This window comes from Polaromonas sp. P1_E3 (assembly GCF_056405935.1).
Genome location: NZ_JBFUBD010000001.1, coordinates 55,784 through 111,282, shown reverse-complemented (window position 1 = coordinate 111,282; position 55,499 = coordinate 55,784). Strand labels below are relative to the sequence as shown.

Genomic DNA, 55,499 nt, shown 5'->3' with positions numbered 1-55,499 from the left:
CCATTTTTTCCTGGTCGGCCTTGGTCTTGGGTTCCACGGCCTGGGTAATCACAGGCTCAGGGAACACCATGCGCTCAAGCATGACGATGGCATCCGGATCGCACAGGGTTTCGCCCGTGGTCACGTCTTTGAGGCCCACGCAGGCGGCGATGTCGCCGGCGCGGATTTCGCTGACTTCTTCACGGTTGTTGGCGTGCATCTGCACGATACGGCCGATACGCTCTTTCTTGCCCTTGATCGGGTTGTAAACGCTGTCGCCCYTTTTCAGGACGCCGGAGTAAACACGCACAAACGTCAGCTGGCCCACAAACGGGTCAGTCATCAGCTTGAATGCCAGCGCAGAGAACTTCTCTTCGTCGTCAGCCTTGCGGGTGACGGGCGCTYCATCTTCGTCCATGCCCTTGACGGGAGGAATGTCGATCGGCGACGGCATGAATTCAATCACGGCGTCCAGCATGCGCTGCACGCCCTTGTTCTTGAACGCGGAGCCGCAGTACATCGGCTGGATTTCGCTGGCGATGGTACGCGTGCGGATGCCCAGCTTGATTTCAGCTTCGGTCAAGTCACCTTCTTCGAGGTACTTGTTCATCAGTTCTTCGGACGACTCGGCAGCAGCCTCGACCATCTTCTCGCGCCATTCCTTGGCCAGCTCGACGAGCTCGGCGGGGATGTCGCTGTAGGTGAACTTCATGCCTTGCGAGGCTTCATCCCAGATGATGGCCTTCATTTTCAGCAGGTCAACCACGCCGGTGAAGCTTTCTTCAGCACCGATGGGGATCACCATGGGCACAGGACTGGCCTTCAGGCGCAGCTTCATCTGCTCGACGACCTTGAAGAAGTTCGCGCCGGTGCGGTCCATCTTGTTGACGAATGCGAGGCGGGGAACCTTGTATTTGTTGGCCTGGCGCCAGACGGTTTCCGACTGGGGCTGAACGCCACCCACGGCACAGTACACCATGCAGGCGCCGTCAAGCACGCGCATGGAACGCTCGACTTCGATGGTGAAGTCCACGTGGCCCGGGGTGTCGATGATGTTGATGCGGTGCTCAGGCAGGGACGTGTCCATGCCCTTCCAGAAGCAGGTGGTTGCAGCGGAAGTAATCGTGATACCGCGCTCCTGCTCTTGCTCCATCCAGTCCATGGTGGCCGCGCCGTCGTGAACTTCACCAATCTTGTGGTTCACGCCGGTGTAAAAAAGGATCCGCTCGGTGGTGGTGGTCTTGCCGGCATCAATGTGCGCGGAAATGMCGATGTTGCGGTATTGGGAAATGGGGGTAGCGCGGGACATAAATTACTTTCAGTTCGGGGTTACGAACAAAGACTCGTTGAAAGACTGCCCGGCACCGGGCATCCTTCATTTCTTCTACGCGTCTGCCGGCCAGGAGTGATGTTGTGCAAGACACCCGGCTGGCAGAAATTGGGGTTGAACCGTCAGCAATCAAGGTGCTCAGCACCTTGAAACCAACCAGCAACCCGTCAATTCAGCGCAGCAAATACTGCAATCGAAAATTAGAAGCGGAAGTGGCTGAACGCCTTGTTGGCTTCTGCCATGCGGTGAACTTCGTCACGCTTTTTCATGGCGCCGCCACGGCCTTCAGTCGCTTCCATCAGCTCATTGGCCAAACGGAGAGACATCGACTTCTCGCCACGCTTTTTGGCGGCTTCTTTCAACCAACGCATGGCCAAGGCCATACGGCGGACAGGACGCACTTCAACCGGCACCTGGTAGTTGGCGCCGCCGACACGGCGGGACTTCACTTCAACCATGGGCTTGATGTTGCCGATGGCCATATGGAAAGCCTCGAGCGGATCTTTGCCGGGGTTCTTTTTCTCGATAAAGTCGAGCGCGCCATAGATGATGCGCTCTGCAACGGCCTTTTTGCCGCCCTGCATGATCACGTTCATGAACTTGGCGAGATCAACATCGCCAAATTTTGGATCAGGAAGAATTTCACGTTTAGGGACTTCGCGACGACGTGGCATTTTTTCACCTCTTTGCTTCAGTTGGCATTGCTTTTGGCAACACCGCGAGAGTTATCAAAACCCTCACTTACTCGACCGGCGCAACTATTTGCACTTGGGTCACTTCGTTTCAGACACCTGCCAGGGCGAATGAAACACCTGTTTTGAAGAACTATCACAGACTTCCGTGACAACTTCTTCTGGCGCGAGCTCTCAATGAAGAGAAAAACCCGAGCCGGCTCGGCTTATTTGGCCTTTGGCTTTTTCGCACCGTACTTGGAGCGCGACTGCTTGCGGTCTTTCACGCCTTGCAAGTCGAGCGAACCACGGACGATGTGGTAACGCACACCGGGCAAGTCCTTGACACGACCGCCACGAACCAGCACCACGCTGTGTTCCTGCAGGTTGTGGCCTTCGCCGCCGATGTAGGAAATGATTTCAAAACCGTTGGTCAGGCGCACTTTGGCAACCTTACGCAGAGCGGAATTGGGCTTTTTAGGCGTCGTGGTGTACACACGGGTGCACACACCGCGGCGCTGCGGAGAATTTTCCATCGCAGGGCTCTTGGACTTGATCTTTTCGACCTCGCGCCCCTGACGGACTAACTGATTAATGGTTGGCATTGAAAACGTCCCTAAACGTCTGAAAACTGATTTACCGTGTTGATACGGCCACAAGTATTTCCCGCCACGAAAGCGGAAAAGCCTTCTAGTATAAACCGGATAGGGGAATCCCTCAAGCGGAACGCGCGGCCAGAACGCATTGAGAAGCTGACAACAGGTAATCTGGCGCCAAAAATCGGGATGTTAGTGCCCACTCCCATCAAACGGGATGGCGTCCAGGGGGCCTCTCATTACCGGAGAGTCACTTGAGGGGGTAGCTTCTGCACTCCCTGCCAAAGCGCGGGAGAAAAATAATCACCGCAAGCGCCTTACAAGCGATGACCGGCCGTAGCGGCGGGGAACRCAGCCTTAGCACCCACCGCGCGCTTCGTCTTATTTAATCCACAACCGGATGGCATCCCAGGCGCGTCCCAGGATGCCCGCCTCGCCTACCGCTTCCAGCGCCACCAGCGGCACTTCGGCCACCGGGGCGGGGTTGTCGCCCAGGGTGACCTTCAACGTGCCAACAGCCTGGCCCTTGGCAAACGGCGCCACCAGCGGGTCGGGCCGCGCCACCTGGGTTTTGACCTTGGCGGCACTGCCGGCCGCAACAGCCACCACGATGGCCTGCGGACGGCCCAGTTTCACGGTCGAGGAAGTGCCTTTCCATACCGACGGAGTGACTACGGCCTGGCCGGCGTCGAACAGCTTCACGGCTTCATAGGCCGTGTAGCCCCAATTCAGCAGTTTTTGTGATTCATTGGCGCGGGCACTATCACTCGCGGTACCCAGCACGATGGCCAGCAACCGGCGACCGCCCGGCGCACCGGCAGCACCCAGGTTGGGAAAGTCGCGCTTTGCCRTAGCGATCATGCAATAGCCGGCGGCGTCGGTATGGCCGGTTTTCAGGCCGTCCACGGTCGGGTCGCGGAACAGCAGGGTGTTGCGGTTGGTGTCGTTGGCTGCGGGYGTGCCGGGATAGCGGTATTTCTTGATGGCTGAATAGCCGATGTAGTCGGGAAAGTCCTGCATCAGCCGGGTCGACAGGATGCTCAGGTCACGCGCGGTGGTCGTGTGGCCGGGTTCGGTCAGGCCTTCGGGGTTCCGATAGGACGTGGACTTCATGCCCAGCGCCTTGGCCTGCTCATTCATGAGGCGGACAAAATTCTCGGCCGAGCCGCCCACGCCTTCGGCGAGCGCCATGGTGGCGTCATTGCCGGACTGCACCACCATCCCCTTGATCAGGTCTTCCACGGGCACCTGCATCTTTGGGTCGATGAACATGCGCGAGCCAGGCATCTTCCAGGCACGCTCACTGACGGGGAAGGTCTGCTTCAGGTCAATCTTTTTGGATTTGAGCGCATCGAACACCAGGTATTCGGTCATCAGCTTGGTCAGCGATGCGGGCTCAATCGGCGAATCGATGTCCTTGGCGGCCAGTATCTGGTTGGCGGTGACATCCAGCAGCAAATAGGAGCGCGCGGCGATTTCGGGGGCTTGCGGCACCTGGGCATGCACCACGGGCAGCGCCGCGGAGAAAGCCAGGAACACGGTGGCGGCAAAAGCGCGCAGGCCGGGGGCGGCGCGGAGGGCCTTGAGTGAAGCTTGCATCAGTAGGGGTTCAGTGAAATTCGGTGAAGGGGTAAGGGTCAGGGAGCGCCTGGCAAACAGCATCAGGCGGAGGGCGAAGACAGGTGGCGAACCACGAGGTTTTTCAGCAGGGGCAATTGTCCATGAAAGAAGTGGCTCCCTCCGGGCACAACGGTAACAGGCAGTGCCTGGGGCCGGGCCCAGTCCAGCACGGCAGACAACAGCACGGTGTCGTCCTGCTCGCCGTGCACAACCAGCGTTTTCAGGTGGGCGGCTTCGGCAATCGGCGCAGCCGGCGCGCGGCTCACGCTGGTGCCGACCAGCACCAGTTTTTCAATGTCGCGGGCTGCGCTGAGGCGTTCAAAAGCGTGGGTGGTGACAAAAGCGCCGAATGAGAATCCAGCCAGCGCCAGCACCTGGCCCCCCCTGGCCGGCGCCGCATGCTCCACCACGGCCAGCAGGTCTTCGAGCTCGCCCCGGCCTTCGTCATGGCTGCCGGCGCTGCCACCCACGCCGCGGAAGTTGAAGCGGACTGCGGTCCACCCGCATTGCACAAAGGCCCGGGCCAGTGTCTGCACCACCTTGTTGTCCATGGTGCCTGCAAACAACGGGTGCGGATGTGCAATGACCGCCACGCCGCGCGAGTCGCCGGCAGGAAGGTCTACGGCGATTTCAAGCGCGCCGGCTGGGCCTTCGATGATTGATTTGCGGGTCTGCGAATTCACGGTGATGGATTCCATTCAAACAGGTTGCTATCAAATAAGGAGCTGCTTGCGCCCGTCCCTATTGGGCCGAAAGGCCAAAAGATGCGAATTTCGGAAATGGCGGCCGCCCCCGGCCTAGCGCCCGACATGCGCGGGCACAAGCAGGCGCTCGACGACTTTGCCGTTTTTCAGGTGCGATTCGACAATTTCATCAATGTCGCTGGCGTCGATGTAGGTGTACCAGACCGCCTCGGGATAGACCACGGCCACCGGACCGCCGGCGCAGCGGTCCAGGCAGCCAGCCTTGTTGACCCGGACCTTGCCCGGCCCGGCCAGCCCCGCGGCTTTCACCTGGGATTTGCAGCGGTCAAAGCCTTCCTGTGCGCGGTGATCAGCGCAGCAGTCTTCGCCGTTGGCGCGCTGGTTCAGGCAAAAGAAGACATGGCGTTCGTAGTAGGAATTTTGTTCAGACATGGTGTGACTTTAGTGGATGTGTACCGGATAAGGTTCCCGCATTACCCCGGGGATCAAGGTGCCTCAACGACCAGCGCCGTGGCTTTTTTCACCAGAGGAAGCACCAGTAGCAGCACCGGGAATGCAACGACCCAGGACAGCGCCCATGCGCCCAGCCAGATGCGCAGGACCCCGGGCGCGACGCCGACGCCCTTGAGCGTGCTGATGATGGACACGATGCAGGTCATCAACACGGAAAGCAGCAGGGGTGTGACCCAGCGCGCGCTGCGGGCGGGGAGTTTTGTCAAACCGAAAAGGGTGCGCGATGAAGATTTCGAAGAGTTCATAAAAAGTCCGTAAGCCGTCCAGTCAAGGCGCCTTTCCGGCAGCCGATGGCATGCCGGAAACACAACCCCGGCATGGCCGGCGGTAGTAGGCGCGTTGATTGACGTAAACGCTTACGGCAACTCTTTCAGAGAGATCGCCCGGTGATATTAGCAGAGGCAAATCACCGGCAGACATCAGGGCCGCGGTTCGCGCCCTGAGAGCCGCACCAGCACATACAGCAAAGCTGCATACGGCCACAGCCAGCCCAGCCACTGCACCAGGCCGTGAAAGCGGATGAAACGGCCCTGCTCCCAGGTTTGCAGGGTTTGGGCGAAGTACGGGTCAGCAGGCGCCTGGTTGAGCAGCCCCAGATGGATGGTCAACGCCAGCAACGCCAGCGCTGCCGCCGCCCGGCGCGGCACAGGCAGCAGCAGCGCCGCCAGCACAACGGCAAATCCAATGCCGACCTGCACCGGCAGGTCCAGCCAGGCCCAGGCGTGGTCCGGGCCGTAGCTCAACGCGGCCGACAGCGCCGAGGCGGCAATGCCCACCGCAACGAGGGCCGCCGAAAAAGCTGCGCGCTGCCACAGCGTGCGGATCACGCAATAACCAAGCAGGCACGGAATCAAGGCGCCCAATGCCACGCACAGCAGTTCGGCAATCGGCACCAGCGGTTGCAGCTCCATGTCGCGCACCGGCATCCATTCGAGAAATGGCGTGTCGGCCAGCACCTCCGCCAGCGCAGCCTCCAGCCGCTCAAACACCTGTCCCAGCCCCAGGGGTACGGAGGCGGGAAACAGCAGCGCGGGCGGCCAGAGCATCAACAACACCAGCGCCCCCCGGGCATCCTGTGCAAACCAGCGCGTCCGAAAGCGCCCCCAGCGGTCAACAATGCCGGTTTTTTCCAGTGCCCATGCACAGCATGCCCCCAGCCAGGCGCCCGTGATATTGAGTGCCAGGTCGACATTGGAGGGAATGCGCGAAGGCAGGTAGCTCTGCAGCGTTTCCATGGCCAGCGAGAGCAGCGCACTGACCAGTACGGCTACCGTCACGGCCCACGAAATGCGCCGGCTGCGCAATGCCGACAACGCCAGCAGGAAGCCCAGCGGCGCGTAGCCCAGCAGGTTGGCGCCCACGTCAAAACCCGTCCAGTACTGCGGCAGGGGAGCCGCCAGAAACCTCAGGGGTGAAATGCCCTGGTCGCGCCAGTCCGCAAATGGATACAGGCTTGCGTAGACCACCAGGCAAATGGTTGCGAGGGCCAGGGGCCAGGCCGCTGTTCTGTGTACACCCCCGCCGTTCTCACTTCGCTGCGCTTCGTGTAGTTCCTCCCCCCCTTGCAGGGGGCGACGCGAGGCGCCCGGCGAAGCCGGTTCGCCCGCATCTGCTGGGTTGGGAGGGGGCGTCTTTTTCACTGTGATGCCCTGCTTGCGACTTAAAAGGGCTTGACCACTACCAGGATGACCGCGGCCAACAGCAGCAGCACCGGCACCTCGTTAAACCAGCGAAACCATTTATGGCTGCGGGTGTTGCGGTTGGCGACGAACTTCGCCAACAGGCGGCCACAAGCATGGTGGTAACCGATCACCAGCACCACGACGGCCAGCTTGGCGTGCATCCAGCCGTTGCCCGGCCCCCGGCCTATGCCGTAACCCAGGTACAGCCACAGACCAAAAACCAACGCGGGCACGGCCAGGATGGTCGTGAAACGCATCAGCTTGCGCGCCATCAGGATGAGCCGCTCACGCTCAGCCACGCTTTCAGGCGGCACCATCGCCAGGTTCACAAAAATGCGCGGCAAATAAAAGAGCCCGGCAAACCAGCTGGCGATGAAAACAATATGAAGTGATTTGACCCAGAGCATTCCGCTAAGTCTAATCGCCCAAGTGAACCAAGCCTGCTTTGACAAAAGCCGATCGGGGTCTTGCAAGCAGGGGCCGCGGAACCGGCTTTGCCGGGCCGCAGGCGCAGCGGCCCCCTCGGGGGGCAGGGAGCTACACGCAGTGAGCGACCGTGGGGGCCATATCTGCCGGGCAAAAAAATGCCCGGGGCATAAGCCACCGGGCTGTGTAAGCCTTTTTGCTGTCACACGCAAAGGCCCCGCTCAGGGAGGAAAAGCGGGATGTAGCTGCCAAATTGGTAACTACACGTAGCAATTCTAACCACCCCCGCTTCCCATTGGCAACGATTTTATAAGTTACCTAAGTAATTCCGTGTAAAGCTTCACGGCCTTTGTTCACGGCGTTTGATATCGCGCGCCAGGGCGATGCAGCCATGGAGATAGCGTGGATGTGAAGCGCAGAAAGCGCCAGGCAAATACTTTCGGGCCCTCATCAACCTTTGGCACAATTTGCGCATGACACAGCATGCTTCCCACTTCGCGCCCTTTCCCGCCGGCCGCCCAAGGCGCCTGCGCCGCGACACCTTCACCCGCAACCTTGTCCGTGAGCATGCACTTACCTCGCACGACTTGATTTACCCCGTGTTTGTGGTGGACGGCCAGCAGCAGCGCCAGCCGGTGGCCTCCATGCCGGGGGTCGAAAGGCTAAGCCTGGATCTTTTGCTGCCGGTGGCGGAGGAATGCGTGAAGCTCGGCATCCCGGTGATGGCGCTGTTCCCGGTCGTGGATGCTTCGCTCAAGACCTATGACGGGGTTGAAGCCACCAACCCCGGCGGGCTGATCCCGCGCGTGGTGCGYGAACTGAAGAAACAGTTCCCCGGCCTGGGCGTGATGACCGACGTCGCGCTGGACCCTTTCACCACACATGGCCAGGACGGCCTGCCGGATGAAAACGGTTACATCCTCAATGAAGAGACGGTGGCCATGCTGGTGCGCCAAGCCCTTTGCCAGGCCGAGGCCGGTGTGGACATGGTCGCGCCCAGCGACATGATGGATGGCCGTATTGGCGCCATCCGCCAGGCGCTCGAGGCCAAAAAGCTGATCCACACCCGCATCATGGCCTACAGCGCCAAGTACGCGAGCGCGTTCTACGGCCCGTTCCGCGACGCGGTCGGCTCGGCCAGCAACCTGGGCAAGGCCGACAAAAAGGCCTACCAGATGGACCCGGGCAACAGCGACGAGGCGCTGCGCGAAGTCGCCATGGACATCGCCGAAGGCGCCGACATGGTGATGGTCAAACCCGGCATGCCCTATCTGGATGTGGTGCGCCGCGTGAAAGACGAATTTGGCGTGCCCACCTTTGCCTACCAGGTCAGCGGCGAATACGCCATGATCAAGGCGGCGGCGCAAAACGGCTGGCTGGACCATGACGCCGTCATGATGGAAAGCCTGCTGGCGTTCAAGCGCGCGGGCGCAGATGGCGTGCTGACCTACTTCGCCATCGACGCCGCCCGCAAGCTGCGGCAGGCCTGAGCACACAGGGCCGCACACCGCTTGCTATTAAAACCATAGCTGCTTGCGCACGTCCTGCTTGGCCAGAATGCCGATTTGATACATAAAACAGGGATAAAAGGGCTCTCATGCGCGTTTTCAGCATCGCTTCCGGCGCCCAGGGCATTACCGAGACGGACGCCCTGCCGGCCCAGTTGCCGGCGCAGGGTTTTGTCTGGATCGCCTGCGCCCGCCGCGAGTTCGAGGTCATGCAGGCGCAGATCCAGGCCGCGCTGCAGACACTCTGCGGCACCCAGCTGGTGGACCTGCATGTGGCCGACCTGCTGAACAACCAGCTTCCCTCGCATTACGACTACACCTCGCAGTACGACATCCTGGTATTTCGCCGCCTCGCGGCCGGGCAAACCGAAACCGACCTCAGCCAGCCCGGTGAACCGCTGCATGAACGCATGAAACGCAGCGGCCCACCGGTCCTCAAGCGCATCGACACCAGCCCGGTCGGCTTTGCCGTGTTTGACAGGGTATTGCTGACGGTGCACCCCGCCGACTGCGCCGTGCGCGATGCCTATGCGGTGCGGCTGCTCAATGCCACCACGGCCGAGTCCCGCTCCAGCGGCGTCAAGCTGCCCACGAGCCCCGCCGACCTGATGCTGCGCGTCGTCAACCAGATGGTGGACGGCTACCTGGAACTGCGGCGCGAACTCACGCGCCAGCTTGACCACTGGCAGTCCGAGCTGCTGCGGCCCGGCACACGCTTTACCAACTGGAGCTCGGTGCTCGATGCGCGGCTGGCGATGCACCACCTCGATGAGATCTGCGAAGACCAGCGCGCCGCGCTGCAGGACTGGATTGACTCGATTGAAACCTGGCCCGAAGGCGGCACGCCCGCTGCCGTGCGCGAGCGCGAGCTGCTCAAGATCCGCTCACGCGATGTGCTCGAGCACATCGAGCGCGTGGTGCATCATGTGCGCCGTATGGAGCAAAGCGCCGAGACCGCGGTGCAGATGCATTTTTCGGCGCAGAGCAACCGCACCAACGACATCATGGGCACGCTGACGGCGCTTACCGCCATCTTCCTGCCGCTGAATTTGATCACCGGGTTCTTCGGCATGAATTTCGAATTCATGCCTTTTCTTCATGCCTCCACCGGCTTCTGGTGGACCTTCGGGTTCATGGTCCTGATCGTCGTCGTGGTCGCCACGGTCTTCTGGCGCAAGCAATACCTGGCCAGGACGCGCCGCTGACGCGTTCACCGCAAAGGTTCCACCAACCCACTGCCGCGACCCGCCGCCATGCAGCCTGAAACCCGGCCCCACCATCCCAACGGCATCAAGGTCGGCTGCGCAGGCTGGAGCCTGCCGCGTGACACCTGGCCGGAGTTCCCGCCGCAAGGCAGCCACCTTGAGCGCTATGCCGCCCGCTTCAATGCGGTCGAGATCAACTCCTCCTTTTACCGCCCGCACCAGCCAGCCACCTACGCGCGCTGGGCAAACAGCGTGCCGGCACATTTCCGCTTTTCCGTCAAGCTGCCCAAAGTCATCACGCATGAACAACGCCTGCGCCACTGTGATGCCCTGCTGGATACTTTCCTGGCACAGGCGGGCAACCTCGGCGACAAACTCGGTTGCCTGCTGGTGCAGCTGCCGCCCAGCCTGGCTTTTGATCCAGCAACGGCCACGAGCTTCCTCACCGCACTGCGGCAACGCCATGCCGGCGGCGTTGCGCTGGAGCCGCGCCATGCCAGCTGGTTCACGGCGGCGGCCGACGGCCTGCTCAAGGCGATGAAGGCGGCCCGCGTCCTGGCCGACCCGATTTTGTTTGACGCAGCCGGGCAGCCCGGCGGCCACCCTGGCCTGCTCTATGTGCGGCTGCATGGTTCGCCGAAGATGTATTACTCGGCCTACGCGCCCGACGTGCTGGATGCGCTTGCCGTCCGGCTTGCGCTTGCGGCGGCGTCTGACGCTTCCGTCTGGTGCATCTTTGACAATACAGCCAGCGGCGCCGCAGTGCCCGATGCGCTGCACCTCGCGCGGAATCTGGCACGAAGCTGATCGGCAGGAGCGGGTAGCAGCGCCCAGAAAAGGATGTCCATGAGCAAACAAGCAGGCAAGAAGGCGTTGAACGGCCATATCACCTGCGCCGATGATCTGACGCGCGAAAACGTCAAAGCCATGCGGCGCGTGGAAGAAACGGCACTGGCCAACCGCAGCCGGGCTGACCGCATCGCCGCGTTTGTCGCTGGCTTTTGCGGCTCCATGCCTTTTGTCTGGATGCACGTGGCGGCGTTTGCGTTCTGGATCAGCTTCAACTCGTGGCCGGGACTGGCGCATTTCGACCCCTACCCCTTCACCTTCCTCACATTGATGGTGTCGCTGGAAGCCATCTTCCTCTCGTCTTTTATCCTGATCAGCCAGAACTATGAATTGCGCATCAGCGACAGGCGTAACCAGCTGGACCTGCAGATCAATCTGCTGACCGAGCAGGAAAACACCAAGATGCTCCAGATCCTGGAGCGCATCGCCAAAAAGGTGGGCGCCAATATTGAAGGCGACCCGGACATTCCTGTCCTGAAGCAGGACACCGATCCCGAAAAACTGGTCGCCCAGATCGAGCAGGCGCAGCGCGAAAATCCGGCGCCCTGAGCCTCGAACGACGCCAACGCCGTGCTCAGACCCAGGGCTGCGCGAGGCCCTCGTCCCTGAATGCCCGGATCACCGCAGGACGCGCCAGCGCGCGCTGCAGGTAGGGGCCAAGGTGGGGACGGTTGCGCGCCGGCGACGACGCAAAGTTGCGCGTCCAGCGGCACAGCGTCAGCGCATAGATATCTACCGCCGAATACGCCGCACCCAACAGCCAGGGCTGGCCATGGATTTTCTCCAGCCTTGCCAGCTCCGCGTCCAGCTGGTCCAGCATCAGGCCGACCTTGGCTTCAGCGTGAGACTTCAATTCGGCTACCCCGGCTTCGTTGCCGGGATTCATCCAGCGGTCGGTGTAGAAATAAATGATCAGCGCCGACTGCATGGTGTTGGTCAGCCAGATCAGCCATTTGTAGAAATGCGCGCGCTCGGTGCTGCCGACTGCGGGAGCCAAGCCGGCGTCAGGATGCATGTCGCATAGATGCAAACAGATCGCCGCGGTTTCGTACAGCACAAGGTCGCCATCGACCAGCGTAGGGATCAGGCCATTGGGGTTGAGTTTGCGGTAAGCCTCGGATCGATGCGCACCTGTGCTGGTGTCGACAAGGACTTTTTCAAACGGCACACCCAGTTCCTGCAGCAGGATGTGGGGCGCCATGGCGGCAGAACTGGGGGAAAAATGGAGCTTGATCATCGTTGCCCCCACGCTTCCCCACTTCGTGTGGGTCGCGAGGCCTTGCAGGCCGCGACTCGCGAGACGCTTCGCCTCTGTCGCCCGTCCAAGCCTGCGCAGGCAGGCTTGGAGCCGCGRGCTCCAGCCCCTCGGGGGCAGCCCGCCTGCGGTTTGGCAAAGCCAGTCCCGCGGCTCATGCTGGCTTGAAGATTCTCGTCATTTTTCATATCGATTCCGGTCCCTTTTGGTGGGTAGTTATTTTTCGGCGATGCCGTAGATCCCAGCAGCGTTATTCCAAGCGATTTTTCGCGCAACATCAGCGGGCAGGTCGCCCAGCCAGGAGCGGTAACCTTTCATGAGCTCGTCGTAATAGAGCCAGCGCTGGTTGACCCAGGTGTCGGAGCCGACCATGAAGCGGCCGGGATATTTAAGCAGCAGCGCGCGCCACTCAGGGCACAACTTGCCGCCTTCGCACGTCAGTCCCGGGCGGTAGGACAGCTCACCCATGAGCTGGGGATATTTTCCCAGCAGCGCATCGACGCGTGCCACGGGCGCGCCGCCTATGCCGGTGTGTGCCCAGATGAGGCGCGCGTCCGCAGCATGGGCCATCAGCAAATCGATCGCCGTGTCGTCCACATGGGCGAGCACCGCGAGTTTGTTCTTCGCCGCAAACTGCATCAGCTTGCGCGCCACCGGGCCGTTGGCATTGGCACTGTCGTAAAGATGAAATTCGCCGATGCCCTTGTACGGCCCGGCCTGGTCGCCTGCGACACCGCGGGCAAACTCGGCCTGCACCATCTCATAAATTGTCTCGTCGCGAAACCAGTTGTCGTAGTCGGCGCGGTTGCGGTACAGGCGAATAAAAGGCACGACGGTGACGCCGGCCTGCCGCGTTTCAGGCATGGCGGCCAGCGACTTCGTGCCGTCGTTGGGCCGCGAGTTGGCCACGATGGCCTTCACGCCGTTGCGCTTCATGCGCGCAAGAACATCCGCTGGCGAGTGGGGACCACTGTTGCCGTTCCAGGCTTCTTCGTTGTAGTGCAGGTGCGTATCAAACAGCGGGCCGGCGTAGTCAGCCGCCCTGGCCGTCGCCGAAAACGCTATTAAAACAATAGCTGCTTGCGCACATCTGCAAAGGGCTGCAGCCCAAAAAGGCGATGAGCCACCGGTGAAGCGCACGGGTCAGCCCAGCTTGGCGGCAAAAAATGCCAGCGAGCGTTCGCGTGCCAGGTTCGCCGCTGCCTCGTTGTAAGAGCCACGCTGGTCGCAGTTGAAGCCATGGTTGGCCTGGTACACGTGCACCTCGACCTCAGGGTGTGCCTTCTTGAAAGCCTCAACGCCTTCCATCGGGATCCAGTGGTCCTGGTCGCCAAAATGGGCCATGACCGGGCATTTGGGCTGGCGCGCAATTTCTTCCTCGGCCGTGATGCCGCCGCCATAGTAAGGAACGGCTGCAGACAAGCCGTCAAGCATGCAGGCCGCGCGCCAGGTCAGGAGGCCGCCCCAGCAAAACCCGATGATGCCGACCTTGCCGCCGCTGGCCCTGGCTGCGTGGTCAATCGCCGCCTGGATGTCTTGCAGCACCCCGGCGCCGGGCAAGGCCGTGACGGCCGTTTTCAGTTCAAACCCTGCCTTCATGTCTGCTTCGGTATAGCCCATGTTGACGCCGGGCTTGACGCGCTCGAACGTGGCGGGAGCCACTGCCAGGTAGCCCTGCGCGGCAAAGCGGTCCGTGACGCCCTGGATGTGCGAGTTGACGCCGAAGATTTCCTGCACCACCACAATGCCGCCACGCGGCTTGCCCTGGGGCTCTGCGACATACGCCGGCACGCTAAAGCCGTCAGCGGCGGTGAGGTTGATGAATTGGCCCATCGAAAATTCTCCTAGGGGTTTACGTTGAAAAGCGCCTGCGCTGTTGATGCCACATGGCATCCCTGCATTCTGTTCTGGTATCGTCTGCTCGCCCTTGCATCCAGCCGAGGGCGCACATAAAAACATCTTAAACAACTTAGAGGGAAATCGATGAAATCACTGTTTATTGCCTTGGCGGCGCTTTCGCTGACTGCCTGCTCCACCTATATGCCGCAGCGCTACAGCATCTCTGCGGACAACAACGTGGCACTCAAGGCCATCGGGCTGGGCAGCATAAATGTTGACACCTTCAAGGGCCCGGCGAAATTTGACAACGCATGCCGGGGTGCTGGGCCTATCGCTCCACCCGACAACATGAGCTTCGAGTCTTACATTCAGAAAGCGCTCGCAGACGAGCTGAAAGTCGCGGGCATGTTCGACGACAAAACCCCCCGCGTCAGCCTGAGCGGTGTCGTAACGCGGCTTGAGTTCTCTTCGTCGCGAGGTCTTACAGGCGGCACCTGGGATATGAATGTCACCTTTAATTCATCCAATGGAAAGACCATCTCTGTTGTCGAGCACTATGAGTTCAACAGCGGATTTATAGCTGACACTGCATGCAAACAAACAGCCGAAGCATTTTTGCCGGCCGTCCAGAACCTGATCAGCAAACTGGTGAAAAACCCCCAGTTCAAGGCAATGCTGAGCAGTTGAGCGCAGGCGAGCCCTCCACGGGAGGGCTCTGGCTGTACTTGCGGGATCAACCCAGCCGCCGCTCCACAAAATCAAGCCGGTCCTGGCCCCAGAACAATTCGCCGTCTATGACATAGCTGGGCGCACCAAATACACCAGCGTCAATCGCCTGCTGCGTATTGGCCTCATAGCGCTCCTGAACCGCCTGGCTGAACGATTGCTCCAGCCGCTCGGCAGGCAGCCCGCATTCGGCCAGCAGTTCTGCCAGCACCTTTTCGTCGGCGATGTGGCGCTCGCGCACCCAGACGGCGCTGAAAACGGCGCCGCCGATTTTCATCGCGGCTTCCGCGCCGTCGTGCAGGTTCACCGCAATGATGAGGCGCGCCGCGTCGTCACCCGACACGGGAAAGTATTTGGGCTTGAGGTTCAGCGGCGCATGCAGAAAATCTGAAAAGCGCTGCAGCTCCAGCAGCCGGTAGGCCTGGCGCTGCGGCGCCCGCTGCGCCAGCGGCAAGCCGCCCGAAATGGGAAACACCTTGCCGCCCAGGTCGATGGGCAGCACATTGACGGTAGCGCCCGCCGCACGGGCGATCTGGGCAAAGCGTTCGTGGCCCAGGTAGGTCCACGGGCTTTGGGGGGTAAAGTAATAATCCACAGCGGTGCTCATGGTTGTCTCCGGTTTTGGGGGCTGTTCAAGTACATTGGCCCGATGCAGTCCCCGTTTTTACCCGGGATTGCCATTCTCTGCAGGAGGTGCGGTTTGTCAAAAGTTGTTTTGATCACAGGCGGCTCACGCGGCATAGGCGCCGCTTGCGCCCTGCTCGCGGCGCGCCAGGGCTGGGCGGTGGCCGTCAACTACACCAGCAATTCGCTGGCCGCTGACGAGGTGGTGCGGCAGATACGCCAGGCCGGCGGCCAGGCCATCACGGTGCAGGCCGACGTCGCCGATGAGGCGCAGGTGCTGGCCATGTTTGAAAAAGTCGATGCCAAACTGGGCCGGCTGGAGGGCCTCGTCAACAACGCCGGCGTGGTGGACCGCACCACCCGCGTCGACGCCATGACGCTGGAAAGGGTGCGGCGCATGTTTGAAATCAATGTGTTCGGCTCATTCCTTTGCGCACGCGAGGCCGTCAAGCGCATGAGCACGCGCTACGGCGGCTCGGGCGGCGCCATCGTCAACGTGTCGAGTGCCGCAGCACGGCTGGGTGGACCTGGCCAGTATGTGGACTATGCAGCCGCCAAGGGCGCCATTGACACCTTCACCATCGGGCTGGCCAAGGAAGTTGCCACCGAAGGCATTCGTGTGAATGGCGTGCGCCCCGGCATCATCGACACCGATATCCATGCTTCCGGCGGCTTGCCCGACCGGGCCCGTGAACTGGCGCCGCTGGTTCCGATGCAGCGTCCCGGCACCGCCGCTGAGGTGGCGGAGTCGATTGTCTGGCTGCTCGGCGACAATGCAAGCTATACAACAGGCGCATTGCTTGACGTAACAGGAGGCAGGTAGTAGTAGTGCCCCCACGTTCGCTCACTACGTGTAGCTCTCTGCCCCCCGAGGGGGCGCTGCGCCTGCGGCCCGGCAAAGCCGGTTCCGCGGCCCCTGCTGGAATTTGTTGGCAGACCGCTTTTGCTCTTGCCACTTGAGTTGCCTCTAAGGAAAACGATGGATTTCAAACCGCTTGTCACGCTGCTGGCCATCGTCAACCCGCTGGCCATCGTGCCGTTTTTCATCCATTACACGCAGGGCTTTTCCGACGAGCAACGCCGCCGCACCATCCTGGTTGCGGCTTTCTCGGCTTTTGTCGTCATCGCCATCAGCGCGCTGCTGGGTTTGCAGATCCTCGATTTTTTCAGCATCTCGCTGGCGAGCTTCCAGGTGGGCGGCGGCATGCTGCTGCTGATCAGCGCGATGAACATGCTTAACGCGCAGCCGGCTGAAGCCAAACCCCTGACGAACGAGATGGAAGACGGCGCCGACAAGGCCGCGCGCGGCGCCAGCATCGCSGTGGTKCCRCTSACCATTCCTCTGGTGACCGGGCCAGCCACCATGTCGACCGTGGTGATTTACGCCGAGAACGCCCATACGGCCCTGCAGGTAGCCGCGCTGGTCGGCTACGGCCTGGTCATTGCGCTGGTGACCGCCATCAGCTTCTCGCTGGCAGAACCGATTGCCCGCGTGCTGGGCAAGACAGGCATCAACGTGATGACACGGCTGATGGGCCTGATCCTGGCCGCGCTGGCCGTCGAGGTGATGGCCGGGGGCCTCGGCAAGCTCTTTCCCATACTCCGAGGCTGAAAGATTGGCACACCCCTATCGGGCTCACTGCGTGTAGCCCTTTTCCCCTTGCAGGGGACTGTGCCTGCGGCCCGGCAAAGCCGGTTCCGCGGCTCATGCTGGATTGAAGAATTCAGGGCTTAACCAGCGGGGTATTCACCAGCGGGGGCCGCGGGACTGGCTTCGCCAGACCGCAGGCGCCGCCCCCTTGAGGGGGGAACAAGCTACACGCAGTGAGGCTGGACAGGGGTCTATTTCTTTCTCAGTAGTTTTACGAGCTGGTTGCTGGTGTTGCGCAGGCGCTGGGCCATCATCTGCGTGATCTTGACCAGCAGCTTGGCGCCTACGCCGGGGTGGTCGCGAATCAACAGGGCGATTTCATGGCGTCCCCACACGCCGGCCTCGACGGGTTCAATGGCGGTGCAGGTGGCATAGCGCGGCTCGCTGTCGAGCATGGACATGTCGCCTATCGCCGCACCGCTGCGCACCACGGCCACACGAGAGACAGCCGGTTCCGCGCCGGCCTCGGCCTGGGCCGCGTCGGCTGCCGACTCAAGCCGTTTGGTCACATCGACCGTACCCTTGAGGATCAGCATCATCCAGTCGCCGGCTTCGCCTTCGCGGATCATCACCTGCCCCGGTTCGGCGCGGACCAGCAGCATGGACGCGCCCAGGATGTCGGCTTCGGCGGGGGTGAAGTCCTGCAGCAGCTGCGAATTCTGCAGCAGGTCGGGGCCGTAGGCGCTCAGGCGTTCGCAGCAGCCGAACACATGCAGCCCGGCAGCGTCCAGTTGTTCCTCCAGTGTTTTCATGGCGGGAGGCGCTTCAGCGTGCCGGGGTCTGCTGCAGCCATTGGTCCAGCTCCTCGATGGCGGCGTCGGTCGCCGCCGTGAGGGCTCGAACACCGCCGGGAGCGTCGTGGCTGGGCGCGGGACGCTGCACGATGACATTGCGCTGGCCCACCAGCTTGTCACCTGCGGGCGTCACCTCGACCAGCGTGGCACGCAGCCGGATCAGGCCCACGCTGGCATTGGGTGCCGTGAACAGGTGGCTGAACTCTTCGAGGTCCAGGCGTAGCAGCAGCGGCAGCACCGCGTTCTGGCTGCGGTTAAGCGCCACGCTTGAGCCGGCGCTGAACACGGCGCGGCGCTGGCCCAGTTGTTCGCGCACGCGCTGGCGCACCAGCTGTGCGGGGGGCATGCTCCAGCGCGCCTGCGAGTACGGCCGCAGTTGCTGTTCGTCGGTGTATGCCAGGCGGTAGAGCACCGCCATGTTGTCGAGCGCGCCGCCGGAGGTGGCAACGTCGTCAAGCGCCAGGGGCGGAAGAGGCGCCTGCCGGGTGCCCGGCTGGGTTGCCAGGGGGCCGGGGCCGAAGTCGTACATGGTGGCCCGTGTAGGCTTGTCGGGCAAGCCCGAACACCCGCTGACCGCGAGCGCCATAAACACCAGAACAAAAAGCCCCTTGACCCTTGATGGACGAGCGCTGGCAGCTATTGAATTCATGGCAAATTCAGAAGGCTTGAGAAAATCGGATGTCATTTTTTTGCTCCGTTGGCAGAAAAACCAGGCTCGCCCGGGCCGGGTACCGGTGGGCCGTTGCCAAAAATCAGCGACTGCGGGTTGTCGTCCACCGCGTTGACGGTACGGCGCAACTGGCGCATGGCGCGCGCGGTTTCATCGGCCACCTCGCCCAGCTTGGGCAGCGTGCCCGCACTGAAGGTCTCCACGCCGGCCGCCAAGGCGGTTCCGCCTTCGGACAGTTTGTCGAGCGGCCCGCCTTTTTCGCTCAGCCGCGTGGCGGTCGCGCTGACGTCGTCGGCTGCCGTCTTGACGGACTTCAGCGTGGCCGTGGCATCACGCGAGAGCGCTGGCAGGCTCGCCACCGTGGGCTCCAGGCCCTTGGCCACGCGGTTGATGCCGCTGGCCGCTTCGCCCAGTTGCGTGATGGCGGAAGTCACCGCTGCCTGGTTCTCGTCGGACAACAGCTTGTTCAGGCGCGTGCTGGCCTGCTCGACCTGATCAAAAATGACCTCACTCTGCTTGAGCAATTTTTCCAGCCCGCCGGGCTTGAGCGGGATCCGCGGCGGGTCGTCGTCGTTGACCGCCAACCGCTCGTTTGACTTGCCGTCGTCGTCCAGCTGGATAAAACCCAGCCCCGTGACGCCTTGCGAAGCCACCGTGGCGAAAGTGGATTTGGTGACGGGTGCAGTGCGATCGATTGAGATACGGATCAGCACATTGCCCTTGACCTTGTTGTCAAAACCGATGAGCTCCACCTTGCCCACCGGCACGCCGCGAAAGCGAACCGTGGCTTGCGGCTGCAGGCCGGAGACAGTTTCACTGGTGCTCATATCGTAGAGGTCGCGCTGGGTGTTGTCGCGCGTGAGCCAGATGGCCAGCAACGCGAGCAAAGCGGTGACCACCAGTACAAACGCGCCGGCGGCCATGGCATGGGCTTTGTTTTCCATAGTGAAGCCTTTCTAAACAGTAAAGGGGTATTCGCGGAGCAATTCCATTGCCCGCTGGCCCCTTTCGCCAAGGAAAAATTCGTGAATAAAGGGGTGTGAAAAGGCCACCACCTCTTTGGGTACGTCGTTGACGATGACTTTCTGTTCAGCCAGCACGGCAATGCGCGTGCTGAGCTCAAAAAGCGTGTCCAGGTCGTGCGTCACCATCACCACCGTGAGTTCCATGTCCCGGTGCAGCGAGCGCAGCAGCGAGACAAAACTGTCGGAGCTTTCCGGATCCAGGCCCGCGGTCGGCTCGTCGAGCAGCAACAACGGCGGATCCATGATGAGGGCGCGCGCCAGGGCCACGCGCTTGATCATGCCGCCCGACAAATCGCTTGGCATCTTGTCGGCCGCATCGGGGCCCAAGCCCACCATCTGCAGCTTCACCATGGCGGCTTCGCGCACCAGCGAGCGCGGCAGTGTTTTGAGTTCCCGCAGCGGAAAGGCGATGTTCTCCAGTACGGTGAAAGCCGAAAACAGCGCGCCCTGCTGGAACAGCATGCCGACGCGGCTGGCCGCGCCGCGCTTGCCCAGTTCGGCAGCCGGACGGCCGAGCACCGTGATCTCGCCCTGGGTGGGTTTTTCCAGCCCCAGTATCTGGCGCAGCAGCACCGTTTTACCGGTGCCCGACCCGCCCACCAGCGACAACACCTCGCCGCGCTCCACCGCCAGGTCCAGGTCCTTGTGCACCACGGCCTTCTTGTCGCCGTTCTGGAACACGGTCCACAGCTTCTTAATGTCAACGATAGGTTCAGTCATTGAAAACCGCCCGAGAAACTATGCGAATCAAGTCTGCAGAGGGCCAGCATGAGCCGCGGAACTGGCTCTGCCAGGCCGCAGGCGGGCGGCCCCCGAGGGGCTGGGGCCCGCGGCTCCAAGCCTGCCTGCGCAGGCTTGGACGGGCGACAGAGGCGAAGCGTCTCGCGAGCCGCGGCCTGCAAGGCCTCGGGAGCGACACGAAGTGCGTGACCGTGGGGGCTCGATTCATATTCCAACGCTTTTGAACAGGACGGCGAACAATGCGTCGACAAGAATGACGACCGTGATCGACGTGACCACAGAAGCAGTCGTCCCTTGGCCCAAACTTTCGGTATTGGGTTTGACACGCAAACCGTAATGGCAGCCGACCAGCGCGATCAGCAGGCCGAACACGACCGATTTGCCGGTAGCCAGCGAAAGGTTGGCGACCTCCACCGCGGCCGGCAGAGAATTGATGAAGTAGGACGGCGAGATATCCATGGACACATCGGCCGCGAGCATGCCACCCAGCAAGGCGGCGATCGTGGTCCAGACGCTGATGAGCGGCATGACCACAGCGAGCGCCAGCGCGCGCGGCATCACCAGACGAAAGCCCCGCGCAATGCCCATCACGCGCATGGCGTCTAGCTCTTCAGTCACCCGCATCACGCCAATCTGCGCGGTGATGGCCGAGCCGCTGCGCCCTGCGATCAGAATGGCCGCGAGCACCGGGCCGAGTTCGCGGATCAGTGAAATACCCAGGATGTTGACGATAAAGGCGTCGGCACCGAACTGCCGCAGCTGCTGCGAGATCAGATAGGCCAGCACCACGCCGATCAAAAACCCGACCAGCGCAGTGATGGGCAGCGCGGTCGCGCCGATATGGAACAGGTGGCCGGACAGGTCCCGCCACGGGCCTTCCTGTGGATGCCGGATGAGCCGGATGATGTCGAGCAGCAACTGGCCGATCAGCCGGACCAGGCCCTTGAGATGATCGAGCAGCCGGAACACCCGCTCGCCCAGCAGGATGAAGGGCTCGCTCCAGTGGCCCTTGCGGGGTGTGGGCAGATCGACGCTGAATTTGGCGACGGTTTCCAGCACCGCGCGCTGGCTCGCATGCACCTGCAATTGGGCGGGCCAGTCACGGCCCCAATGGTTCCACAGGACCTGTGCACCCAGATGGTCGAGTTTTTCCAGTGGCTCCAGATTCCATATGACCCCCACGCTTTCCACTTCGTGTGCCTTCGGCGGTGCGCTGCCCCTTTCACCGGAAGAAGGGGCTGTTTCGGCTTGGGGCGGCCCGGCGCCGAAACGGGCGCCGTCCTTGAGGTCCTTTAACTGGGCCGTCAGGCCTTGCCAGACCTCCTGCGCAGTAAGGTCGGCTGCGGTCCACGCGCCGCGAACGACAAACAGCCGGCCTTGCGGCGTGTCCTGCTGTTCGATGCGAGGCGTGGATTCTTCCATGGGCATTCGGTAAAAAAGCGTCCGGTCGTGTCCGGCGCTGGCCGGTAGCCTGCGAATGGCGGCCAGCGCCCGGTTCGCAAAATTGTCATGGTAACTGCAGGAAACACAAATACACAGTCAAAAACGACGCTATCGCCTTGGTCCTACAACCTGCCGGGGCGCTGCCGAAAGGAAAGGCCAGCGGGTAATCCCCGCCGCGCCGGCCGCGGGGTTTTGCCACAATCAGGCCCATGCTGGCGGTCAGCCCCGCGTTAGGCTGGGATGGCAGGATCAGGGTGGCAGCGCCGAACAACGCCATCGCCCAACAGCACAGCCACCCGCCCCATCAAAAACACACGGCTCAAAGCCAAGAGACACAACATCCATGCAAGACGACAGCCAGGTTTTTGACTACATCATCGTCGGCGCCGGTACCGCGGGCTGTCTGCTGGCCAACCGGCTGAGCGCCGATGCGTCCAAGCGCGTGCTGCTCATTGAGGCCGGCCGCAAGGACGACTACCACTGGATCCACATCCCGGTGGGCTACCTGCATTGCATCGGCAACCCGCGCACGGACTGGCTCTACAACACCGAACCGGACGCCGGCCTCAACGGGCGGGCGCTGCGCTATCCGCGCGGCAAGACGCTGGGCGGCTGCTCCAGCATCAACGGCATGATCTACATGCGCGGCCAGGCACGCGACTACGACCAGTGGGCCCAGCTGACGGGTGACATGGCCTGGCGCTGGGACAACGCATTGCCGCACTTCAAGCTGCACGAAGACCACCACAAGGGCGCCGACGCGATGCACGGCGCGCGCGGCACCGCGCCCGAGCTGATGCAGGACAAAAGCCAGCCCTACCAGAAGCTGCTGCGCCACCATAACTCAGGCGGCGAATGGCGCGTCGAGAAACAGCGCCTTCGCTGGGATGTCCTCGATGCATTTGCCGAAGCGGCGCAGCAAGCCGGCATCCCGGCAACTTCCGACTTCAACCGCGGCGACAACGAAGGCGTGGGCTACTTCGAGGTCAACCAGAAGAAGGGCTGGCGCTGGAACACCGCCAAGGCCTTTTTGCGGCCCGCCTGTTATGCCCGCCCCAATTTTGAGCTGTGGAACAACGCCCAGGTGTGCAAGCTGGTGGTTCAAGCGCAAGCCGACGGCAGCCAGCGCTGCACCGGTGTGGAAGTGTGGGCCGGCGACGAGCGGGTGACGGCGCATTCGACACGCGACTCGGGGCACATGGGCGAAGTCATCCTGTGCGCAGGCAGCATCGGCTCACCGCAGATTCTGCAGCTGTCGGGCATTGGCCCGGCCAGCCTGCTGCAGCAGCACGGCATCCCCGTGCTGCAGGACCTGCCCGGCGTGGGCGCCAACCTGCAGGACCATCTGCAGATTCGCTCGGTCTACAAGATTCACAGCGACCAGCGCTGGGGACTGTCGCTCAACACCATGGCCAACACACTGTGGGGCAAGGCCCGCATCGGGCTGGAATATGCGCTGAAGCAGACCGGCCCCATGAGCATGGCACCGTCGCAGCTCGGGGCTTTCACGCGCTCGTCGCCCGACCAGCCCTACCCCAACATCGAATACCACGTGCAGCCGCTGTCGCTGGACGCTTTTGGCGAGCCGCTGCACGGCTTCAACGCCTTCACGGCGAGCGTGTGCAACCTCAACCCGACCAGCCGCGGCACCGTGCATATCAAGAGCAACCGCTTTGAGGATGCGCCGGCGATTGCGCCCAACTACCTGAGTACCGCCGAAGACCGGCAGGTGGCCGCCGACTCGCTGCGCGTGACCCGCAAGATCGTCAGCCAGAGCGCGCTGGCCAAATACCGGCCGGAGGAATTCAAACCGGGCGTACAGTTCCAGACGGACGAAGAGCTCACACGGCTGGCGGGCGACATTGCCACCACCATCTTTCACCCGGTGGGAACGACCAAGATGGGCAAGGAAGACGACCCCATGGCGGTGGTGGACTCGCACCTTCGGGTGCGCGGGGTTCGCGGCCTGCGCGTGGTGGATGCCGGTGTGATGCCGCTGATCACCAGCGGCAACACCAACTCACCCACGCTCATGATTGCGGAAAAGGCCGCCGGGTGGATTCAGGCCGGCATTTGAAGGCAGTGCCGTGCCGAAGCCTTCCGGGAGCTTCCGGCAGCACCGCCCATTCGAAACAGGTCAAAGATAGATTTTTTGCAGAAGGCGCACCAGCGTCTTCTTTTCCGCCGCACTCAGGCGCTCGGTGGCATCTGCCTCCAGGTCTGAGGCGGTGCGCTCCGCCTCGCGCATCAGCGCCTCGCCCGCTTCGGTGAGATACAGTCCCACCGCGCGGCCGTCCTGCGGATGCGGCTTGCGGTGAACGAGTTCGCGTTTTTCCAGTGTGCCGATTTTGCCGACCAGGTTGGGCGGAAGAATGCTCAGCGCACTGCACAGCTGGCGCGAGGTGATGCCCGGGTTGTGCGTGATCAGCGACAGGATGGAAAAATCCACGTGCCGCAGGTCATACACCGCCATGCGTTTCATGAACAGTTCGATGACCTTGAGCGAAGCACGCGTGGCGTTGTAGCCAATCAGGGTTTCAAGGTAGGAGGTATCGACTTCTTCGACAGCGGGCGCTGGTTTGAGGGACGCTGGCATAGGTGATCGGGGGCTTTCGTCATCGGGCAATACCGGCCGCACGGCAGGCGGCCAGTCGAGCCCTGATTATGCCAACCGGTGCCGACTGCTGATGGACGCCTGGCGGCGTCAGGCGTCACCAGCGCTGTCGGCACCGCTTTCTACTCAAGACTCGGCGGTAAAGCCGATTTTCTTGATCAGCGGGCCCCAGCGGTCGAGCTCGCGCTTCTGGCTGGTGGCCATGTCCTCTGCCGTGCCGCCGTAGGGAATCAGGCCCACCACCGTCAGCGAGTCGATGACGGATTTGTCCTTGATGGCGGCGTTGATGGCGGCGTTGGCGGCGGCGACCACACCGGCCGGCGTTTTGGCCGGTGCATAAAAGCCGAACCATTCCTCCACGGTCAGGTCGGCAAAACCCTGCTCGGCGAAGGTCGGTACTTCTGGCACAAAGGGTGAGCGCTGCTTGCCGGACGTTGCCAGGATGCGCAGCTTGCCCGCCTTGTGGTTGGGGATGAAGTCGCCGTGGGGCGTCACCATCGCGGCGAGCTGGCCGCCCACCACATCGGTCACGCCGGGCACGGAACCGCGGTAAGGCACATGTTTGAGTTCCACCTGGTTGTTCATGCCCAGCAAAGCGCCCAGAAAGTGCGGCGTTGATCCCGCAGCGGGCGAGCCATAACTCGCATCCTTCGGATTGGCCCGGGCCCATACCAGGAAGTCCTGAACCGTCTTCACCGAAGCCGGCACCAGCGGCCCGACCGCCAGCCCATGGTGGATCATGGAAGCAGTGCCCACGGTCACAAAATCGGTGAACGGGTCGTAGGCCAGCTTTTTGTAGATGTGCGGATAGAGCGACATGCAGGAAAACGGCGACATGGCGATGACGGAGCCGTCCGCGGGCGCCATCTTCAGCGTCTCCAGCGCGATACGGCCGCCGGCGCCGGCCTTGGTGTCCACGATGGCGTTGTTTTTGGAATAGGCGGTGCCGCCCATCTTGTCACCGACGCGGCGCGCGCAGATGTCGCCCGCGCTGCCGGCGGGGAATCCGTAGATGATCTTGACCTGCTCCAGCGGGTTCGCATGGGCAGAGAACGGGGCGAAACCGGCGGCTGCGGTGAGCGTTGCGGCTGCCTGCACAAAATGACGGCGTGTTTGCATGAAATGTCTCCTTTTTAATAATGTCCAACAGGTCGAAAAAAGCAAAACCGAAATCAAAAACTGAAAGGCGAGAACAGAACCGGAACGCCCGAAGCGTCAGCTGCACAGGGCCCGAATGTCTTGCGGCACGGCAATGGCCTTGATGCGCTCAGGATTCTCCGGACGGCGGATACAGAAGGCCCGCGTTTCACGGCCTTCGCAGATCAGGTCGTCACCGCGCTTGATCACGTGCTTCTGGATGAAAACCTTGTCGCGCCACTCCTCAATGCTGGTGTGAATCTGCAGCGTCTCGCCGTAGACGGCGGGCTGGGTGAATCGCGTATTGATCTCCAGCAGTGGCGTGCCGATGATGCCGGTGGTCTTGACAAGCTCACGCCAGGTTGGCACGCCGCACTTGACGAAGAAGTTCAGCGACGAGGCGTCCATCCACCGCGAAAAATTGGGAAAGAACACGATCCCTGCGGGGTCGCAGTCGCCAAACGCAACGCAAACTTCGTAAACAACCGTCTTGCTCATGCTGTTCACCTTGGCGCCATGCGCAATGCGCCATCCAGCCGGATGACTTCGCCGTTGAGATGGTCGTTGGCCACGATGTGCGCGGCCAGCTGGGCAAACTCTTCCGGCTTGCCCAGGCGCTGCGGAAAAGGAATGCTGGCAGCCAGCGAGGCCTGTACCGCCTCGGGCAACTGCTGCATCAGCGGCGTGGCGAAGAGGCCCGGCGCCACCGTGCAGACACGGATGCCGTGCTGCGCCAGGTCGCGCGCCATCGGCAGTGTCATGCCGACCAGGCCGCCCTTGGACGCGCTGTAAGCCTGCTGGCCCACCTGGCCGTCAAATGCCGCCACCGAGGCGGTGAACACCATGACGCCACGCTGGCCGTCTTCCAGTGCGGGCAGTTTGGCGCAGGCGGCCGCAAACAGGCGGCTGGCGTTGTAGGTGCCCACCAGGTTGATGGTGACGACTTTGGCAAAGTCTTCGAGCGGTGCAGGGCTGCCGTCTTTGGCCACAATGCGCTTTGCCGAGCCGATGCCGGCGATGTTCATCAGGATGCGGGCCGGGCCGTGCGCGGTTGCGGCTTTCTCCAGCGCGGCGGCCAGGCTGGCGCTGTCGGTGATGTCGCACTGGCACGCCACTGCCGCGCCGCTCCCATGCGTGGCGCAAATGTCGGCAGCGACTTTTTCCGCGCCGGCGAGATTCACGTCCAGCACGGCAACCCTGGCGCCCAGGCGTGCGAGCTCACGGGCAGTGGCTTCGCCCAGTCCTGAGCCGCCTCCTGTCACCAGTGCTGCAAGTCCTTCTATCTTCATGCCTTGTCTCCAGATCTATTGCTATTATTTTTATAGCTGCTTGCGCTTGTCCATCAAGCGCTGCACCACTATTTACTCAAGAAATTTCGGCCCCTGGGTTTTCCAGCAGCAAGGCAATGCCCTGCCCGCCCCCCACGCATGCGGATGCAATGCCGTAACGCACACCCGCCCGCTGCATTTCACGCGCGACGGTGATCGTCAGGCGGACACCGGTCACTGCCAGCGGGTGGCCCATCGCGATGGCGCCGCCATTGACATTGAGCTTGCGCAGATCGAGGTTCAGTTCACGCGCCACTGCCAGTGTTTGCGCACCCTGGGCTTCGTTGATCTCGAAGCGGCCGATCTGGTCCAGCGTCAGGCCGCAGCGCGCCAGCAGCAGGCGAATCGCCGGCGCGGGGCCGATGCCCATGATTTCAGGCGGCACGCCCACCACTGCCGCGGCTACGACGCGCGCCAACGGCTTTTTGCCACGCGCCTTCACGTATTCGCCCGAGGCCACCACGGCCGCCGCGGCCGCATCGACCAGCGCGGCGCTGTTGCCGCCGGTTTGCACCCCGCCGGCGTGAACCACCCGTAGTTTGGCCAGCACCTCGACGGGCGACAGGCGTGCGTGGGTGTCCTGCGCGACTTCCGCGGTTTTGCCCTGCAGGCGTATGCCGCGCGTGGCATAGCCGGCGAGTTCAAATTCCTCCGTCACCACCGGCACAATTTCACCGGCGTGAAAACCCGCCTCGCGTGCCGCCACGGCTTTGGCGAACGAGCTGGAAGCAAATTCATCGACGGCCTCCCGCGTGATGCCGTATTTTTTTGCAAGGTTTTCCGCGGTCTGGATCATGTCGATGCCGGCGGCAGAGTCCTTCAGCGCCTCCCACATGAAGTCCTTGAAGCCGACCGGGGCGCCCAGTTTGAAACCCGTACGGTGCTCGAAGGCGGCGATCGGGTTGCGCGTCATGCTCTCGGCGCCGACGACCAGCGCCACGCTGGCAGCTCCGCTCTGGATCTGCTCACCCGCCTGGCGGAACAGCTCGAACCCGGTGCCGCAGATGCGCTGCACCATGATGGCCGGCACCTCCACAGGCACACCGGCGTAGAGGCCGATATGGCGCGGCAGCATGAACTGCTCAAAATCACCGGGCGCCATGTTGCCGGCCAGCACCGAATCGATATCGCTGCCATTGACACCGGAACGCCGGAGCACGGCGCGCGCGGCCTTGATGCCGAGGTCGGTAGGCGATATGTGGCCAATGGCGCCGCAGTAGTCGACCATGGGCGTGCGGATGCCGTCGAGCATCCAGACGTCTTCGAAGGCGGAGAAAAATCCTTTGGGTTGCATGGTGCCTGCGCGTTGGGTATGTGTTGGAGTCTTGAGTTTCAGGATGCGGCGGGTTTGACGATGGGGTGCGCCGTGTCATCGTGCAGGGCTACCACCAAAGCTTCACGGTGCGTCAGCACGGCGCGCTGGTTGATGGAGCCCTTGTCGGTAACTTCGCCCTTGTCGAACGAAGGCGGCTCATGCATCAGGTGCAGGCGCCGGATGCAGCTTGCGCTGCCGGTGGCGCCTTCTGCGAGCGTGTCCAGCACCGCCTGGAAATGCGCGACCACCTGCGGGCTTTCAACAGCCTGGCGCAGCGGCGCGTCAGCCGGCAGTCCGGCCAGCGTGCGCACCGCAGGTGTCGGGAAAACCAGCGCGCCCACTTCCTTGAGGTTGATGCCTGTGAGCACCACGTCCTGCACATAAGGTGCTCCCGCAGCGACGACTTTTGCGCGAAGCGGACCCACACTGACGAACGTGCCGGTGGCCAGCTTGAAGTCTTCGGCGATGCGCCCGTCGAACTTGAGCCCGAGGTGGATGTTGCTCTCATCAATCCATTTGACGGCGTCGCCGGTACAAAAGAAGCCCTCTTCATCAAAGGCCCCTGCGGTCTCCTGCGGCGCCCGCCAGTAGCCGGGGGTGATGTTGGGTCCCTTGTAGCGCACCTCGGTCTTGCCGTCGGTGTCTACCAGCTTGAGCTCCATGCCGGGGGCGGGCACGCCGAGGTCGCCGGCTTTCACATGGGGATGGGTCACGAAGATGGCAAACGGTCCGGACTCGGTCATGCCCAGGCCCGTGGCCATGACAATGCGCTCGCCCACTTCCTTTTCTTCAGACTCGTACAGGCTGTCCCACACCGGCTGGGCCAGCGCAGCGCCGGCATAAAAGAACATCTTCACGCGCGACAGCAGCTTGCGCCGAAGCTCTGCGTCCGTCTTCATGGCATGGGCGATCGCCTCAAAGCCGGTGGGCACATTGAAGTAAACCGTGGGGGCAATTTCGCGCAGGTTGCGCAGGGTTTCATGCATCAGCGCCGGGGTCGGCTTGCCGTCGTCGATGTAGAGCGTTCCGCCGTGGAACACCACCATGCCGAAATTGTGGTTGCCGCCGAAGGTGTGGTTCCAGGGGAGCCAGTCGACCAGCACCGGCGGCTCGTCCTGCAGCACCGGCATTGATTGCGCCATCTGCTGCTGGTTGGCACACCACATGCGCTGGGTGTTGATCACCGCTTTGGGCATCTTGGTGGAGCCGCTGGTGAACAGGAATTTCACGATCGTGTCCGGCCCCGTGGCCTGCATGGCGCGGTCTACAGCTTCTGTCGCCGGCGTGGCGGCCAGTTCGGCGAACGCTGTGGTGGCGCGTCCTTCGACTTGCCCTGCGGCCAGCACCACCTCGACACCCTCGCCAACGGCGGCGTTGATGGCCCTGGCGTAGCGTGCGCCGTCGGCCGCAAACACCAGGCCCGGCGTCACGGTCTTGAGCACGTGGCGCAGCTTGTCGTAGTCCTGGCTGACCAGGCTATAGGGCGGCGACGTCGGTACAAAGGGCACGCCGGCCAGCATGCAGCCCAGCGCCAGTAGCGCATGCTCCAGGTCGTTCTCCGACAGGATGACCACCGGGCGCTCGGTGCTCAGGCGCCGGTCAATCAGCCCCTGCGCGATGTTGCGGGCCGATGCCCAGGCTTCGCCATAGGTCACATGCCGCCAGTCGCCTGTTTTGCCATCAGCCAGCTTTTCGCGCCGCGCCATGAAGCTGCGGCCCGGGACCGTCTGCGCCCAGTGCTGCAGGCGGTCGGTGAGCCGGGTCGGGTAGGCCTGCAGGGCCTGGTCTGCGCGCAGATAGCGCACGCCAGGCGCGCCGTCGCGCAAGACCACACGGGTCACGCCAAAGGCCATGGGACGAAATTTCGGGGCGCTCATGGTTGTCTCTTCTGTCTTTTTTCTCGATATCGTTTGCCGCCTGCCCGCCTGGATTGATCAGGTTTTCTGGACCTTGCGGGCCTTGCCGTCCAGGAAGTCCTTCACGCGACGCTTGGCCTCCGGCGCGCTTTGCGCCACGGCCGCCATCAGGGCCTCCGTGAAGAAACCCTGGTCGGCCGGTTGCTCGGCAATGCGGGGCAATGCATGCATGAGGGCGTAGTTGGTCAGGGGTGCGTTTTCTGCCACGCGAGTGGCCAGCTCAAGCGCCTTGTTGAAGGCCTGCCCTTCGGGCACCAGGTATTGGGCGAAGCCGATGCGCTCACCGTCCACCGCGTCATAGACCCGGCCGGTCAGCATCATGTCGGTCATCCGTGCGGCGCCTATCAGCCGCGGAATGCGCACCGCACCGCCGCCGCCGACAAAGATGCCGCGGGAACCTTCGGGCAATGCGTAGAACGCGCTTTCGTCAGCCACGCGGATATGGCAGGCGCTTGCCAGTTCCAGGCCGCCGCCGACCACCGCGCCGTGCAGCGCTGCAATCACGGGCACCGGGCCAAACTGCACCCGCTCCAGCGCGGCATGCCACATGCGCGAATGGTGCAGGCCCTGGCTGGCGTCGCGCTCCTTGAGTTCGCTGAGGTCAAGGCCGGCGCAGAAATGGTCGCCCTCGCCGCAAAGCACGGCGGCTCTTGTTTCAGAAGGAAGGTTTTCGAACAGGTTCCGCAATGCCAGGATCAAGGCGTCACCCAGGGCGTTGCGTTTGGCAGGGCGCGCCAGACGGACTACGGCGACATTGCCGTGCATTTCGAGATGAAGGTATTTTGGGGTCATGTGAGTAGATTTCTGGAAGCCAATTATGGTTATGAATAATAACTATTACAACGCGATAATGCCTCTTTTTTCTAGTGAAAACCCTAGGGCGTTCGAGGCATACGGATGCGGCGGATCAACCGGCCAGCAAACCAACGCGCAGGAAGGAGCCCCATGAAGTGCGATCCTCACGCGGGCAGACGATTCGGCACACCGCGCGGGGACAGCCGAGGCCTGCGGTCAGTCAGTGGCGGCGCATGGGCGAGCCTGCCGCCACTGCAGCCGGCAGGATCTCAGGCAAAGGCCCCGCTCAGATATTGAGCCACTTCAGCAGCTCGCGCATGCGGGCTTCCGACGTGGTGTCGAATTGCTCAATGCCGATGCGCTTGAGCACATCCTTGCCCGCATCGGTGGCGGGTAGGGCCTGCAGTTCCTCCTGGATGGCCTTGAGCTGCTCGGGCTTGACGCGTTTATGGGCGACCAGCGGAAAGTAAGGTTGCGCCACGCTCTTGTGCAGGATGCGCCCGCCGTCTTTTTCCCATTTTTTGCCGATGCCCGAGTAGGAGGCGACACCGCCCACGTCGGCGAATTTGTTGTCGAGATAAAAGCCGACGGCCGCCTGCTCGCGCACGAACTGCACGTTTTCCTTCTCCACCAGGATGCCTTTGTCCCTCAGCTCTGCGGCGCAGAAGCGCGACATGTAGGCGATCTGCTCCGGCAGCGCAATCCGCTTGCCCTTGACGTCGTCGATGGTCTTGAGGGCCGAGCCCTTGGGCGCAATGATGAAACACTGCCCGTCGGGCTTGGTGCTGGCGATGTAGCTGTAGCCGTAATCGCGCATGCCGCGCGCGGGGTAGTCGCTCGGGCGAGCCATCACCAGGTCGAAGCGGCCAGTCTGCATGCCCTCTTCCAGCTGCTTGAACTCGCGCGCAAACACCACACTCACCTTGGCCTTCATGGCCTTGCCGATCACTTCGGCCAGGCCCTGGTATTTGGCAATCACCTGGGCGTGGTCCAGGCCGCCCGAGCTTCCTTCGCTGATGCCCAGTATCAGCTGCTGTGCCTGCGCCTGGACCTGCGCCTGGGCATGTGCAGCGCCCATGCAAAACGTTCCGAACCACAACACCAAGGCCCCTGACATGCAATTCCACCGCATAAGTCCCTCCTTATATATAAAACCCTCGCATGCTACTGCGTGTGCCCGGCGCTGGCTAGCGCGATTTACGCCGGTCCGTTTTCCGGGCCGCCTTGATGCCGGAGAGCCAGCCGGCGTCGGGCGCCGATGACACAATGCCGACCAGGGCCGAAACAGCCTGCGTCGCATCGAAACCATGAAACACCTGACCACTCTTCCGATCGTCCTCCTGCTGGGCGCGCTGTCGGCCTGCGGCTCCGCGCAACGCGGCAGCCAGGACCCGCTGTCGATTGCGCGGGCGCCGGTGGCCACGGCCATCAACGACTACCAGCGCTGTGCCCAAGGCGCCTTGCAACGGTTGAAGGACAACCCGGAGCAGTCCGTATTTGTGCTCGCCGATACCGCGCTGTCAGCCTGCGAGGGCGGCCTTGAGCTGGTGCGGCGCAGCATCCTGGCGGACAACGCGGGCCACCCCTATGTGGCCGCCTTTGCGGAAGACGCCAGCGCCAACATCCGCCTGCGCACCCGCAACATCCTGGCGCACAGCCTGAACCGGGCCCGGGAAGCGCAGCCGGCGAAATAAACCTGCTGGGCTGGCCCGCCCACCGCAGGCCCTTCACAAAGCGCGGCGCATTCGGGGCAAGAACACCGCAGAACCGGCTTTGCCGGGCCGCAGGTGTTGCCACCCTGAGGGGGGTTCCGGCTACACGCAGTGCGCCGAGACAGGGGGCTACCAATTACCGCAGGCCCTTCACATAGCGCGGCGCGTTCGGGTCGCGATGGCGGCGCTCCCGCGGCGACTCGCCCTCGCCAAAGATGGCGCCGAATGTCGACTCGATAAAGCCTGATTCAGGATAGACCTCTTCCTCGGTATCGATGGACCGCGCACTCTGGCGGTCGGGCACGGGCGCCGGGGCAAGCACCGGCTGGCTGCGCTCTTTCACCGCCTCGGACACCAGCTGCACCAGCGGTACGCGGGCCTTGGGCTCGGGCGCGGCCATGATCTCTTCCAGCCGGTCAGCCCAGACCGCCAGGTCCACGTGACCGTCTTCGGCGGCTTTTTCGCGCGCAAAACGCGCTATTTCGGCGGCGTATTCGTGGTTGCCGGCCATCCATTCGGTGTCGGTGACGCGGCCGGTCTTGCGGCGCAGCAGCACATGCAGGTGGGCCGCGACGGCGATTTTTTCACTGGAGGGCATGATGCGCAGTCCTTGAAAGTAGGGTCCCGTTGTCTGTCAGTCAGGTACCGATGCGCTCGGCGTGCTGGGTGATGTCCAGGCCGTCGCTCTCTGCGGCCTCATTGACCCGCAGGCTGACGATCAGCGAGGTGATCCACAAGGCCAGCGCCGTCATGAACAGGCTGTAGAGCATGACCGCGCCGGCGCCGATCGCCTGGGTCATCACGTTGCCTTCGACGCCGGAGATGGCCTTGCTGGCAAAAACACCGGTCAGCAGCGAACCCACAATGCCGCCGACGCCGTGCACGCCGAAGACGTCCAGCGAATCGTCGGCGTTGAGCAGGCGCTTGAGGCCCGTGGCACCCCAATAGCAGGCCACACCAGCCACCAGGCCAAAGACCAGCGCGGCGCGCGGCGAGACAAAGCCCGCAGCCGGCGTGATGGCGACCAGCCCGGCCACCAGGCCCGAGCAAAGGCCCAGCAACGAGGGACGCCCGCGAACCAGCCACTCGGCCGCCATCCATGAGAGCGCGCCCGCGGCGGCCGCGATGTGCGTGACGGCCATCGCCAGCCCGGCGCGGCCGTCGGACGCCACGGCGGAGCCGGCGTTAAAGCCAAACCAGCCGACCCACAGCATGCCCGCACCGGCCATGGTCAGGCCAAGGTTGAAAGGCGTGAAGGGCTCGCGGCCATATCCGTGGCGCGGCCCGAGCACATAGGCACAGACCAGCCCGGCAATGCCGGCATTGATGTGCACGACCGAGCCGCCGGCGAAGTCCAGTGCGCCCATGCGCGCCAGCCAGCCGTTGGGCTCCCAGACCCAGTGGGCGATGGGCGCGTAGACGACAACGGTCCACAAGGACATGAATACCAGCATCGCGGAAAACCGCATGCGTTCCACAAACGAGCCGACCACCAGAGCGGCCGTGATGATGGCGAAGGTCAGCTGGAACATCGCATACACCGACTCGGGAATGTTGGGGGCGATATGGCTCACCGCCACCTTTTGCGCATCCTTCACATAGTCCAGCCCAGCAAACCAGAGGCGCTCGGGCCCGCCCACGTAGTGGCCGAGCGCACCTTTGCCGGGCGTGAAGGCAATGGAGTAGCCCACCGCAAACCAGAGCAGGCTGACGACAGCACAAATGGCGACGACGCACGACATGACGTTCAGCACGCTCTTCCTGCGCACCATGCCGCCATAAAAGAGTGCAATGCCGGGCAAGGTCATGAGCAGCACCAGGGCGGTGGATGTCATCATCCAGGCGGTGTCTGCGCCATTGAGGGTCTCTGCGCCGACCAGCCCCGGCTGGGTCAGCGGTGCGGGTGCGGGCGTCGAAGCAGGCACAAGAGGAAGCGCAACCGCAGGCGCGGAGGCAGCCACAGGAACAGGAGGGGGTGCGGGAACTGCAGCTGGCGGGACAGATGCGGCGTCCGGGGCGCTGGCAATCACGGCGGGCGGCGTGGCCGTAGGAGACACGGTGGCAGGTGCCGTGGTCTGCGACACGGCCTGCTGGCTTGCCAGGCCCGCGCATAAAAACATACCCAACGCCAGAAATCTGTTCATCCGCATACGGTGCCCGCCTGTTCAGTCAGCCAACAATTGGTAACAACAGGCATAAGTCATGCCAATACCACAGTAGCGCCTGTGATCAAAAATATGTACGGCAAAAGTGCTCAGGCGGGTGGATGTGGGCCCCAAAAACACCCGCAAAATCCGGTGACAGCCCAAAGTCCGGGGCCGGGAAACCCCCAATGCACTGTGACAGTGCGCCAGCTATATTGGATGACTTGCTGACGAGCCTAGCTGCTCGCAACGCGAGGAGCCGAGGAGACACGAGAGAGTCATTAAGAAGTAAACACGCAAAGCGGCATTCCACAAGAGATGCAGCTCTGCAAAAAGCGCCGGCAACCCCGGCGCTTTTTTTTGCCTCCACGCTGATGGGGTTTCCCATTCAAATCTCCTGAAATGCTTGCCCGGCGCGCGCACGCAGCTATTAATTTCATAGCAATTAGCCCATTCAGTGCGATGAGACAATCCGGGCCATGGAATTATTCATCGTCTCGTTGGCCTCCCTGCTCGCCGGTTTTGTGGACTCTATCGTCGGGGGCGGCGGGCTGATTCTGGTGCCGGCCCTGTTTGCGGTTTTTCCCACCACGCATCCGGCCACCCTGTTTGGGGTGAACAAGGGGGCCTCGGTCTGGGGCACGGCAGTGGCCACGGCCCAATATGCCCGCCGCGTGGAGCTTCGCTGGGCGGCGCTGTTGCCGGCAGCGGCCGCCGGGTTTGCCGGCTCGCTGGCGGGCGCCTGGCTGGTCACCGTCATCTCCCCGGGATTTTTGCGCAAGGCCCTGCCCTTTGTGCTGCTGGCCGTGCTGTTCTATACGCTGGCCAGGAAGGAGCTGGGCCGCCACCACACGCCCCGCTTCACCGGCCATGCCGAGACTGCGGCGACCTGCTGCATCGGTCTGGTGCTGGGGTTTTACGACGGTTTTTTCGGTCCGGGCACCGGCAGCTTTTTTGTGTTCCTGTTTGTGCGCTGGCTCGGCTACGACTTCCTGAACGCATCGGCTTCGGCCAAGCTGCTCAACACCGCCACCAACCTCGCAGCCCTGGCGCTCTTTGCCTATAAAGGCCATGTCTGGTGGCATTTCGCCCTCACGATGGCGGTGGCCAACGTGGCGGGCAGCCTGCTGGGGACCCGGCTGGCCCTCAAGCATGGGGCCGGGTTTGTGCGCGGGGTGTTTATCGCCGTGGTCAGTGCCCTGATCCTGAAAACCGGCTTTGACGCATTCATGCGCTGACGGCGCGCAGCCAGTTTGCTATTGATTTAATAGCTGCTTGCGCACGCCCTGTATGGGTTGGAGCCATTTTTTGCTGGAATCCGGCATCCACAGCCGCTTCTCGCCATTCACCGTCGTTCGCAAATTACCGGTCAATTTGGCATTCAGCCCAATGGTGGCGGTCGCAAGCAGCTATCAAATCGATAGCAACAACCAGCTGCCGGCTCAATCGGGATTGATACCCGCTGCCGCCATGGGTGGCGGGAGCTTGCTGAGCGCCTCCGCAATCGCCGCCGTCCTGGCTTTGGCGGCAGCGGCTGCCGCTGCGTTGGTAGGGCCTGGAGAAGCGCCTGCCGCGCCGGCCGACAGCAGGCCGGCCATGTCGGCGGCCTGGCGCGGCTTGCCGATGGGCGCTGCCGCCAGCCCCTTCTGCACCGCCACCATGTCTTCTTCGCTCGGGTACTGGCCCAGCAGCACATAGTCAAAAACACGCCGTGCAATCGGCGCCGCCACGCCGGCGCCCCAGCCGGCGTTTTCCACGATCACCGCCAGCGCAATCTTGGGGTCTTCCGCCGGCGCAAACGCCATGTACACGGCGTGGTCGCGCTGGTATTCCTCCATCTTGCTGCTGTTGTACTTGTCTTTCTGGCCGATGGTGACCGCCTGGGCCGTGCCGGTTTTGCCGCCGCTCAGGTACCCGGCCCCGGCAAACACCCGGGCCGAAGTGCCTTCCTGGGTGACGCCGACCAGGGCCTTGCGCACGATCGCGATGTTTTCAGGCTTGTAGCCCAGGTTTTCCGGCGCATCGGCCGGCAGCGGGTGCATCACGCGCGTCACCGGGTCCTGGGTGCCGATCACCAGCCGCGGCCGGTGCTTGACGCCGTTGTTGGCCAGCACGGCGGTGGCCTGCGCCAGCTGCAGCATGGTGAAGGTGTTATAGCCCTGCCCGATTCCCAGCGAGATGGTTTCACCGGGGTACCACTTCTGGTGTTCCGGCCTTTTATAGGCTTTGCGTTTCCAGGCCTGGCTGGGCAGCACGCCCGTGACTTCGCCGGCGATGTCGATGCCGGTGATCTGCCCGAAACCCAGCGGCTGCATGAAGTCATGCATGGCGTCCACGCCCATCTCGTTGGCCAGCGAATAAAAGTACACATTGCTCGACTTCACGATGGCGCGGTACATGTCCACCGCACCCAGCGCAATGTCGCCGTGGCTGCGGAACACGTGGCCGCCAAAGCTCCAGGAGGCGTTGTCGTTGACGATGAAACTGGCCGAGCGCTTTCCGGTTTCCAGCGCCGCCATGGCCATGAAGGGCTTGTAGGTGGAGCCCGGCGGGTAGGTGCCGCGCAGCGCGCGGTTCAGCAGCGGCTTGTCCAGCGAGTCACGCAGGTACTGCCAGCTTTCTGTGTCGATGCCGTCCACGAAGAGGTTAGGGTCGAACGTCGGTTTGCTGACAAACGCCAGCACGTCGCCGGTCTTCGGGTCCATCGCGACCAGCGCGCCGCGCCGGTCGCCGAACATGTCCTCCACCAGCTTTTGCAGGCGGATGTCCAGCGACAGCATGACGGTGTTGCCGGGTGTGGCCGGGTTGCTGGCGAGCTTGCGCATGGCGCGGCCGCCCGCTGAGGTCTCGACCTGCTCAACACCGGTCGTGCCGTGCAGCTGCTGCTCAAAACTCTGCTCGACACCGAGCTTGCCGATGTAGTCGGTACCGCGGTAGTTGCCTTCGTCTTCGCTGCCTTCAATGACTTCTTTTTCTGCCTGGTTGATGCGGCCGATGTAGCCCACCACGTGGCTGCCCAGCTCACCGTACGGGTAACTGCGAAAAAGCCGGGCCTTGATGTCTACGCCCGGGAACCGGAAACGCTGCGCCGCAAAGCGGGCGACTTCCTCGTCCGTCAGGCGGGTGCGTATGGGCAGCGATTCAAAATTTTTGGACTCTTCACGCAACCGCTTGAAGCGCCGCTTGTCGCGCACCTGGATGTCGACCACCTTTTCCAGCGCGGCAATGGTTTCGTCCAGGTTGGCGACCTTGGAAGGCGTGATCTCCAGCGTGTAGGCTGAGTAGTTGGTGGCCAGCACGACCCCGTTACGGTCCAGGATCAAGCCCCGGTTGGGCACGATAGGCACGATGGCCGTCCGGTTGCTTTCGGCCTGCTCGTTCAGGTCGGCATGGCGGTATACCTGCAAATACACCAGCCGCACCGCCAGCAAGCCAAACGCACACAGCACCGCAAAGCTGGCCACCAGCACCCGCGCGCGAAAACGCGACAGGTCGGCTTCAACATTCCTCAACTCAGTCATGGTGGTCCGACTCTATAACCGATAGAAAGTGCCCACAACAAGGAGGCGATGCGAAGCGAGCCGAAAAAGGCCAGTCCGAGCCGCGGAACTGGCTTTGCCAGGCCGCAGGCGGGGCGGCCCCCTCGGGGGGCAGGGAACACACGAAGTGAGTGACCGTGGGGGCCATATCTACAATGGTCGGTTCTGGTCGGGATCGGGTGCACGGCGCTGCGGCACCAGCAGCAGCACGCTCACCACCGGCCACAGAACGGCCTCGATCAGCGGCGCCAGCAGCATGATCCAGCCCGGAAAAATGCCGCCCCCGATCATGCGGATGACGAGCTCCACGCCATGCGCCACCGCAAACAGCGGCAGCACCTGCACAGCCTGCGACGGCACGGTGAACCAGAGCAGGCGGCGATGGATCATCGTCGCAAAAAAGCTCAGCGCCGTGTACGACAGCGCATGTTGGCCCAGCAGCGAGGACTGGTGCACGTCCATGCCCAGGCCGAACATGAAAGCCACACCAATGCCGACCCGCAGCGGCTGGTGTACGTTCCAGAACACCAGCACCAGGGCCAGGAAGTCGGGCATCCAGGGCACGCGGCCCAGGGGCAACATGTCCAGCAGCAACGCCGCGATCAGGCTGCACCAGATGAAGACGGGGTTGGCGGGCAGCAGCAGCTGCTGGCCTGATCGCATGATCATGTCGTCACTCCCTGCATGATCATTTCGAAGCCCCTTTCTTCTTGGGTGCGGGCTCGGGTGCGTCGTCAGGCCGCGGCGGGATCTGGCCGGTGCCGGGCTTGACAACGATGACATGCCGCGCGCCCGTCACGAGCGCCTGCGGTGTGCAGAAAATCTTGGCGAAGGCCGACTCCGCGCGGCGCTCGATGCGGCTGATCTTGGCTACCGGCAGGCCCGCCGGGTAGACGCCGTCAACGCCGCTGGTGGTGAGCAGGTCGCCTTGCTGCACATCTGAATTGCTGCCCATGAAGCGCAGCTCCAGGCCGCTGCCGGAAACGGTCGGGTCGCCATAGGCCACGCTGCGCGCGCCGGTGCGCACATTGAGCACGGGAATGGCCAGGTCGCGGTCGACCAGCAAGGTCACCTCACTGACCAGCGGATGCACGCGGGTAACCTGGCCCAGCACGCCCGACTCGTCGAGCACCGGCGAGCCCAGGTCAACGCCTTGCGCCATGCCTTTGTCGATGATGACTTTGCGGGTGTAAGGGTCTGCCGCGTCGTAAAGCACTTCGGCCGCCATCACCGGCGTGCCGAGCTGCTCGCGCAGGCCCATGAGCTTGCGCAGGCGGTTGTTCTCCTGCGTTAGCTGCTCGACCTGACCGGCGCGCAGCGACTGCAGTGCGAGCTTGCGGCTGGCGTCCTCGCTGCTGTTTTTTGCATCGTTCAGGGTGGTGAAATATTCACCGCTGCTTTTGACGGCGCGCACCGGTTGCAGCGCCAGCCATTGCACTGGATAGAGCGCAGTAGCCAGCGCGGCGCGCACCGGCTGGGTGATGCGAAAACGCGTGTCGGCCACCATCAGGAACAGCGACAACGCGCTGAAAAACACCAGCTTGGACAATGCCGACGGCCCCTGCTTGAAAAAGGGCGGCGGGGATCTGTCGAGGGTTCCTAAAGGCATGGTTCGCTGTCAGGCTGGCCCCGCTTCATGCCCGGCGTGCAGCATGAAGTGAAGACGCTTATTCCGAGGTGAAGATGGAACCCAGGCGGTCCATGGGCTCCAGCGCAATGCCACAGCCGCGCACCACACAGGTCAGCGGGTCTTCGGCCACCAGCACCGGCAGGCCGGTTTCTTCGGCCAGCAGGCGGTCCAGGTCGCGGAGCAAGGCGCCGCCGCCGGTCAGCATCATGCCGCGCTCGGCAATGTCGGCGCCCAGTTCGGGTGGCGTCTGCTCGAGCGCGTTCTTGACGGCACTGACGATGTTGTTGAGCGGGTCGGTCAGGGCTTCCAGGATTTCATTGCTGGAGATCGTGAAGCTGCGCGGCACGCCTTCGGACAGGTTGCGGCCCTTGACTTCCATTTCCTTGACTTCGGAGCCCGGAAAGGCCGAACCGATGCTTTTCTTGATGGCCTCGGCGGTTGGCTCGCCGATCAGCATGCCGTAGTTGCGGCGGATGTAGTTGATGATGGCTTCGTCGAAGCGGTCGCCGCCGACACGCACGCTGCCTTTGTAGACCATGCCGCCCAGCGAAATGACGCCGACTTCGGTGGTGCCGCCGCCGATGTCGACCACCATGGACCCGCTGGCTTCCGAGACCGGCAGGCCGGCGCCGATGGCCGCGGCCATGGGCTCTTCAATCAGGTACACATCGCTGGCGCCGGCGCCGAGCGCGCTTTCGCGGATGGCGCGGCGCTCCACCTGGGTGGAACCGCAAGGCACGCAAATGATGATGCGCGGGCTGGGTTTGAGCAGGCTGCGCGGATGCACCATTTTGATGAACTGCTTGAGCATCTGCTCGGTCACGGTGAAGTCGGCAATCACGCCGTCTTTCATGGGCCGGATGGCTTCGATGTTGCCGGGAACCTTGCCCAGCATGGCCTTGGCTTCATGGCCTACGGCCTGGATGGTTTTTTTGCCCTGGGGGCCGCCTTCGTGGCGGATGGCGACCACAGAAGGCTCATCCAGCACAATACCGCGGTCGCGTACAAAAATCAGGGTGTTGGCGGTGCCAAGGTCGATGGCCAGGTCGGTGGAAAAATACCGACGGAATGCTTCAAACATATGCAGGGGTCCGGTTGGGGCATGAGCGCACTTCGTTGCTCCATCGCCTTTTTATTGATCAAGCAATTATGGGGAAGTTGGGCCAGAGGCGCTCTGAAATCTGCTTCTGGCACCTAAAAAGCGCCTAAAGCCCGCATCCAACCCTGATTTCACACCAAAGGCGGGATAATAACGCATCCCCTATAGATCAATAGCTTTAGCAGACCCGTTTTTTCAGCTTTACACCTCGTTTCAGCCCTTGTTTTCTGGTTTATTTTCTCCCGCCTTTCTTCTAACTTCCTATGGCATTGACACCCCAAGACATCGCCCGCGTCGCCAATCTCGCGCGGCTTGAACTGCGCCCCGACGAAACGGCACGCACCCTGAGCCAGATCAACGGTTTTTTCGCCCTGGTCGAGCAAATGGAAGCCGTCAATACCGACGGGGTGGAGCCCCTGGCCCACCCGGCCGCGGTGATTGGTGAAGTTGCACTGCGCCTGCGCGAAGACATCGCCAGCGAACCCAACCAGCGCGAAGCCAGCCAGGTGAGCGCCCCGGCCGTGGAGCGCGGCCTCTTTCTCGTGCCCAAGGTGATCGAATGAGCAGCATGACATCCGCTTCCGCTTCTTCCGACCTGCACGACCTGGGCGTTGCCCAGCTGGCCGCCAGGCTGGCCGCCCGCGAAGTCTCCAGCGTCGAGGTCACGCAGCATTTCCTGGCGCGCATCGCACAGGAAAACCTGGGTGCCTTCCTGGCCACCAACGCAGACGTATCGCTAGCCCAGGCCAAAGCCGCGGACGCGCGCCTGGCCGCTGGCGAGCGCACACCCTTGCTGGGCGTGCCGCTGGCGCACAAGGACGTCTTCGTCACACGCGATTTCCCCACGACGGCCGGCTCGAAAATGCTGGAGAACTACCGCAGTCCGTTTGACGCGACCGTGGTCGGCAGGCTGGGCGGCGGAAGTGACGGCCGGCAAGGCGCCGGCATGGTCACGCTGGGCAAACTCAACTGCGACGAGTTCGCCATGGGTTCCGGCAATGACAACAGTGCCTACAAGCCCGTGAAAAACCCCTGGGACCTCGAACGCATTCCGGGCGGCTCGTCCGGCGGCTCCGCGGCTGCTGTTGCCGCCCGCCTGGTGCCCGCCGCCACCGGCACCGACACCGGCGGTTCAATCCGCCAGCCTGCGTCGCTGACAGGCGTCACAGGCATCAAGCCCACCTACGGCCGCTGCTCGCGCTACGGCATGGTGGCGTTTGCCTCCAGCCTGGACCAGGCTGGCCCGATGGCGCGCAGCGCACTTGACTGCGCTTTGCTGTTGTCGGCCATGGTAGGGCCTGATCCTGACCGCGACTCGACGTCACTGGACCTGCCCGCCACCGACTACGCTACAGATTTGATAGCTGCTGGCGCACAGCCCGCGGGCGCAAAACCCCTGAAAGGCCTGCGAATCGGTCTGCCCACACAGTTCTTCGGCGCAGGCTGCGCGACTGACGTGCTGGCCGCCGTACGCGCCGCGCTGGCCGAATACGAGAAGCTGGGCGCCACATTGGTTGACGTGAGCCTGCCGCTCACTGAACTGTCCATCCCGGTGTACTACGTCATTGCGCCGGCCGAAGCCAGCAGCAACCTGAGCCGCTTTGACGGCGTGCGCTACGGACACCGCGCGGCGCATTACACCGACCTCAACGACATGTACAAAAAGTCGCGCAGCGAAGGCTTCGGCGACGAGGCGACGCGCCGCATCATGATCGGCACCTACGTGCTGTCGCACGGCTACTACGACGCCTACTACCTCAAGGCGCAGAAAATCCGCCGCCTGATCGCGCAGGATTTCCAGACAGCTTTCACGCAGTGCGACATCATTGCCGGACCGGTCTCGCCCACAGTAGCGTGGAAGATCGGCGAGAAATCCGATGACCCGGTGGCCAACTACCTCGCGGACATTTACACACTCTCGTCCAGCCTCGCCGGTCTGCCTGGCATGAGCGTGCCGGCAGGTTTTGGCGCGGGCGGCATGCCCGTGGGCCTGCAGCTGATCGGCAATTACTTCAAGGAAGCACAGCTGCTGGGCGCCGCGCACCAGTTTCAGTTGGTTACCGACTGGCACCAAAGAGCGCCAGGAGGACACTGATGCTTCGCCTTCGTTACGCCTTTGCCTGGATAGCGCTCTCCGTTTTCACCGGAAGCGTAGCGGCGCAGAACGCAGCACACGAAGCGCATATCCGTGCGTCGGCACACGCTGCCAAAGAACTTTTCTTCACATCTGGCGCACCTGCCCTTCAGAAAAGCATTGAGGCTTGTTATCTGGGAGCGGATCAAAAACCCAACATCGATGCGTTCATTCTGGAAGCCGAACGGTGCTTGGCCGAAGACAGTGTCGGACTCATCCTGTTTGTCTCCCACAAAAGAGGCATGGAGAAAATGGGCCGCTCCTTTGACGATCCGTTTCTGAACCCCGACGCCCACGCCCGCAGGRCGGCCAACTTCCTGAAGAACCGAAGCCTTCCCGCCGGAGAAGAGCGAAAGTTTTCCGACCGTGTATTTGCCATCTCCTACGATGAATTCCTGCGCTCTTCAAGCCCCGCCCCATCGCCCGTGAAGCCCGAAACGAAATGACAAAACTTATTCAAGGCTACGAAGTCGTCATCGGCTTCGAAACCCACACGCAGCTGACCACACAGTCGAAGATTTTCAGCCGCGCCTCTACCGCATTCGGCGCCGAGCCGAACACGCAGGCCTCTGCCGTGGACTTTGCCCTGCCCGGCGCGTTGCCGGTGATGAACAAGGGCGCGGTGCAACGGGCCATCGAGTTCGGCCTGGCCGTGAACGCGCACATCGCCGAACAAAGCGTGTTTGCCCGCAAAAATTACTTCTACCCCGACCTGCCCAAGGGCTACCAGATCAGCCAGTTTGAGATTCCGGTGGTGCAAGGCGGTGTGGTGGAATTTTTCCTGGAGGGCGAGAAGCGTTCGGTGCGGCTGGTACGCGCCCATCTGGAAGAAGATGCCGGCAAATCGCTGCACGAGGACTTCATCGGCATGAGCGGCATCGACCTGAACCGCGCCGGCACGCCCCTGCTCGAAATCGTGACCGAACCCGACATGCGTTCGTCCGCCGAGGCGGTGGCGTATGCGAAGGAACTGCACAAGATCGTCACCTGGATCGGCATTTGCGACGGCAACATGCAGGAAGGCAGCTTCCGCTGCGATGCCAACGTGTCGGTGCGCAAGCCCGGTGCCGAATTGGGTACGCGCCGCGAAATCAAGAACCTGAACAGCTTCAAGTTCATGCAGCAGGCCATTGACTACGAAGTTCGCTGGCAAATCGAGCAGATCGAAGACGGTCACGCCATCCAGCAGGCTACTGTGCTGTTTGATCCGGACACGGGCGAGACGCGCTCGATGCGCACCAAGGAAGACGCCGCGGACTATCGTTATTTCCCGGATCCGGACCTGCCGCCGCTGGTGATCGGCCGCGACTGGGTGGAGAAGACCCGCGCCGACATGTCAGAACTGCCGCGCGTGATGGCGGCGCGTTTTGTGGCCGACTACGCGCTGCCGGAATACGATGCCGGCCAGCTCACGCAAAGCAAGGCCACAGCGGCGTATTTCGAGGCGGTGGCGACCCTCAGCAAGCAACCCAAGCTGGCCAGCAACTGGGTCATGGGCGAGCTGTCGCGGCGCCTGAACAGCGAGGAGAAATCGATTGAGGCCTCCGCTGTCGATGCGCAGCAGCTGGCCGGCCTGATTGGCCGCATTGCCGATGGCACGATCTCCAACAATGCCGCCCGGCAGGTGTTTGATGCACTGTGGACCGGTGAAGGTAGCCATGTAGATGTCATCATCGAAGCCAGGGGTCTCAAGCAGATGAGCGACACCGGCGAGCTGGAAAAAATCATTGACGACGTGCTGGCGGCCAACGCGAAAAACGTCGAAGAGGTGCGTGCCGGCAATGCCAAGGCTTTCAATGCCCTGGTAGGCCAGGCCATGAAGGCCACCAAGGGCAAGGCCAATCCGGCCCAGGTGAATGAACTGCTCAGGAAGAAGCTGGGCTGACATGGCCCAGGTGGGCCTGCCGCGCGGCTGAAGTCCGGGATGGCCGGTTATTGAGCAGGGTGCTGCAGGTACCTTCAGGCGCTTTGGCCCGCACTTGAGCCACAGACAGCCGGCTAGTTTTTGTCGGCGGCTGCAACACCGCTGGCTCCAACAGCGGGCGCGCCGGCGATGGCCCACAATTGCTTGAGCTTGACCAGCTCTTCATCAAACCGCTGGTTGACGCGCCTCTTTTCCTGCTCCTGGTCTTGAATGAATTTCTTCTGCACCAGAACGCTGCTGTCGTTTTCCTCGATCCTGCGCTTCAGCGCAGGGGGCGCCTTGGCGGGGTCTTTTGCGTAAAACTCAAGCTCACTGTTGATGCTCTTGCGCTGCTCGGACAGTTCGACCGTTCTTTTGCTCGCCGCCTTGATGACCTCATCGATCTGGGCCAGCGCGGTCACGCGCTCCTGGTCGTGTACTGCACGACGCGGATACCGCAGCAACAGCGCGCGATCGCGCCGTTTTTCCTCTGCTTCGCGTGCACGCGCTTCTGCAGCGGCTTTCTCTTTCTCTTCCAGCGCCGCGCGCTCCTGCGCGGTCAGAGACGGGCCTACCTGGCGCTTGACCAGGCCAGACGGGCTCAGTTCCTGCTGCGTGCGGTCTATGCATTCAATGATCGGCCGGTCTGCCGTGATCTTGCGGCCCTTGCCGTCCACACAGGTGTAGATGTTCTGCGCTGAAACAGGGCCGGCCAGGCACATGAGTGAAATACAGGTGACCGTGAACGGGGTTCGCAGGAGCAATTCGAATCCTTAATTGACGCCGTATCGTTCCCGATAGGCCAGCACCGACTGGTAGTGCGCTTGCAGAGACAACGTTTCAGGAGCGCTTGCTGCCGACGTGCCCCCCTGCCTGGAGAGATACTGCAGCAAGTCGGTCAAGCGCGCAATCGCACAAACCTGCAAGCCCAACTGATTCGTAACATATTGCACAGCGCTGTGGTTCACATCCACACCGTTTTCGGTGGCCTTTTCCTGGCGGTCCAACGCCAGCGCCACCGCATGCGGAACGGCGCCGGCCGCCCGGATGATGGCGATGGACTCACGGGCCGCAGTGCCGGCTGACATCACGTCATCGATGATCAGCACACGGCCCTTGACCGGAGCGCCGACCAATGTGCCGCCTTCGCCGTGGTCTTTGGCCTCCTTGCGGTTGTAGGCAAACGGAAAATTGCGCCCCAGCCGCGCCAGCTCGACGGCTACCGCGGCAGCCAGCGGGATACCTTTATAGGCGGGGCCGAAAATCATGTCGAACTCAAGCCCGTTGCGCTTTTCTTCAGCCAGCAAGTGGCGCGCATAAAATTGCGCGAGCCGGCCCAGCTTGGCCCCGTCGTCGAACAGGCCGGCATTGAAAAAATAGGGACTCATGCGCCCGGCCTTGGTCTTGAATTGGCCGAAGCGCAGCACCCCCGATTCGACGGCAAACTGCACGAATTCCTGTGCCAACGCACCGTCCTTGTTGTCCTGATCGCCTTTTTCGCCTGCCGTGCTCATCTGAAAGTCCCATGTTTAAATTAACCAGCCTCAACCTCAACGGTATCCGCTCCGCAGCCAGCAAGGGATTGCTGGACTGGGTCGCACAATCCATGCCGGATTGTATTTGCGTGCAGGAGCTCAAGGCCCAGGCCGCCGACATGAGCGGCCGGTTCGAGGAAATCGCCGGCATGAAAGGCTATTTTCATTTCGCCGAGAAGAAAGGCTACTCCGGGGTGGGCGTGTACACCCGCCACGAACCCAGTGACGTCATCGTGGGTTACGGCTCCACCGAATTCGACGCAGAAGGGCGCTATGTGGAACTGCGCTTTGACAGGCCTGGGCGCAGGCAAAGCCCCAAGCTCTCCATCATCAGCTGCTATTTTCCGAGCGGCTCCTCAGGCGAAGAACGTCAGGCGGCCAAGTTCCGGTTTCTGGCCGAGTTCTACCCGCGCCTGGCGGCACTGAAGGAAACGCGCGACTTTGTGCTGTGCGGCGACATCAACATCGCGCACCAGGAGATCGACCTGAAAAACTTCAAAGGTAACAGGAAGAACAGCGGTTTCCTGCCCGAAGAACGTGCCTGGATGACTGAATTGCTGAGAGATGCAGAACTGGCCAACGAAGCCGCGCAGGAGCTGACAGAACGCACAGATCCGTCACTCAAGGGCGGCGGCATGGTCGACGTGTACCGCAAGCTTCAGCCCACAGCCACCGATGCGGCCTACACCTGGTGGAGCAACCGCGGCCAGGCCTACGCCAAAAACGTGGGATGGCGGCTGGACTATCACCTCGCTACCCCGGCGTTCGCCGCACTGGCACGCAGCGAACATATCTACAAGGAACAGCGTTTTTCGGATCACGCACCCATGAGCGTGGACTACGAGTTTGGACTTTGACCCCCGCCCAGGCTCACTGCGTGTAGCCTGTCCCCCCCTTCCAGGGGGCGGCGCCTGCGGTCTGGCAAAGCCAGTCCCGCGGCCCCTGATGGTGAATACCCCGCTGGTTAGTCCCTGAATTTTCCACCCAGCCGGGGCCGCGGATCCGGCTTTGCCGGGCCGCAGGCGCAGTCCCCTGCAAGGGGAAAAGGGCTGCACGCAGTGAGCCCGATAGGGGTGTGCCAATTTCTCGGCTTTGCCAGACCGCAGGCGGGCGGCCTCCTCGGGGGCAAGGAGTTACACGCCAGTGAACGACTGTGGGGGCTCTACTCCACCGTGGGGGCTCTACTGTGCTGCCCAGATGCGCTGTATCTGCGTTGACAGCTCCATCGGGTCAAACGGCTTGGGGATCACTTCCATGGCGCCGAGGCCCTTGTAAACGGCGACCTCGGCAGCCTGAACTTTCGCGGTCATGAAGATCACTGGTGTATCGGCCGTGGCCGGCAATGCGCGAAGGCCCTTGAGCGTGCTGGGTCCGTCCATGCCGGGCATCATGACATCCAGCAGCAGCAGGTCAGCCCCGGCAGCGGGCGCGGCATCCAGCGCTTCCTGGCCTGAGGCGCAGGCGATGACGGTGAAGCCGCCTACAGCTTCGAGCGCCATCTGCGCAACCATGCGGATGTCGGGCTCGTCTTCGACATACAGGATACGGGTCAGTGGTTTGGTCATGGATTAGCTCAGGGGTTGGGATTGGGTAGGGCCGGGGTCGCCGGGAATCTGGAGCACACGCTGGATTGTATTGAGCAGTTCGGTATTGGAGGTATGGGCCTTGACCAGCACCGCATCGGCCTGCTTGCCATCCGCCGGGTCCACGTCGCCGGCCGAAAAAACGATCACCGGCGGGCGTGGATCCAGAGCGTCGATATCCTCAAACAGGTCCCAGCCCGAATGGCTGCCGAGCGACAGGTCCAGCAGGATCAGGTCGAAAGAATGCTGGCGCAAAAGGGCACGCGCCCCGTCCAGGGTGGTGGCAAATTCGAAGTTCGCAAAATCCTGCGCGATGGCAGCCGTGATTTGCTGAATATCCTGGTCGTCTTCGACATGCAAAATGCGCGGCTTGCCTTCGTCCAGGCTGACGACGGCCCGGCGCAGGCTCTGAATGAGCTGCTGCTCGTCAATCGGCTTTTTCAGCCAGTCAGAAACCGTGTGCGGCTTGCGGTTGAATTGCAGCTGGCCCTGCTCAGCCATGGCCGAAATCACCACGACGGGCAAGTGACGAGTCCGTTCATCCTCACGCAGCAGGCCGATGAAGGCCACGCCGTTTTGACCGGGCAGTTTCAGGTCCACCGTCACCGCATCGTAGGTGTTGTTTTCCAGGCAAGCCATCGCCTGCTCGGCGCTATGGGTCATGTCGGAGTCAAAGCCTGCCTTGCCCAGCATCATGCTGATCAGCCTGGCCACATCGGGATCACCCTCGCAGATCAGGATCCGGGGCCGGGTAGAAACAGCCGGCTGCATCCGCACGGGTTGCAGCAGGGGCACGGGATTAGTCCATTCGGGCAGTTCAAAAAAGAAAGTAGTCCCCACGCCCGGGATGCTCTTAAAGCCGATCGTCCCGCCCATCTTCTCCACCAGCGCACGGGAAATATTAAGGCCAAGGCCGGTTCCACCTTTTTGCCGGGTGTCGGAAGAATCAGCCTGTGAGAATTTCTGGAATATGCGGCTGTGGAACTCCTCGGGGATGCCGGGGCCGACATCCACCACTTCAGCGCGCACCCGCTGTGCGGAGCGCGACAACCTGACCTCCACAGGGCTGCCCGGCGGCGAAAACTTGACCGAGTTGGACAAAAGATTGGTCAGCACCTGGGTCATGCGGTCAGCGTCAATCCGGACCTGAAGGACGTCATCGGGTGCCCGCATCACCAGCTCGACCCGGTGCTGGGTCGCAAAGCCTTCGTTGGCAATCAGCGCCTGCTGTACCAGTTGCCGCAAGTCCACGACCTGCAAGTCCAGGCGCAGTTTCCCGGATTCGATCTTTTCACTGTCCAGGATGTCGTTGATCAGGCGGATCAGGCGCTCGCAATTGCTTTGGGCAATGCCCACCAGGTTCTTCACTGCCGCGGGCAGTTCGCCGGCCACACCGCCGGAAATCAGCCCCAGGGAGCCGCGTATCGAGGTTAACGGCGTGCGCAGCTCGTGGCTCACGGTGGATACGAATTCGGTCTTCATGCGGTCAATACGCCTGAGCTCGGTGATGTCTGTCCCCATTGAAAAGAACCCGATGACCTTGTCTTTTGCAGTGCCTTCACCGTAGCGGGGGAAGTATTGCATCGCGAAATGCCTGCGCTCGCCTTCCGGCGTCACCTGGGTTCGTTCGTAGCGGACCGGCTTGCCGCCCAGCACTTCCTGCACTTTCTCCCGGACGGTTTCATAAATCTGCGGGCCCAGGACATCGACCAGGGGATGTCCGTCGATCTGCTCGAAGCTCAGGCCGAACGCGGCTTCGTAAGCGCGGTTATGAAAGCGAAAGCGCTGCTCCGTATCGAGGTAGGCAATCAGGGCTGGCACCGTATCGGTGACCTGGCGCAGTTGGGACTCGCTCGCCCGCAAGGCCTTGCTGATGCGCTTGCTCTCGGTAATGTCATGCATCAAGGCGGTGAAAAGGCGGCGGCCGCCGACCTGCACATCGCTGAAGGACACGCTCACCGATAACTCGCTGCCATCCTTGCGCATGGCGCGTACTTCCTGCCCGGATATCCGGAACGTCTCCGGCTGCTCCCGCATCATGGAAGTGAAATCCTTGTACTGCTGGCGAAACCTTGGCGGCACCAGCTCCGACACATCACGGCCGACCAGCTCGCTTTTCTCGTAACCAAAGAGCTGCAAAGCCGCCGCGTTGGCTTCCAGAACGATGTCGTCGGACGTGGTGGTGATCACACTCTCGACCATTCCCTCAGTGATGCTGCGGCTCATCACCTCACTGTCATGCAATTGAGCCTCCCCGCGCTCACGCATGTGCTCGTAATGCTTGACCACATAAGCCATCCAGGCCAACATGGCAAAGAACAGCAGGGTGCCGGTAACGATGAGGCTCTGCGCCCACGCGGCATCGCGTTCGGCCGCGGCTTGCGCAACTTCCCACACGCGCGCCTCGCGGTTGCGCGCGCGCTCCAGCAGCTCGTCCGTGCGCTGTCTCGAAAGCCGGCTTTCGGGCGCGCCGAGAATGGCGGCGCCCTGTGTCTGGCCGGCCTCCTTGCGCGCCGTGATTGTCTGCCGTGCAACCGCCGTGCGGCGCGCAATCAACTGCTCAAGTTCAGCCAGCTCAGGCATCCGGTTGGCGCTTCGCGCCTTGGCTGTCGTCACGGCCAGGTCGGCGAGCGCTTTTTCGAAATTCGCCTGGTCGGTTTCATCGCCACTCAGCAGATACTGCCTGAGGGAAGCCTCGGCATTCTTGATGCCCGATACCACCCGTTCCACCATCACCAGCGAATCCTCCGTGCGGACGCGCGACTGGGTGGTTTCAATCAGGCGGCTGATGGTGGTATACGAGGCCGCACCGACGACGGCCATCAGCACAAGGCCCGCAGCCAACCCGATTTTGATCTTGACCAGAAAAGCGTTGGAGGAAGACATCGGCACCTTCTACGATCTGGTCAAACTGATTTCAGGCAGCATCGGGAAAGCGCTGCTGCAAAGCTTTGACTGCCCGGCCGATTTCGGCCTGCGCCTGTGGTGAAAGCGGTTGCCCCGCGCTGACATGCGGCTCTATGGCCAGCTCCAGCGTCTGGGCCGCCAGGCCGAGGTCGGCCCAGCCGAAGGTTGCCGCTGACCCGGCCAGGCTATGCGCGTGGCGTTCCAGGGTTGGCAAGGCTTCCGCCAGATTCTCGCCGTTGAGGACTTGTTGCCATAGCGAGGCCAGCTGCTCCCGGCGGCGCGGCAAGGAGCGGGTGTAATCGGCGCGCTGCTCCTCCAGAAACGCGAGCAGGGCCGGGTTGGGTTGCGTCATGGCTTCCAGAGATGTAGCGCCATCCGCGCACTGTTTGATGCGGGGCCGCAGCGGGAGCCGGTGACCGGTCCCCATGCCGCTTTGGTACGCCAGCAGCCAGGGCATGCAGGTGGCCGCTGGTGAAAAAGAAAGCACATCGGCTTATCTTACGGTGCAGGGGCCAAAATGCAGCGTAGGACAAGTACGAGGTTCGGCCCTGATTTGCAATCCGCCCGGCGGCATGTTGTGAGCAAAGCACCTCCATCAGCGCTTCAGTAATTCTTACGCCGTGATTTACCGCGAAAAATCCCAAACATTCGTCTTAAATGAATACTTTTTCATTCGATTTTTGCGCCTACTTCAGGCATCAAGCCGAAGGGTCAGCAGCCCGGCCCAATGCGGCGATAACGTCTGACTGGGTAATAATTCCCACCAGCCGTTCTCCGTCCCCGATGATGGGAATGTGGTGATGGCCGGTGCTGGCGAACAGCGGAATCAGTTCCACCAGGCGGCGCTGCATCCCGGCCACCCGCACATTGCGAGTCATGATCTGGCCCACGACTTCAGGCTTGTCCGAGTACACACTGCGCGTCGTGCGCACCAGCTGCCTCAATTTGGCGTCAAAGCCTTCGTATAAATCAAGTTCCGCCGCCCGCATGAAGTCAGCCTGCGTGATGATGCCGGCGATGCGAAAGCTGCGGTCCACCACCGGCAAGGCCTTGATGCGGCGCTCCCTGAGCAAGGCCCAGGCCTCTTCCAGCGGCGTGCCGAATTCCACGGTGACAAGAGCGCGCGACATGACGTCGGCACAGCGGACTTCGGCGAGCTTGCGGTCGTAGGCGCGCAACCGGGTTTCGGCCAGCAGCGTCTTGAGGTCGTCACGGCTGACGTCCAGCACCTGGTTGTAGCGCGCCAGCACGGCGTCGAGATCTGCATCAAGCAACCGGTCTTCTGCGGACGGCGCCGGCCCTGGCGGCGCCAGTTGCGTGTGGGGATAAGCCCGCCGTGTGGCGTTGTTATAGGCAACACCCACGGCCACCAGCAACACCGAGTTGAGCATCACGGGATAAAAGGCAAACAGCGGCTCGGAGACGCCGCCAAGCACCATCATCAAGGCGGTGGCGCCCCCTGGCGGATGCAGGCAGCGCAGGGCGAGCATGAGCGCGATGGCAGTCCCTACCCCCAATGCAGCGGCAAGTTGCGCAGAGCCCAGCAGATGCATGCCGTGCACGCCCGCAATACCTGCCAGCGCCGACAGCGTGTTGCCTCCCACCACATTCCAGGGTTGCGCCATCGGGCTGGCCGGCACGGCATAGACCAGCACGGCGCTGGCGCCCAGCGGCGCCACCAGCCAGGGCAGGCCGGGAACCAGGCGGTTGCCCAGATGGCACAGCAACCCCGTCACGAAAATACCCAGCAGCGAGCCAACGACAATGCGCAGCCGCTCGCGTGAGTTGATGCGGGTACGCCCCGGCCGGAAGGCCCGCCACCAGGTGCGCGTGAAAAATGCGGCGCGCTGCGTCAAACCGGTCACCAAGGGCCAGACGGATCAGCCGCGAGCGCGCTGGTAAAGGCCCTGCACCTTGGGAACGTTGGCCTGCAGCTGCTGGATGCGCTCAGGGCCTGTGGGATGCGTCGACAAAAAGCTCGGGCCGCTGGCGCCGCCACCGGCCTGGGCCATTTTTTCCCAGAGGCTGACGGAAGCCTGCGGGTTATAGCCGCCGCGCGCGGCCAGCTCAAGACCCACGAGGTCGGCGTCTGTCTCGTCTTCGCGACTGAAGCGTAGCGTCAGCAACTGCGTGCCGATGTTGGCCGCAACGTCGCCGAGCTGGCCCAGGCCCAGCAGCTGCGCACCCAGGGAAAGCAGTTGCCCGGTTCCGGCACTTTTGGCAATACGGGCACGCGCGTGCTCACGTAGCGCGTGGGCCATTTCATGGCCCATGATCATGGCGATTTCGTCGTCGCTGAGTTTGAGCTGGTCAATGATGCCGGTGTAAAAAGCGATCTTGCCCCCGGGCATGCAGAAGGCGTTGATCTGTTTGCTGCCCAGCAGGTTCACCTCCCAGCGCCACTGGTTGGCACGGTCGTTCCACTGCGCGGCCTGCGGCACCAGCCGCGTGGCAATGCCGCGTATGCGCTGAAGCTGGGGATTGCCCGGCGAGGCGAGGGCTCCTTTGGACTTCGCTTCGGCCAGCAGCTTGGCGTATTCCTGCGTGGCCGCGCTTTCCAGCTCCTCGGCAGGAATCAGCTTGCGCAGTCCCGACGACGGCCCCACATCGACCTGTGCAAGCAGCGGGGTGGTGACGGCCGCTGCCGCGGCGCCGCCGGCAGCCAGCAGGAACGCCCGGCGGCCAGCCCAGGCAGAGTGTTTGGCCTCGCATAAAAAGCACATGGGTGAATAATAGTCACAAATCAAAATACCCATGTCAGACAAAACCCCCTCCCCCGACTCGGCGGTATCCACTCCTGCCACGGTCCCCGACGCGGCATCCACAGCTCTCCCCGTGAAAACCGCGCCCAAGCCCGCATGGCGCGATGTCTGGCATGTTTATGCCGAGGCCGCCACGCTGCGCATGCTGTTTCTGGGCTTTTCCGCCGGTTTGCCCTTGCTGCTGGTGTTTGGCACGCTGAGCTTCTGGCTGCGCGAAGCCGGCATTGACCGCACCACCATTGGCTACCTGAGCTGGGTCGGGCTGGCCTACGGCTTCAAGTGGGTATGGGCGCCGCTGGTGGACCGGTTGCCCATTCCATTGCTCACTCGCCTGCTGGGACGCCGGCGCAGCTGGCTGTTGCTGTCGCAGCTGGTCATCGTGGCGGCGCTTGTCGGCATGGCCCTCACGGACCCGAAACTGGCGCTGCAACCCGTGGTGTGGTGTGCGCTGGCCGTGGCATTCGGCTCGGCCACCCAGGACATCGCGCTGGACGCCTACCGGATCGAATCGGCGGACATCCAGCGCCAGGCCGCACTGGCTGCCGCCTACCAGACGGGTTACCGCATTGCGATGATCTGGGCCGGCGCCGGGGCACTGTGGATTGCAGCGCGCGCCGAGGTCGTCGGTGATGCCGCCGCTTACCAGCACGGCGCCTGGCAAGTAGCCTACCTGGCCATGGCGGCCTCCATGCTGCTGGGCATGGCGACCGTACTGCTGTCACCTGAACCAGCGCCGCGTCCGCTGGCACCATCGCGCAACGCTGCAGAGTGGCTTAAAACCGCGCTCGTTGACCCGTTCGCCGATTTCCTGCGCCGCTACGGCAAGCAGGCGCTGCTGATACTGGCGCTGATCGCGGTCTACCGCATCAGCGACGTCGTCATGGGCATCATGGCCAACCCGTTCTATGTCGACATGGGCTACACCAAGGACGAAGTAGCCGCGGTGACCAAGATTTACGGGGTGGTGATGACGCTGGCCGGCGCCTTCGTGGGTGGCGCGCTGGCCATGCGCTTCGGCGTGATGCGCGTGCTGATGCTGGGCGCCGTGCTGAGTGCCGCCAGCAACCTGCTGTTTGCCTGGCTGGGCACGCGCGGACACGACGTCAACGCGTTGATCTTCGTGATTTCGGCAGACAACCTCTCCAGCGGTATCGCCTCGGCCGCCTTCATTGCCTACCTGTCGAGCCTCACCAACATCAATTACTCGGCCACCCAATACGCGCTTTTCAGCTCCATGATGCTGTTGCTGCCCAAGTTCCTGGCCGGTTATTCGGGCAAGTATGTGGATGCCTTTGGCTACAGCAACTTCTTCACCGCAACCGCCTTGCTGGGCCTGCCGGTACTGGTTCTGGTGGGCTTTGCCTCAAGGCTTAAAGCGCCGCAGACCGATAAGGGATAAGCGCAAGCAGCTATTAATTTCATAGCAGTTCTGCACCGTGGCAGGCGTGTCTCGCACGGAGTATGCTGGAGGCTCGCTACCCGGTTTACCGTAACTTTACGGTGGCTTCAAGCGGGATTGTTGCGCCCGGCGCACCATGAATTTCATTGTGAACCCACCCCCAGGGTGGAACACCTGCATACGAGGACCGCCATGA

Annotated in this window: 56 protein-coding genes (2 of these 56 running past the window's edge); 17 read left to right on the top strand and 39 right to left on the bottom strand. The window is 62.7% G+C overall.

From position 1 onward, the window contains the following. The 9 genes from fusA to AC1D0Z_RS00510 form a co-directional block, all read right to left on the bottom strand. Nucleotides 1–1,288: the 5' portion of an elongation factor G gene (gene fusA / locus AC1D0Z_RS00550; RefSeq protein ID WP_477656290.1), read on the bottom strand. It extends 815 nt beyond the left edge of the window; the window shows 1,288 of its 2,103 coding nt (coding positions 1–1,288); the start codon lies at nt 1,286–1,288; its stop codon lies beyond the left edge, outside the window. A gap of 221 nt (nt 1,289–1,509) precedes the next feature. Continuing rightward, a complete protein-coding gene (gene rpsG / locus AC1D0Z_RS00545) occupies nt 1,510–1,983 on the bottom strand; it encodes a 30S ribosomal protein S7 (RefSeq protein WP_011481226.1) in 474 nt (157 codons plus the stop codon). Between the two features lie 224 nt (nt 1,984–2,207). Beyond that, on the bottom strand, nt 2,208–2,585 hold the full coding sequence (rpsL, locus tag AC1D0Z_RS00540) for a 30S ribosomal protein S12 (RefSeq protein ID WP_092130055.1): 378 nt from the start codon (nt 2,583–2,585) through the stop codon (nt 2,208–2,210). Nucleotides 2,586–2,957: 372 nt separating this feature from the next. After that, complete coding sequence (locus tag AC1D0Z_RS00535; RefSeq protein WP_477656289.1) at nt 2,958–4,175, bottom strand: D-alanyl-D-alanine carboxypeptidase family protein; 1,218 nt, start codon at nt 4,173–4,175, stop codon at nt 2,958–2,960. 62 nt (nt 4,176–4,237) lie between these two features. Beyond that, nucleotides 4,238–4,879, bottom strand: coding sequence for an alpha/beta hydrolase (locus tag AC1D0Z_RS00530; protein WP_477656288.1), 642 nt, complete (start codon nt 4,877–4,879; stop codon nt 4,238–4,240). Between the two features lie 114 nt (nt 4,880–4,993). Beyond that, nucleotides 4,994–5,332 carry a (2Fe-2S) ferredoxin domain-containing protein gene (locus tag AC1D0Z_RS00525; RefSeq protein ID WP_477656287.1) on the bottom strand — a complete coding sequence of 113 codons (339 nt, stop codon included), beginning with the start codon at nt 5,330–5,332 and terminating at the stop codon, nt 4,994–4,996. Nucleotides 5,333–5,385: 53 nt separating this feature from the next. Then, entirely contained in the window at nt 5,386–5,658 is a 273-nt protein-coding gene (locus tag AC1D0Z_RS00520) for a DUF2798 domain-containing protein (protein ID WP_477656286.1), read from the bottom strand. 174 nt (nt 5,659–5,832) lie between these two features. Further along, nucleotides 5,833–6,879, bottom strand: coding sequence for a VanZ family protein (locus AC1D0Z_RS00515; RefSeq protein WP_477656285.1), 1,047 nt, complete (start codon nt 6,877–6,879; stop codon nt 5,833–5,835). Between the two features lie 194 nt (nt 6,880–7,073). Next, nucleotides 7,074–7,502 carry a CopD family protein gene (locus AC1D0Z_RS00510; protein ID WP_436155796.1) on the bottom strand — a complete coding sequence of 143 codons (429 nt, stop codon included), beginning with the start codon at nt 7,500–7,502 and terminating at the stop codon, nt 7,074–7,076. Nucleotides 7,503–7,994: 492 nt separating this feature from the next. On the opposite strand from AC1D0Z_RS00510, the gene hemB reads away from it, so the two are divergent. From hemB to AC1D0Z_RS00490, 4 genes are all read left to right on the top strand, one after another. Continuing rightward, complete coding sequence (gene hemB, locus AC1D0Z_RS00505) at nt 7,995–9,011, top strand: porphobilinogen synthase (protein ID WP_477656284.1); 1,017 nt, start codon at nt 7,995–7,997, stop codon at nt 9,009–9,011. Nucleotides 9,012–9,118: 107 nt separating this feature from the next. Continuing rightward, complete coding sequence (locus tag AC1D0Z_RS00500; protein WP_477656283.1) at nt 9,119–10,234, top strand: magnesium transporter CorA family protein; 1,116 nt, start codon at nt 9,119–9,121, stop codon at nt 10,232–10,234. A gap of 48 nt (nt 10,235–10,282) precedes the next feature. After that, complete coding sequence (locus tag AC1D0Z_RS00495) at nt 10,283–11,041, top strand: DUF72 domain-containing protein (RefSeq protein ID WP_477656282.1); 759 nt, start codon at nt 10,283–10,285, stop codon at nt 11,039–11,041. Nucleotides 11,042–11,080: 39 nt separating this feature from the next. Next, nucleotides 11,081–11,632 carry a DUF1003 domain-containing protein gene (locus AC1D0Z_RS00490; RefSeq protein ID WP_477656281.1) on the top strand — a complete coding sequence of 184 codons (552 nt, stop codon included), beginning with the start codon at nt 11,081–11,083 and terminating at the stop codon, nt 11,630–11,632. 25 nt (nt 11,633–11,657) lie between these two features. On the opposite strand, the gene AC1D0Z_RS00485 is transcribed toward AC1D0Z_RS00490, so the two are convergent. The 3 genes from AC1D0Z_RS00485 to AC1D0Z_RS00475 form a co-directional block, all read right to left on the bottom strand. Next, nucleotides 11,658–12,320, bottom strand: coding sequence for a glutathione S-transferase family protein (locus AC1D0Z_RS00485; RefSeq protein ID WP_477656280.1), 663 nt, complete (start codon nt 12,318–12,320; stop codon nt 11,658–11,660). A 234-nt stretch (nt 12,321–12,554) separates the two neighbouring features. After that, complete coding sequence (locus AC1D0Z_RS00480) at nt 12,555–13,412, bottom strand: amidohydrolase (protein WP_477656296.1); 858 nt, start codon at nt 13,410–13,412, stop codon at nt 12,555–12,557. A 69-nt stretch (nt 13,413–13,481) separates the two neighbouring features. After that, a complete protein-coding gene (locus tag AC1D0Z_RS00475; protein ID WP_477656279.1) occupies nt 13,482–14,171 on the bottom strand; it encodes a dienelactone hydrolase family protein in 690 nt (229 codons plus the stop codon). A 150-nt stretch (nt 14,172–14,321) separates the two neighbouring features. Here AC1D0Z_RS00475 and AC1D0Z_RS00470 point away from each other — a divergent pair, with 150 nt between their 5' ends. Continuing rightward, nucleotides 14,322–14,864 carry a hypothetical protein gene (locus AC1D0Z_RS00470; RefSeq protein ID WP_477656278.1) on the top strand — a complete coding sequence of 181 codons (543 nt, stop codon included), beginning with the start codon at nt 14,322–14,324 and terminating at the stop codon, nt 14,862–14,864. A 46-nt stretch (nt 14,865–14,910) separates the two neighbouring features. Here the strand turns inward: AC1D0Z_RS00470 and AC1D0Z_RS00465 are convergent, their stop codons facing one another. Continuing rightward, nucleotides 14,911–15,510, bottom strand: a complete 600-nt coding sequence (locus AC1D0Z_RS00465) for a DsbA family protein (protein WP_477656277.1) — start codon at nt 15,508–15,510, stop codon at nt 14,911–14,913. A gap of 93 nt (nt 15,511–15,603) precedes the next feature. On the opposite strand from AC1D0Z_RS00465, the gene AC1D0Z_RS00460 reads away from it, so the two are divergent. Continuing rightward, nucleotides 15,604–16,350, top strand: a complete 747-nt coding sequence (locus tag AC1D0Z_RS00460; RefSeq protein WP_477656276.1) for an SDR family oxidoreductase — start codon at nt 15,604–15,606, stop codon at nt 16,348–16,350. Between the two features lie 156 nt (nt 16,351–16,506). Further along, on the top strand, nt 16,507–17,139 hold the full coding sequence (locus AC1D0Z_RS00455) for a MarC family protein (RefSeq protein WP_477656275.1): 633 nt from the start codon (nt 16,507–16,509) through the stop codon (nt 17,137–17,139). A 230-nt stretch (nt 17,140–17,369) separates the two neighbouring features. Here the strand turns inward: AC1D0Z_RS00455 and AC1D0Z_RS00450 are convergent, their stop codons facing one another. The 5 genes from AC1D0Z_RS00450 to AC1D0Z_RS00430 form a co-directional block, all read right to left on the bottom strand. Continuing rightward, nucleotides 17,370–17,930, bottom strand: coding sequence for a Crp/Fnr family transcriptional regulator (locus AC1D0Z_RS00450; RefSeq protein WP_477656274.1), 561 nt, complete (start codon nt 17,928–17,930; stop codon nt 17,370–17,372). Nucleotides 17,931–17,943: 13 nt separating this feature from the next. Continuing rightward, complete coding sequence (locus AC1D0Z_RS00445; RefSeq protein ID WP_477656273.1) at nt 17,944–18,657, bottom strand: ABC-type transport auxiliary lipoprotein family protein; 714 nt, start codon at nt 18,655–18,657, stop codon at nt 17,944–17,946. Beyond that, the gene (locus AC1D0Z_RS00440) at nt 18,654–19,586 is read right to left on the bottom strand and encodes an MlaD family protein (RefSeq protein ID WP_477656272.1); all 933 of its coding nucleotides are present in this window, start codon (nt 19,584–19,586) and stop codon (nt 18,654–18,656) included. Before AC1D0Z_RS00440 ends, AC1D0Z_RS00445 begins: the two co-directional genes overlap by 4 nt. 12 nt (nt 19,587–19,598) lie before the next feature. After that, nucleotides 19,599–20,387 (bottom strand): ABC transporter ATP-binding protein, encoded by a 789-nt coding sequence (locus AC1D0Z_RS00435; protein ID WP_477656271.1) that lies wholly within the window; start codon nt 20,385–20,387, stop codon nt 19,599–19,601. Nucleotides 20,388–20,612: 225 nt separating this feature from the next. Then, nucleotides 20,613–21,830 carry an MlaE family ABC transporter permease gene (locus AC1D0Z_RS00430; RefSeq protein ID WP_477656270.1) on the bottom strand — a complete coding sequence of 406 codons (1,218 nt, stop codon included), beginning with the start codon at nt 21,828–21,830 and terminating at the stop codon, nt 20,613–20,615. 364 nt (nt 21,831–22,194) lie between these two features. Here AC1D0Z_RS00430 and AC1D0Z_RS00425 point away from each other — a divergent pair, with 364 nt between their 5' ends. Then, nucleotides 22,195–23,928 carry a GMC family oxidoreductase gene (locus tag AC1D0Z_RS00425; protein WP_477656269.1) on the top strand — a complete coding sequence of 578 codons (1,734 nt, stop codon included), beginning with the start codon at nt 22,195–22,197 and terminating at the stop codon, nt 23,926–23,928. A 60-nt stretch (nt 23,929–23,988) separates the two neighbouring features. On the opposite strand, the gene AC1D0Z_RS00420 is transcribed toward AC1D0Z_RS00425, so the two are convergent. From AC1D0Z_RS00420 to AC1D0Z_RS00385, 8 genes are all read right to left on the bottom strand, one after another. Further along, on the bottom strand, nt 23,989–24,447 hold the full coding sequence (locus AC1D0Z_RS00420) for a MarR family winged helix-turn-helix transcriptional regulator (RefSeq protein WP_477656268.1): 459 nt from the start codon (nt 24,445–24,447) through the stop codon (nt 23,989–23,991). Nucleotides 24,448–24,591: 144 nt separating this feature from the next. Further along, nucleotides 24,592–25,584 carry a Bug family tripartite tricarboxylate transporter substrate binding protein gene (locus tag AC1D0Z_RS00415; protein WP_477656267.1) on the bottom strand — a complete coding sequence of 331 codons (993 nt, stop codon included), beginning with the start codon at nt 25,582–25,584 and terminating at the stop codon, nt 24,592–24,594. Nucleotides 25,585–25,680: 96 nt separating this feature from the next. Next, nucleotides 25,681–26,100, bottom strand: a complete 420-nt coding sequence (locus AC1D0Z_RS00410; RefSeq protein ID WP_477656266.1) for an acyl-CoA thioesterase — start codon at nt 26,098–26,100, stop codon at nt 25,681–25,683. A gap of 5 nt (nt 26,101–26,105) precedes the next feature. Beyond that, complete coding sequence (locus tag AC1D0Z_RS00405; RefSeq protein WP_477656265.1) at nt 26,106–26,891, bottom strand: SDR family NAD(P)-dependent oxidoreductase; 786 nt, start codon at nt 26,889–26,891, stop codon at nt 26,106–26,108. A gap of 76 nt (nt 26,892–26,967) precedes the next feature. After that, the gene (locus AC1D0Z_RS00400) at nt 26,968–28,224 is read right to left on the bottom strand and encodes a thiolase family protein (RefSeq protein ID WP_477656264.1); all 1,257 of its coding nucleotides are present in this window, start codon (nt 28,222–28,224) and stop codon (nt 26,968–26,970) included. Nucleotides 28,225–28,262: 38 nt separating this feature from the next. Further along, complete coding sequence (locus tag AC1D0Z_RS00395) at nt 28,263–30,122, bottom strand: feruloyl-CoA synthase (RefSeq protein WP_477656263.1); 1,860 nt, start codon at nt 30,120–30,122, stop codon at nt 28,263–28,265. A gap of 57 nt (nt 30,123–30,179) precedes the next feature. After that, on the bottom strand, nt 30,180–30,953 hold the full coding sequence (locus tag AC1D0Z_RS00390; RefSeq protein WP_477656262.1) for a crotonase/enoyl-CoA hydratase family protein: 774 nt from the start codon (nt 30,951–30,953) through the stop codon (nt 30,180–30,182). Between the two features lie 289 nt (nt 30,954–31,242). Further along, on the bottom strand, nt 31,243–32,034 hold the full coding sequence (locus tag AC1D0Z_RS00385; protein ID WP_477656261.1) for a phosphate/phosphite/phosphonate ABC transporter substrate-binding protein: 792 nt from the start codon (nt 32,032–32,034) through the stop codon (nt 31,243–31,245). 229 nt (nt 32,035–32,263) lie between these two features. On the opposite strand from AC1D0Z_RS00385, the gene AC1D0Z_RS00380 reads away from it, so the two are divergent. After that, nucleotides 32,264–32,650 carry a hypothetical protein gene (locus AC1D0Z_RS00380; RefSeq protein WP_477656260.1) on the top strand — a complete coding sequence of 129 codons (387 nt, stop codon included), beginning with the start codon at nt 32,264–32,266 and terminating at the stop codon, nt 32,648–32,650. Nucleotides 32,651–32,804: 154 nt separating this feature from the next. Here AC1D0Z_RS00380 and AC1D0Z_RS00375 read toward each other — a convergent pair whose 3' ends face one another. Together AC1D0Z_RS00375 and AC1D0Z_RS00370 are read right to left on the bottom strand one after the other, a co-directional pair. Beyond that, nucleotides 32,805–33,266 carry a hypothetical protein gene (locus AC1D0Z_RS00375; RefSeq protein ID WP_477656259.1) on the bottom strand — a complete coding sequence of 154 codons (462 nt, stop codon included), beginning with the start codon at nt 33,264–33,266 and terminating at the stop codon, nt 32,805–32,807. Nucleotides 33,267–33,306: 40 nt separating this feature from the next. After that, complete coding sequence (locus AC1D0Z_RS00370) at nt 33,307–34,812, bottom strand: ammonium transporter (RefSeq protein WP_477656258.1); 1,506 nt, start codon at nt 34,810–34,812, stop codon at nt 33,307–33,309. Between the two features lie 479 nt (nt 34,813–35,291). Here AC1D0Z_RS00370 and AC1D0Z_RS00365 point away from each other — a divergent pair, with 479 nt between their 5' ends. Continuing rightward, nucleotides 35,292–36,050: a sulfite exporter TauE/SafE family protein gene (locus AC1D0Z_RS00365; protein ID WP_477656257.1), complete on the top strand. Its 759-nt coding sequence runs from the start codon at nt 35,292–35,294 to the stop codon at nt 36,048–36,050. 204 nt (nt 36,051–36,254) lie between these two features. On the opposite strand, the gene mrdA is transcribed toward AC1D0Z_RS00365, so the two are convergent. From mrdA to AC1D0Z_RS00345, 4 genes are all read right to left on the bottom strand, one after another. Beyond that, nucleotides 36,255–38,333, bottom strand: coding sequence for a penicillin-binding protein 2 (gene mrdA / locus AC1D0Z_RS00360; protein WP_477656256.1), 2,079 nt, complete (start codon nt 38,331–38,333; stop codon nt 36,255–36,257). Between the two features lie 168 nt (nt 38,334–38,501). Then, the gene (mreD, locus tag AC1D0Z_RS00355) at nt 38,502–39,020 is read right to left on the bottom strand and encodes a rod shape-determining protein MreD (RefSeq protein WP_477656255.1); all 519 of its coding nucleotides are present in this window, start codon (nt 39,018–39,020) and stop codon (nt 38,502–38,504) included. Between the two features lie 19 nt (nt 39,021–39,039). Continuing rightward, nucleotides 39,040–39,960, bottom strand: coding sequence for a rod shape-determining protein MreC (gene mreC, locus AC1D0Z_RS00350; RefSeq protein WP_477656254.1), 921 nt, complete (start codon nt 39,958–39,960; stop codon nt 39,040–39,042). A 58-nt stretch (nt 39,961–40,018) separates the two neighbouring features. Then, nucleotides 40,019–41,062 (bottom strand): rod shape-determining protein, encoded by a 1,044-nt coding sequence (locus tag AC1D0Z_RS00345; RefSeq protein ID WP_477656253.1) that lies wholly within the window; start codon nt 41,060–41,062, stop codon nt 40,019–40,021. Between the two features lie 281 nt (nt 41,063–41,343). On the opposite strand from AC1D0Z_RS00345, the gene gatC reads away from it, so the two are divergent. From gatC to gatB, 4 genes are read left to right on the top strand one after another with little or no spacing between them, the layout of a single operon-like run. Next, nucleotides 41,344–41,643, top strand: coding sequence for an Asp-tRNA(Asn)/Glu-tRNA(Gln) amidotransferase subunit GatC (gene gatC, locus AC1D0Z_RS00340; protein WP_477656252.1), 300 nt, complete (start codon nt 41,344–41,346; stop codon nt 41,641–41,643). A gap of 5 nt (nt 41,644–41,648) precedes the next feature. Next, nucleotides 41,649–43,175 carry an Asp-tRNA(Asn)/Glu-tRNA(Gln) amidotransferase subunit GatA gene (gatA, locus tag AC1D0Z_RS00335; RefSeq protein ID WP_477656251.1) on the top strand — a complete coding sequence of 509 codons (1,527 nt, stop codon included), beginning with the start codon at nt 41,649–41,651 and terminating at the stop codon, nt 43,173–43,175. Continuing rightward, on the top strand, nt 43,175–43,660 hold the full coding sequence (locus tag AC1D0Z_RS00330) for a hypothetical protein (RefSeq protein WP_477656250.1): 486 nt from the start codon (nt 43,175–43,177) through the stop codon (nt 43,658–43,660). The genes gatA and AC1D0Z_RS00330 overlap by 1 nt, the downstream gene beginning before the upstream one ends. After that, complete coding sequence (gatB, locus tag AC1D0Z_RS00325; protein WP_477656249.1) at nt 43,657–45,099, top strand: Asp-tRNA(Asn)/Glu-tRNA(Gln) amidotransferase subunit GatB; 1,443 nt, start codon at nt 43,657–43,659, stop codon at nt 45,097–45,099. Before AC1D0Z_RS00330 ends, gatB begins: the two co-directional genes overlap by 4 nt. A gap of 113 nt (nt 45,100–45,212) precedes the next feature. Here the strand turns inward: gatB and AC1D0Z_RS00320 are convergent, their stop codons facing one another. Continuing rightward, complete coding sequence (locus AC1D0Z_RS00320) at nt 45,213–45,881, bottom strand: DUF4124 domain-containing protein (protein WP_477656248.1); 669 nt, start codon at nt 45,879–45,881, stop codon at nt 45,213–45,215. A 9-nt stretch (nt 45,882–45,890) separates the two neighbouring features. After that, nucleotides 45,891–46,631, bottom strand: a complete 741-nt coding sequence (pyrE, locus tag AC1D0Z_RS00315; RefSeq protein WP_477656247.1) for an orotate phosphoribosyltransferase — start codon at nt 46,629–46,631, stop codon at nt 45,891–45,893. Between the two features lie 11 nt (nt 46,632–46,642). Between pyrE and AC1D0Z_RS00310 the strand changes: the two genes are divergently transcribed. After that, nucleotides 46,643–47,509 (top strand): exodeoxyribonuclease III, encoded by an 867-nt coding sequence (locus AC1D0Z_RS00310; protein ID WP_477656246.1) that lies wholly within the window; start codon nt 46,643–46,645, stop codon nt 47,507–47,509. 324 nt (nt 47,510–47,833) lie between these two features. Here the strand turns inward: AC1D0Z_RS00310 and AC1D0Z_RS00305 are convergent, their stop codons facing one another. The 5 genes from AC1D0Z_RS00305 to AC1D0Z_RS00285 form a co-directional block, all read right to left on the bottom strand. Then, nucleotides 47,834–48,217, bottom strand: a complete 384-nt coding sequence (locus AC1D0Z_RS00305; protein ID WP_477656245.1) for a response regulator — start codon at nt 48,215–48,217, stop codon at nt 47,834–47,836. Nucleotides 48,218–48,220: 3 nt separating this feature from the next. After that, nucleotides 48,221–51,121 carry a PAS domain S-box protein gene (locus AC1D0Z_RS00300; protein ID WP_477656244.1) on the bottom strand — a complete coding sequence of 967 codons (2,901 nt, stop codon included), beginning with the start codon at nt 51,119–51,121 and terminating at the stop codon, nt 48,221–48,223. 31 nt (nt 51,122–51,152) lie between these two features. Continuing rightward, the gene (locus tag AC1D0Z_RS00295; protein ID WP_477656243.1) at nt 51,153–51,494 is read right to left on the bottom strand and encodes an Hpt domain-containing protein; all 342 of its coding nucleotides are present in this window, start codon (nt 51,492–51,494) and stop codon (nt 51,153–51,155) included. 346 nt (nt 51,495–51,840) lie between these two features. After that, nucleotides 51,841–52,998, bottom strand: a complete 1,158-nt coding sequence (locus AC1D0Z_RS00290) for an HPP family protein (protein ID WP_477656295.1) — start codon at nt 52,996–52,998, stop codon at nt 51,841–51,843. Between the two features lie 24 nt (nt 52,999–53,022). Further along, nucleotides 53,023–53,865 (bottom strand): M48 family metallopeptidase, encoded by an 843-nt coding sequence (locus AC1D0Z_RS00285; protein ID WP_477656242.1) that lies wholly within the window; start codon nt 53,863–53,865, stop codon nt 53,023–53,025. A gap of 31 nt (nt 53,866–53,896) precedes the next feature. Between AC1D0Z_RS00285 and AC1D0Z_RS00280 the strand changes: the two genes are divergently transcribed. Both AC1D0Z_RS00280 and AC1D0Z_RS00275 read left to right on the top strand, forming a co-directional pair. Next, nucleotides 53,897–55,303: an AmpG family muropeptide MFS transporter gene (locus tag AC1D0Z_RS00280; RefSeq protein WP_477656241.1), complete on the top strand. Its 1,407-nt coding sequence runs from the start codon at nt 53,897–53,899 to the stop codon at nt 55,301–55,303. Nucleotides 55,304–55,495: 192 nt separating this feature from the next. Further along, on the top strand, nt 55,496–55,499 hold the 5' portion of the coding sequence (locus AC1D0Z_RS00275; RefSeq protein ID WP_477656240.1) for a response regulator. The gene runs 713 nt beyond the window's last position; 4 of the gene's 717 nt are visible here — the first part of the coding sequence; its start codon is at nt 55,496–55,498; its stop codon lies off the right edge, out of view.

What these genes read in the sequence shown, in the direction of transcription:
- rpsG (WP_011481226.1), bottom strand. Translation starts at nt 1,983, where the DNA reads ATGCCACGTCGTCGCGAAGTCCCTAAACGTGAAATTCTTCCTGATCCA.
- rpsL (WP_092130055.1), bottom strand. Translation starts at nt 2,585, where the DNA reads ATGCCAACCATTAATCAGTTAGTCCGTCAGGGGCGCGAGGTCGAAAAG.
- AC1D0Z_RS00525 (WP_477656287.1), bottom strand. Translation starts at nt 5,332, where the DNA reads ATGTCTGAACAAAATTCCTACTACGAACGCCATGTCTTCTTTTGCCTG.
- AC1D0Z_RS00520 (WP_477656286.1), bottom strand. Translation starts at nt 5,658, where the DNA reads ATGAACTCTTCGAAATCTTCATCGCGCACCCTTTTCGGTTTGACAAAA.
- AC1D0Z_RS00510 (WP_436155796.1), bottom strand. Translation starts at nt 7,502, where the DNA reads ATGCTCTGGGTCAAATCACTTCATATTGTTTTCATCGCCAGCTGGTTT.
- AC1D0Z_RS00500 (WP_477656283.1), top strand. Translation starts at nt 9,119, where the DNA reads ATGCGCGTTTTCAGCATCGCTTCCGGCGCCCAGGGCATTACCGAGACG.
- AC1D0Z_RS00495 (WP_477656282.1), top strand. Translation starts at nt 10,283, where the DNA reads ATGCAGCCTGAAACCCGGCCCCACCATCCCAACGGCATCAAGGTCGGC.
- AC1D0Z_RS00490 (WP_477656281.1), top strand. Translation starts at nt 11,081, where the DNA reads ATGAGCAAACAAGCAGGCAAGAAGGCGTTGAACGGCCATATCACCTGC.
- AC1D0Z_RS00485 (WP_477656280.1), bottom strand. Translation starts at nt 12,320, where the DNA reads ATGATCAAGCTCCATTTTTCCCCCAGTTCTGCCGCCATGGCGCCCCAC.
- AC1D0Z_RS00475 (WP_477656279.1), bottom strand. Translation starts at nt 14,171, where the DNA reads ATGGGCCAATTCATCAACCTCACCGCCGCTGACGGCTTTAGCGTGCCG.
- AC1D0Z_RS00470 (WP_477656278.1), top strand. Translation starts at nt 14,322, where the DNA reads ATGAAATCACTGTTTATTGCCTTGGCGGCGCTTTCGCTGACTGCCTGC.
- AC1D0Z_RS00465 (WP_477656277.1), bottom strand. Translation starts at nt 15,510, where the DNA reads ATGAGCACCGCTGTGGATTATTACTTTACCCCCCAAAGCCCGTGGACC.
- AC1D0Z_RS00450 (WP_477656274.1), bottom strand. Translation starts at nt 17,930, where the DNA reads ATGAAAACACTGGAGGAACAACTGGACGCTGCCGGGCTGCATGTGTTC.
- AC1D0Z_RS00445 (WP_477656273.1), bottom strand. Translation starts at nt 18,657, where the DNA reads ATGACATCCGATTTTCTCAAGCCTTCTGAATTTGCCATGAATTCAATA.
- AC1D0Z_RS00440 (WP_477656272.1), bottom strand. Translation starts at nt 19,586, where the DNA reads ATGGAAAACAAAGCCCATGCCATGGCCGCCGGCGCGTTTGTACTGGTG.
- AC1D0Z_RS00435 (WP_477656271.1), bottom strand. Translation starts at nt 20,387, where the DNA reads ATGACTGAACCTATCGTTGACATTAAGAAGCTGTGGACCGTGTTCCAG.
- AC1D0Z_RS00430 (WP_477656270.1), bottom strand. Translation starts at nt 21,830, where the DNA reads ATGGAAGAATCCACGCCTCGCATCGAACAGCAGGACACGCCGCAAGGC.
- AC1D0Z_RS00425 (WP_477656269.1), top strand. Translation starts at nt 22,195, where the DNA reads ATGCAAGACGACAGCCAGGTTTTTGACTACATCATCGTCGGCGCCGGT.
- AC1D0Z_RS00420 (WP_477656268.1), bottom strand. Translation starts at nt 24,447, where the DNA reads ATGCCAGCGTCCCTCAAACCAGCGCCCGCTGTCGAAGAAGTCGATACC.
- AC1D0Z_RS00415 (WP_477656267.1), bottom strand. Translation starts at nt 25,584, where the DNA reads ATGCAAACACGCCGTCATTTTGTGCAGGCAGCCGCAACGCTCACCGCA.
- AC1D0Z_RS00410 (WP_477656266.1), bottom strand. Translation starts at nt 26,100, where the DNA reads ATGAGCAAGACGGTTGTTTACGAAGTTTGCGTTGCGTTTGGCGACTGC.
- AC1D0Z_RS00405 (WP_477656265.1), bottom strand. Translation starts at nt 26,891, where the DNA reads ATGAAGATAGAAGGACTTGCAGCACTGGTGACAGGAGGCGGCTCAGGA.
- AC1D0Z_RS00400 (WP_477656264.1), bottom strand. Translation starts at nt 28,224, where the DNA reads ATGCAACCCAAAGGATTTTTCTCCGCCTTCGAAGACGTCTGGATGCTC.
- AC1D0Z_RS00395 (WP_477656263.1), bottom strand. Translation starts at nt 30,122, where the DNA reads ATGAGCGCCCCGAAATTTCGTCCCATGGCCTTTGGCGTGACCCGTGTG.
- AC1D0Z_RS00390 (WP_477656262.1), bottom strand. Translation starts at nt 30,953, where the DNA reads ATGACCCCAAAATACCTTCATCTCGAAATGCACGGCAATGTCGCCGTA.
- AC1D0Z_RS00385 (WP_477656261.1), bottom strand. Translation starts at nt 32,034, where the DNA reads ATGGGCGCTGCACATGCCCAGGCGCAGGTCCAGGCGCAGGCACAGCAG.
- AC1D0Z_RS00380 (WP_477656260.1), top strand. Translation starts at nt 32,264, where the DNA reads ATGAAACACCTGACCACTCTTCCGATCGTCCTCCTGCTGGGCGCGCTG.
- AC1D0Z_RS00375 (WP_477656259.1), bottom strand. Translation starts at nt 33,266, where the DNA reads ATGCCCTCCAGTGAAAAAATCGCCGTCGCGGCCCACCTGCATGTGCTG.
- AC1D0Z_RS00370 (WP_477656258.1), bottom strand. Translation starts at nt 34,812, where the DNA reads ATGAACAGATTTCTGGCGTTGGGTATGTTTTTATGCGCGGGCCTGGCA.
- AC1D0Z_RS00365 (WP_477656257.1), top strand. Translation starts at nt 35,292, where the DNA reads ATGGAATTATTCATCGTCTCGTTGGCCTCCCTGCTCGCCGGTTTTGTG.
- mrdA (WP_477656256.1), bottom strand. Translation starts at nt 38,333, where the DNA reads ATGACTGAGTTGAGGAATGTTGAAGCCGACCTGTCGCGTTTTCGCGCG.
- mreD (WP_477656255.1), bottom strand. Translation starts at nt 39,020, where the DNA reads ATGATCATGCGATCAGGCCAGCAGCTGCTGCTGCCCGCCAACCCCGTC.
- mreC (WP_477656254.1), bottom strand. Translation starts at nt 39,960, where the DNA reads ATGCCTTTAGGAACCCTCGACAGATCCCCGCCGCCCTTTTTCAAGCAG.
- AC1D0Z_RS00345 (WP_477656253.1), bottom strand. Translation starts at nt 41,062, where the DNA reads ATGTTTGAAGCATTCCGTCGGTATTTTTCCACCGACCTGGCCATCGAC.
- gatC (WP_477656252.1), top strand. Translation starts at nt 41,344, where the DNA reads ATGGCATTGACACCCCAAGACATCGCCCGCGTCGCCAATCTCGCGCGG.
- gatA (WP_477656251.1), top strand. Translation starts at nt 41,649, where the DNA reads ATGACATCCGCTTCCGCTTCTTCCGACCTGCACGACCTGGGCGTTGCC.
- gatB (WP_477656249.1), top strand. Translation starts at nt 43,657, where the DNA reads ATGACAAAACTTATTCAAGGCTACGAAGTCGTCATCGGCTTCGAAACC.
- pyrE (WP_477656247.1), bottom strand. Translation starts at nt 46,631, where the DNA reads ATGAGCACGGCAGGCGAAAAAGGCGATCAGGACAACAAGGACGGTGCG.
- AC1D0Z_RS00310 (WP_477656246.1), top strand. Translation starts at nt 46,643, where the DNA reads ATGTTTAAATTAACCAGCCTCAACCTCAACGGTATCCGCTCCGCAGCC.
- AC1D0Z_RS00305 (WP_477656245.1), bottom strand. Translation starts at nt 48,217, where the DNA reads ATGACCAAACCACTGACCCGTATCCTGTATGTCGAAGACGAGCCCGAC.
- AC1D0Z_RS00300 (WP_477656244.1), bottom strand. Translation starts at nt 51,121, where the DNA reads ATGTCTTCCTCCAACGCTTTTCTGGTCAAGATCAAAATCGGGTTGGCT.
- AC1D0Z_RS00295 (WP_477656243.1), bottom strand. Translation starts at nt 51,494, where the DNA reads ATGACGCAACCCAACCCGGCCCTGCTCGCGTTTCTGGAGGAGCAGCGC.
- AC1D0Z_RS00285 (WP_477656242.1), bottom strand. Translation starts at nt 53,865, where the DNA reads ATGTGCTTTTTATGCGAGGCCAAACACTCTGCCTGGGCTGGCCGCCGG.
- AC1D0Z_RS00280 (WP_477656241.1), top strand. Translation starts at nt 53,897, where the DNA reads ATGTCAGACAAAACCCCCTCCCCCGACTCGGCGGTATCCACTCCTGCC.